This is a genomic window from Novosphingobium sp. AAP93 (assembly GCF_001296055.1).
Taxonomy (GTDB): Bacteria; Pseudomonadota; Alphaproteobacteria; order Sphingomonadales; family Sphingomonadaceae; genus Novosphingobium.
Map to the genome: position 1 here is coordinate 1 of NZ_LJHZ01000012.1, position 55,375 is coordinate 55,375.

At 66.6% G+C, this 55,375-nt stretch carries 54 protein-coding genes, 1 other RNA gene and 1 pseudogene; 30 read left to right on the forward strand and 26 right to left on the reverse strand.

Going from position 1 to position 55,375, the window contains the following annotated elements:
- Positions 1–73: 73 nt before the first annotated feature.
- Genes IP83_RS02305 through IP83_RS02315 form a run of 3 tightly spaced genes read right to left on the reverse strand, consistent with a single transcriptional unit; the run spans position 74 to position 2,253 of the window.
- On the reverse strand, positions 74–742 hold the full coding sequence (locus IP83_RS02305; protein ID WP_054120599.1) for a TPM domain-containing protein: 669 nt from the start codon (positions 740–742) through the stop codon (positions 74–76).
- Positions 743–745: 3 nt separating this feature from the next.
- Positions 746–1,549 (reverse strand): YgcG family protein, encoded by an 804-nt coding sequence (locus tag IP83_RS02310; protein WP_054120600.1) that lies wholly within the window; start codon positions 1,547–1,549, stop codon positions 746–748.
- Between the two features lie 23 nt (positions 1,550–1,572).
- Positions 1,573–2,253 (reverse strand): LemA family protein, encoded by a 681-nt coding sequence (locus IP83_RS02315; RefSeq protein WP_054120601.1) that lies wholly within the window; start codon positions 2,251–2,253, stop codon positions 1,573–1,575.
- 183 nt (positions 2,254–2,436) lie between these two features.
- Here IP83_RS02315 and mscL point away from each other — a divergent pair, with 183 nt between their 5' ends.
- Together mscL and ssrA are read left to right on the forward strand one after the other, a co-directional pair.
- Entirely contained in the window at positions 2,437–2,868 is a 432-nt protein-coding gene (gene mscL, locus IP83_RS02320) for a large conductance mechanosensitive channel protein MscL (protein WP_054120646.1), read from the forward strand.
- A gap of 32 nt (positions 2,869–2,900) precedes the next feature.
- Positions 2,901–3,277, forward strand: a transfer-messenger RNA (tmRNA) gene (ssrA, locus tag IP83_RS19455).
- Between the two features lie 297 nt (positions 3,278–3,574).
- On the opposite strand, the gene IP83_RS02325 is transcribed toward ssrA, so the two are convergent.
- From IP83_RS02325 to IP83_RS02340, 4 genes are all read right to left on the reverse strand, one after another.
- Positions 3,575–3,832, reverse strand: coding sequence for a hypothetical protein (locus IP83_RS02325; protein WP_054120647.1), 258 nt, complete (start codon positions 3,830–3,832; stop codon positions 3,575–3,577).
- A gap of 157 nt (positions 3,833–3,989) precedes the next feature.
- Positions 3,990–5,252: an N-succinylarginine dihydrolase gene (locus IP83_RS02330; RefSeq protein WP_054120648.1), complete on the reverse strand. Its 1,263-nt coding sequence runs from the start codon at positions 5,250–5,252 to the stop codon at positions 3,990–3,992.
- An 11-nt stretch (positions 5,253–5,263) separates the two neighbouring features.
- Positions 5,264–6,295 carry an arginine N-succinyltransferase gene (locus IP83_RS02335; protein ID WP_054120602.1) on the reverse strand — a complete coding sequence of 344 codons (1,032 nt, stop codon included), beginning with the start codon at positions 6,293–6,295 and terminating at the stop codon, positions 5,264–5,266.
- 5 nt (positions 6,296–6,300) lie between these two features.
- Complete coding sequence (locus tag IP83_RS02340; protein ID WP_054120603.1) at positions 6,301–7,506, reverse strand: hydrolase; 1,206 nt, start codon at positions 7,504–7,506, stop codon at positions 6,301–6,303.
- A gap of 146 nt (positions 7,507–7,652) precedes the next feature.
- Between IP83_RS02340 and IP83_RS02345 the strand changes: the two genes are divergently transcribed.
- Both IP83_RS02345 and IP83_RS02350 read left to right on the forward strand, forming a co-directional pair.
- Positions 7,653–8,435 (forward strand): hypothetical protein, encoded by a 783-nt coding sequence (locus IP83_RS02345; protein WP_156309542.1) that lies wholly within the window; start codon positions 7,653–7,655, stop codon positions 8,433–8,435.
- An 89-nt stretch (positions 8,436–8,524) separates the two neighbouring features.
- Positions 8,525–10,711 (forward strand): PQQ-dependent dehydrogenase, methanol/ethanol family, encoded by a 2,187-nt coding sequence (locus IP83_RS02350; RefSeq protein WP_054120605.1) that lies wholly within the window; start codon positions 8,525–8,527, stop codon positions 10,709–10,711.
- Here IP83_RS02350 and rsmA read toward each other — a convergent pair.
- The 4 genes from rsmA to IP83_RS02370 all read right to left on the reverse strand — a co-directional run bounded on the left by rsmA (position 10,701) and on the right by IP83_RS02370 (position 16,472).
- On the reverse strand, positions 10,701–11,522 hold the full coding sequence (gene rsmA, locus IP83_RS02355; protein ID WP_054120606.1) for a 16S rRNA (adenine(1518)-N(6)/adenine(1519)-N(6))-dimethyltransferase RsmA: 822 nt from the start codon (positions 11,520–11,522) through the stop codon (positions 10,701–10,703). The genes IP83_RS02350 and rsmA overlap by 11 nt on opposite strands.
- The gene (gene pdxA, locus IP83_RS02360; protein ID WP_054120607.1) at positions 11,519–12,538 is read right to left on the reverse strand and encodes a 4-hydroxythreonine-4-phosphate dehydrogenase PdxA; all 1,020 of its coding nucleotides are present in this window, start codon (positions 12,536–12,538) and stop codon (positions 11,519–11,521) included. The genes rsmA and pdxA overlap by 4 nt, the downstream gene beginning before the upstream one ends.
- A 10-nt stretch (positions 12,539–12,548) precedes the next feature.
- The gene (locus tag IP83_RS02365; RefSeq protein WP_054120608.1) at positions 12,549–13,922 is read right to left on the reverse strand and encodes a peptidylprolyl isomerase; all 1,374 of its coding nucleotides are present in this window, start codon (positions 13,920–13,922) and stop codon (positions 12,549–12,551) included.
- Positions 13,923–14,168: 246 nt separating this feature from the next.
- Positions 14,169–16,472 carry an LPS-assembly protein LptD gene (locus IP83_RS02370; RefSeq protein WP_054120609.1) on the reverse strand — a complete coding sequence of 768 codons (2,304 nt, stop codon included), beginning with the start codon at positions 16,470–16,472 and terminating at the stop codon, positions 14,169–14,171.
- 102 nt (positions 16,473–16,574) lie between these two features.
- Between IP83_RS02370 and IP83_RS02375 the strand changes: the two genes are divergently transcribed.
- The 6 genes from IP83_RS02375 (at position 16,575) to IP83_RS02395 (ending at position 20,685) form a co-directional block, all read left to right on the forward strand.
- A complete protein-coding gene (locus tag IP83_RS02375; protein ID WP_054120610.1) occupies positions 16,575–18,032 on the forward strand; it encodes a leucyl aminopeptidase in 1,458 nt (485 codons plus the stop codon).
- A gap of 12 nt (positions 18,033–18,044) precedes the next feature.
- Positions 18,045–18,188: a DUF2256 domain-containing protein gene (locus tag IP83_RS19460; RefSeq protein WP_197274253.1), complete on the forward strand. Its 144-nt coding sequence runs from the start codon at positions 18,045–18,047 to the stop codon at positions 18,186–18,188.
- On the forward strand, positions 18,185–19,420 hold the full coding sequence (locus tag IP83_RS02380) for a Xaa-Pro peptidase family protein (protein WP_054120611.1): 1,236 nt from the start codon (positions 18,185–18,187) through the stop codon (positions 19,418–19,420). Before IP83_RS19460 ends, IP83_RS02380 begins: the two co-directional genes overlap by 4 nt.
- An 11-nt stretch (positions 19,421–19,431) precedes the next feature.
- Positions 19,432–19,866, forward strand: a complete 435-nt coding sequence (locus IP83_RS02385) for a DNA polymerase III subunit chi (RefSeq protein ID WP_054120612.1) — start codon at positions 19,432–19,434, stop codon at positions 19,864–19,866.
- 83 nt (positions 19,867–19,949) lie between these two features.
- Positions 19,950–20,372 (forward strand): nucleoside-diphosphate kinase, encoded by a 423-nt coding sequence (gene ndk / locus IP83_RS02390; protein ID WP_054120613.1) that lies wholly within the window; start codon positions 19,950–19,952, stop codon positions 20,370–20,372.
- Between the two features lie 73 nt (positions 20,373–20,445).
- A complete protein-coding gene (locus IP83_RS02395) occupies positions 20,446–20,685 on the forward strand; it encodes a hypothetical protein (protein ID WP_054120614.1) in 240 nt (79 codons plus the stop codon).
- Here the strand turns inward: IP83_RS02395 and IP83_RS02400 are convergent.
- The 3 genes from IP83_RS02400 to purM form a co-directional block, all read right to left on the reverse strand.
- Positions 20,682–21,830: a hypothetical protein gene (locus tag IP83_RS02400; RefSeq protein WP_054120615.1), complete on the reverse strand. Its 1,149-nt coding sequence runs from the start codon at positions 21,828–21,830 to the stop codon at positions 20,682–20,684. The genes IP83_RS02395 and IP83_RS02400 overlap by 4 nt on opposite strands.
- 9 nt (positions 21,831–21,839) lie before the next feature.
- Entirely contained in the window at positions 21,840–22,775 is a 936-nt protein-coding gene (gene purN, locus IP83_RS02405; protein WP_054120616.1) for a phosphoribosylglycinamide formyltransferase, read from the reverse strand.
- Between the two features lie 165 nt (positions 22,776–22,940).
- Positions 22,941–24,047: a phosphoribosylformylglycinamidine cyclo-ligase gene (gene purM, locus IP83_RS02410; protein ID WP_054120617.1), complete on the reverse strand. Its 1,107-nt coding sequence runs from the start codon at positions 24,045–24,047 to the stop codon at positions 22,941–22,943.
- 107 nt (positions 24,048–24,154) lie between these two features.
- Between purM and IP83_RS02415 the strand changes: the two genes are divergently transcribed.
- Genes IP83_RS02415 through IP83_RS02435 form a run of 5 tightly spaced genes read left to right on the forward strand, consistent with a single transcriptional unit; the run spans position 24,155 to position 27,479 of the window.
- Positions 24,155–25,435: a heavy-metal-associated domain-containing protein gene (locus tag IP83_RS02415; protein ID WP_231624872.1), complete on the forward strand. Its 1,281-nt coding sequence runs from the start codon at positions 24,155–24,157 to the stop codon at positions 25,433–25,435.
- A 3-nt stretch (positions 25,436–25,438) separates the two neighbouring features.
- Positions 25,439–26,065 (forward strand): DnaA ATPase domain-containing protein, encoded by a 627-nt coding sequence (locus IP83_RS02420; protein ID WP_054120618.1) that lies wholly within the window; start codon positions 25,439–25,441, stop codon positions 26,063–26,065.
- Positions 26,066–26,092: 27 nt separating this feature from the next.
- The gene (gene epsC, locus IP83_RS02425; RefSeq protein ID WP_054120619.1) at positions 26,093–26,812 is read left to right on the forward strand and encodes a serine O-acetyltransferase EpsC; all 720 of its coding nucleotides are present in this window, start codon (positions 26,093–26,095) and stop codon (positions 26,810–26,812) included.
- 5 nt (positions 26,813–26,817) lie between these two features.
- Positions 26,818–27,183: a DUF2794 domain-containing protein gene (locus IP83_RS02430; protein ID WP_082364433.1), complete on the forward strand. Its 366-nt coding sequence runs from the start codon at positions 26,818–26,820 to the stop codon at positions 27,181–27,183.
- 14 nt (positions 27,184–27,197) lie between these two features.
- On the forward strand, positions 27,198–27,479 hold the full coding sequence (locus IP83_RS02435) for a hypothetical protein (RefSeq protein WP_156309543.1): 282 nt from the start codon (positions 27,198–27,200) through the stop codon (positions 27,477–27,479).
- Positions 27,480–27,588: 109 nt separating this feature from the next.
- Here IP83_RS02435 and IP83_RS02440 read toward each other — a convergent pair whose 3' ends face one another.
- From IP83_RS02440 to IP83_RS02450, 3 genes are all read right to left on the reverse strand, one after another.
- Positions 27,589–28,497 (reverse strand): SDR family NAD(P)-dependent oxidoreductase, encoded by a 909-nt coding sequence (locus IP83_RS02440; protein ID WP_054120621.1) that lies wholly within the window; start codon positions 28,495–28,497, stop codon positions 27,589–27,591.
- 81 nt (positions 28,498–28,578) lie between these two features.
- Positions 28,579–29,682 carry a branched-chain amino acid aminotransferase gene (locus IP83_RS02445; protein ID WP_054120622.1) on the reverse strand — a complete coding sequence of 368 codons (1,104 nt, stop codon included), beginning with the start codon at positions 29,680–29,682 and terminating at the stop codon, positions 28,579–28,581.
- A 423-nt stretch (positions 29,683–30,105) separates the two neighbouring features.
- Positions 30,106–30,711 carry a hypothetical protein gene (locus IP83_RS02450; RefSeq protein ID WP_054120623.1) on the reverse strand — a complete coding sequence of 202 codons (606 nt, stop codon included), beginning with the start codon at positions 30,709–30,711 and terminating at the stop codon, positions 30,106–30,108.
- A 25-nt stretch (positions 30,712–30,736) separates the two neighbouring features.
- On the opposite strand from IP83_RS02450, the gene IP83_RS02455 reads away from it, so the two are divergent.
- The 3 genes from IP83_RS02455 (at position 30,737) to IP83_RS02465 (ending at position 32,545) form a co-directional block, all read left to right on the forward strand.
- Complete coding sequence (locus tag IP83_RS02455) at positions 30,737–31,510, forward strand: TlyA family RNA methyltransferase (protein WP_054120624.1); 774 nt, start codon at positions 30,737–30,739, stop codon at positions 31,508–31,510.
- A 134-nt stretch (positions 31,511–31,644) separates the two neighbouring features.
- Positions 31,645–32,199, forward strand: coding sequence for a TspO/MBR family protein (locus IP83_RS02460; RefSeq protein WP_054120625.1), 555 nt, complete (start codon positions 31,645–31,647; stop codon positions 32,197–32,199).
- Positions 32,200–32,296: 97 nt separating this feature from the next.
- Positions 32,297–32,545 carry an accessory factor UbiK family protein gene (locus IP83_RS02465; protein WP_054120626.1) on the forward strand — a complete coding sequence of 83 codons (249 nt, stop codon included), beginning with the start codon at positions 32,297–32,299 and terminating at the stop codon, positions 32,543–32,545.
- Positions 32,546–32,682: 137 nt separating this feature from the next.
- On the opposite strand, the gene IP83_RS02470 is transcribed toward IP83_RS02465, so the two are convergent.
- A complete protein-coding gene (locus IP83_RS02470; RefSeq protein WP_054120627.1) occupies positions 32,683–33,891 on the reverse strand; it encodes a PLP-dependent aspartate aminotransferase family protein in 1,209 nt (402 codons plus the stop codon).
- An 86-nt stretch (positions 33,892–33,977) separates the two neighbouring features.
- Between IP83_RS02470 and IP83_RS02475 the strand changes: the two genes are divergently transcribed.
- Positions 33,978–35,285: a phospholipid carrier-dependent glycosyltransferase gene (locus IP83_RS02475; RefSeq protein WP_054120651.1), complete on the forward strand. Its 1,308-nt coding sequence runs from the start codon at positions 33,978–33,980 to the stop codon at positions 35,283–35,285.
- Between the two features lie 80 nt (positions 35,286–35,365).
- Here the strand turns inward: IP83_RS02475 and IP83_RS02480 are convergent, their stop codons facing one another.
- From IP83_RS02480 to IP83_RS02490, 3 genes are read right to left on the reverse strand one after another with little or no spacing between them, the layout of a single operon-like run.
- Positions 35,366–36,487, reverse strand: coding sequence for a glycosyltransferase family 2 protein (locus IP83_RS02480; RefSeq protein ID WP_054120628.1), 1,122 nt, complete (start codon positions 36,485–36,487; stop codon positions 35,366–35,368).
- An 11-nt stretch (positions 36,488–36,498) separates the two neighbouring features.
- A complete protein-coding gene (gene leuB, locus IP83_RS02485) occupies positions 36,499–37,554 on the reverse strand; it encodes a 3-isopropylmalate dehydrogenase (protein WP_054120629.1) in 1,056 nt (351 codons plus the stop codon).
- An 18-nt stretch (positions 37,555–37,572) separates the two neighbouring features.
- Positions 37,573–38,187 carry a DNA repair protein RecO gene (locus IP83_RS02490; protein ID WP_054120630.1) on the reverse strand — a complete coding sequence of 205 codons (615 nt, stop codon included), beginning with the start codon at positions 38,185–38,187 and terminating at the stop codon, positions 37,573–37,575.
- 99 nt (positions 38,188–38,286) lie between these two features.
- Here IP83_RS02490 and apaG point away from each other — a divergent pair, with 99 nt between their 5' ends.
- The 3 genes from apaG (at position 38,287) to IP83_RS02505 (ending at position 41,636) form a co-directional block, all read left to right on the forward strand.
- Positions 38,287–38,685: a Co2+/Mg2+ efflux protein ApaG gene (apaG, locus tag IP83_RS02495; protein ID WP_054120631.1), complete on the forward strand. Its 399-nt coding sequence runs from the start codon at positions 38,287–38,289 to the stop codon at positions 38,683–38,685.
- Between the two features lie 9 nt (positions 38,686–38,694).
- Positions 38,695–39,507, forward strand: a complete 813-nt coding sequence (locus IP83_RS02500) for a LysR family transcriptional regulator (protein WP_054120632.1) — start codon at positions 38,695–38,697, stop codon at positions 39,505–39,507.
- 185 nt (positions 39,508–39,692) lie between these two features.
- On the forward strand, positions 39,693–41,636 hold the full coding sequence (locus tag IP83_RS02505; protein ID WP_231624873.1) for a bifunctional diguanylate cyclase/phosphodiesterase: 1,944 nt from the start codon (positions 39,693–39,695) through the stop codon (positions 41,634–41,636).
- Here IP83_RS02505 and IP83_RS02510 read toward each other — a convergent pair.
- Entirely contained in the window at positions 41,616–42,851 is a 1,236-nt protein-coding gene (locus IP83_RS02510; RefSeq protein WP_231624874.1) for a multidrug effflux MFS transporter, read from the reverse strand. The two genes, IP83_RS02505 and IP83_RS02510, sit on opposite strands and share 21 nt — an antisense overlap.
- Positions 42,852–42,977: 126 nt before the next feature.
- Between IP83_RS02510 and dinB the strand changes: the two genes are divergently transcribed.
- Positions 42,978–44,114, forward strand: a complete 1,137-nt coding sequence (gene dinB, locus IP83_RS02515) for a DNA polymerase IV (protein ID WP_054120634.1) — start codon at positions 42,978–42,980, stop codon at positions 44,112–44,114.
- Here dinB and IP83_RS02520 read toward each other — a convergent pair.
- The 3 genes from IP83_RS02520 to nhaA all read right to left on the reverse strand — a co-directional run bounded on the left by IP83_RS02520 (position 44,103) and on the right by nhaA (position 46,324).
- The gene (locus tag IP83_RS02520; RefSeq protein WP_082364434.1) at positions 44,103–44,507 is read right to left on the reverse strand and encodes an NUDIX domain-containing protein; all 405 of its coding nucleotides are present in this window, start codon (positions 44,505–44,507) and stop codon (positions 44,103–44,105) included. The genes dinB and IP83_RS02520 overlap by 12 nt on opposite strands.
- 84 nt (positions 44,508–44,591) lie before the next feature.
- Complete coding sequence (locus tag IP83_RS02525) at positions 44,592–45,047, reverse strand: Dps family protein (RefSeq protein WP_054120635.1); 456 nt, start codon at positions 45,045–45,047, stop codon at positions 44,592–44,594.
- Positions 45,048–45,151: 104 nt separating this feature from the next.
- A complete protein-coding gene (gene nhaA, locus IP83_RS02530) occupies positions 45,152–46,324 on the reverse strand; it encodes a Na+/H+ antiporter NhaA (RefSeq protein WP_054120636.1) in 1,173 nt (390 codons plus the stop codon).
- A gap of 101 nt (positions 46,325–46,425) precedes the next feature.
- Here nhaA and IP83_RS02535 point away from each other — a divergent pair, with 101 nt between their 5' ends.
- The 7 genes from IP83_RS02535 to IP83_RS02565 all read left to right on the forward strand — a co-directional run bounded on the left by IP83_RS02535 (position 46,426) and on the right by IP83_RS02565 (position 53,913).
- The gene (locus tag IP83_RS02535; RefSeq protein ID WP_054120637.1) at positions 46,426–47,853 is read left to right on the forward strand and encodes a glycosyl transferase family protein; all 1,428 of its coding nucleotides are present in this window, start codon (positions 46,426–46,428) and stop codon (positions 47,851–47,853) included.
- A 12-nt stretch (positions 47,854–47,865) separates the two neighbouring features.
- A complete protein-coding gene (locus IP83_RS02540; RefSeq protein WP_156309544.1) occupies positions 47,866–49,092 on the forward strand; it encodes a hypothetical protein in 1,227 nt (408 codons plus the stop codon).
- Between the two features lie 63 nt (positions 49,093–49,155).
- Positions 49,156–50,070, forward strand: coding sequence for a sulfite exporter TauE/SafE family protein (locus IP83_RS02545; protein WP_054120639.1), 915 nt, complete (start codon positions 49,156–49,158; stop codon positions 50,068–50,070).
- On the forward strand, positions 50,070–50,825 hold the full coding sequence (locus tag IP83_RS02550) for a TIGR02186 family protein (protein WP_054120652.1): 756 nt from the start codon (positions 50,070–50,072) through the stop codon (positions 50,823–50,825). Before IP83_RS02545 ends, IP83_RS02550 begins: the two co-directional genes overlap by 1 nt.
- A 117-nt stretch (positions 50,826–50,942) precedes the next feature.
- Positions 50,943–52,676 carry an ATP-binding protein gene (locus IP83_RS02555; RefSeq protein WP_054120640.1) on the forward strand — a complete coding sequence of 578 codons (1,734 nt, stop codon included), beginning with the start codon at positions 50,943–50,945 and terminating at the stop codon, positions 52,674–52,676.
- Between the two features lie 363 nt (positions 52,677–53,039).
- Positions 53,040–53,507, forward strand: a complete 468-nt coding sequence (locus IP83_RS02560) for a hypothetical protein (protein ID WP_156309546.1) — start codon at positions 53,040–53,042, stop codon at positions 53,505–53,507.
- Between the two features lie 166 nt (positions 53,508–53,673).
- Positions 53,674–53,913, forward strand: coding sequence for a hypothetical protein (locus IP83_RS02565; protein WP_054120642.1), 240 nt, complete (start codon positions 53,674–53,676; stop codon positions 53,911–53,913).
- Here the strand turns inward: IP83_RS02565 and IP83_RS02570 are convergent.
- Positions 53,910–55,373: pseudogene (locus IP83_RS02570) on the reverse strand (MATE family efflux transporter). The gene IP83_RS02565 and the pseudogene IP83_RS02570 sit on opposite strands and share 4 nt — an antisense overlap.
- Positions 55,374–55,375 lie beyond the last annotated feature (2 nt).

Here is a 55,375-nt window from a genome sequence, read left to right on the forward strand (position 1 = left end):
CGAGCGAAGTCGAGACACCGCGCACTGTGTCTCGACTTCGCTCGACACGAACGGGAAGGAGGAGGTCAGGGCGCTAGACTTCGATTACCCGGTCCGGCAGCTCGTTTTCATCGTCATCCGCGCGCGGCAGGTGTTCGGCCAGCACGGCACCGACCTTGCCGATGGCCGCGACCATGCCGTCGCCCGCCTGTCCCGCACGCAGCGGGGCGAGCAGGGCATGCATGGCATCACCCCAGACTTCGGGCGAGACCTTGCAGGCAATCGCCTCGTCCGCGATGATCTCGGCGCGGTGCTCGGCAAGGCTGAGGTAGATCAGCACCCCGGTGCGCCCGGTCGTGCGGCCTTCCGCCCCGATGCGGAAGCAGGTGAGGGCGCGGGCATGGACGCGGGCGGACTTGATCGGGGCGGGCGTCAGCAGCAGGCGCAAGGGCCGCCAGGTCAGGATCAGCAGCATGCCGAGGAACTTCAGCACCGCGACCGTGAGGGCGATTCCCAGCACTTGCCGCGGCGTCCAGTCATGGTCCCACAGGCCCAGCACACGCTCGATCAGGCCGAGATAGAAGTTCGGCGCCAGTTCCAGCGCGGCGAGCGCAAGAAAGGCGATCGAGATGCTCCACGCCAGCGCCACATCGCGGTAGGGATCGGACTGCGGCGTCACGATGGTCACGATCTCGCCCGCGCTCCGCGCCTCCGCCGCCGCAACGGCTTCGGCAATGCGCTTGCGGTCTGTTTCATTCAGCATGGTCTACCAGCTCCCTGACGAGCCGCCGCCGCCGAAGCTGCCGCCGCCGCCCGAAAAGCCGCCGCCACCGCCGCCCCAGTCGGACCCGCCACCCCAGCCGCCGCCACTGCCCCAATCCGAACCGCCGCTGCCCCAGCCGCCGGTCGGGAAGATCATCACACCCGGTGCGCCATAGCGCCGCCCTCCGCCGCGCATTGCGCGCAGGAAGGGAAGGACGAAGAAAAAGAAGAAGATCAGCAGGAACACCACGGTGCCGAAATCGAAGCGCGGCTCCTTGGCTTTGCTCTGTTTCTGCTCGGCATTCGCCGCCACCTTGCGAGCTTCGTCCTCGGGCAGCTGCAACTGCGCGACGAGCTTGTCGGCCGCGGCGATGATGCCGCCGGCATAGTCTCCGGCCTTGAAGCGGGGGACGATCTCGGTGCGCCGGATATCGCTCGCCACGGCGTCGGACACGATGCCCTCCAGCCCGTAGCCGACCTCGATGCTGACCTGCCGGTCGTTCGGCGCGACGATCAGCAGCAGTCCGTCGTTGCGCTGCTTGTCGCCGATGCCCCAGGTGCGGCCCAGCCGGTAGCCGTAGTCCTCGATGTCATAGCCTTCGAGGCTCGGGATCGTCGCGATCACCATCTGCCGCTGCGATTGCTGCTCCAGCGCGGCCAGCTTGCCATCGAGCGCCGCGATCTGCTCGGGCGAGAGGAGATGTGCCTCATCGACCACGCGGCCGGTGAGCTTGGGAAAGGTCTGCGCGGCGGCCGGCCCTGCCAAGAGGGCCAGCAGCATGAGCAGCGCAAGAACAAGGCGCTTCATCGGCGGCGCTCCGCCGCGCCGGCTCAGTTCGTCGCCGCCTTGCTCGCCGGTGCGGCCCCATTGTCATTTGCCGCCGGGGCCGCAGCAGGTGCTGCCGGTCCGTCAAAGCTGACCGTCGGTGCGGTATCGGCGCCCGGAGTGGTCGCGGTGAAGGGCACCAGCGGCTTGGCGCCATAGATCACCTTGGCACCGATCACCGCGGGGAATGTGCGGATCGTGGTGTTGTAGCTCTGCACGGCATCGTTGTAATCGCGCCGGGCGATCGCGATGCGGTTTTCGGTGCGCTCGATCTGGTCCTGCAGCGTCTTGAAATTGTCGTTGGCCTTGAGCTCCGGATAAGCCTCAGCCGCGACCAGCAGGCGCCCGAGGCCGCTGGAAAGCTGCTCCTGCGCGGCCTGGAACTTGGCCATCTTGTCGGGATCGCTGAGGTCTTCGCCCGAAATCTGGATGCTCGTCGCCTTGGCGCGCGCTTCGGTCACCTTGACCAGCGTGCCCTGCTCGAAGTTCGCGGCGCCCTTCACCGTCGCGACGAGGTTGGGGATCAGGTCGGAGCGGCGCTGGTACTGGTTCTGCACTTCGGCCCACTTCGACTTGGCGGCTTCTTCGGCGGTCGGGATCGCATTGACCCCGCATCCGGCAAGGCCTGCGGCGGCAACCGCAGCGAAAGCGAAACGGGAAAAGCGGGCAAGCAGCGAAGCGGCCATCGAAAGTGTTCCCTCTAGATCCCCGTCAGCGGCGCCGCGGGATGGATCGCACTCAGATGTAGCGCCTCGCCATGACCGTTCAAGGGCTGGCCCGGATCGGTTCAACCGAGCACTTGTTACAAAGGGTTGCGAATGGCACGAAGCAGCCGAGTGTAAATGCTTAATGGAGAAATAAGCATGGGCATGATGGGAGAGTTCCGGGACTTCGTTGCGCGCGGCAACGTGCTGGATCTGGCGGTCGGCGTGATCATCGGCGCCGCTTTCGGCAAGATCGTCACCTCGCTGACCGAAGACATGATCATGCCGGTAATCGGGGTTGTCTCGGGCGGGGTCGATTTCACCAACAAGTTCATGATCTTGGGCGCGGTGCCCGATGGCTACAAGGGCTCGCTCACGGACTATGCGGCGCTGAAGGCGGCAGGCGTGCCGATGCTCGGCTACGGCGCTTTCGTCACCGCCGTGATCAGCTTCCTGCTGATGGCCTTCGTGATCTTCCAGCTCGTGCGCGCGGCCAACAAGATGATGCCCAAGGCGCCCGAAGCGCCCGCCGCTCCGGCTGGTCCGAGCGAGGTCGATCTCCTCACCGAAATCCGCGATGCGCTGAAGAAGGGCTGAGATCGGACGGAAGGGGCCAGTCTACACGCTGGCCCCTTCCATTCCCCGCGCGCCGTGCCTATATCGGACTTGCCGGTTTCGACCGGCTATGACGATAAAGTGTGTCGTGCAATAGGCGCAGCGGACCCGGGGGCGGTACCCGGCGGCTCCACCATCACCACCGGCCTATGCTCATCGGGCGTAGGGCCGGGCTCTGTTGTCGCAGAGGTGTTGATGGGGCCGAACTAGGATCGACGTGTGTTGAAAAGCGGTGCTTTCGTCCGGGCTGAGTAACCCGTTAAAGGCTCAAAACCCACAAGTGCCAACGACAACGAAGCACTCGCTCTCGCGGCGTAATCTGACGGCCTGACGGCCTGATCTTACAAAGCTAAAGCGCGGTTGAACCCACCGGGCAACAGAAGGGAATTCAGCGGCCCGAGGGGGGCCGGGCAACAGAACCCCCTCACCCTTCCCGTGCGACTGCCGCGCCCGGACCCCTCAAACCGTCAAAATCGGAGGGCCGGGCAACAGAACCTCCCCACCTTCATGCAGCAGCGCCGGGAAAGCCCACCCCCAGCCCCTCCCCCCTTCGACAAGCTCAGGATGAGCGGTAGGGGAGATGAGTCGTGCTTTTCGGAGCCGTTTTTTGCCCTCCCGCTTGCGGGAGGGCCGCGAGACCTGGTGACCCTGAGCTTGTCGAAGGGGAAGCTAGTCGCAGCGGGGTGGGCTACCCGTGGTGCTCCGCCTCGACCGGAACCGGCGCCGCCTTCGCCTCGCGCTCATACTTCATCGCGTCCATGATCTTGGCGCCGGCCATCAACACCGCGAGGCAGCTGGCGAGGAACAGCAGCTTGCCGCCGAAGCCCGGATACTGCGAAAGGTAGATCTGCCCGCGCTCCGCCGAACCCAGCGCCAGCGCGTAGATGATCGCGCTCGCCTCGAACCGGTTCTTGATCACGAACAGGCGGCTGGTCTTGCGTAGCAGGGAAGGCTTTTTCTGCATCACCGAACCTCCTCCGCAACCTTCGTGCCAGATCAGCAATCACGAGGGCCGCACACATGGTTTAGCCGAGCGCTTGTAAAGCACGGCGACATGCCATGGTAAAGCGAGGCTTAACCCCCGAGAAAGGGGCCGTACCGTTTCAGGCCAGTTCGGAAAGTCCGAGTGCTTCGAGCAGCGCGGCGCGCGCGGCAATCACGCTGGAAGCCAGCGAGTCGCTGCCAAGATCGGTCGGGTCGATCTGTTCGGGCCACGCCTTGGCAATCAGCGTTTCCAGCATGTCCGCGCGCGCTTCGGTCAGGAGGAAGCGCGGATCGACAGTGGCAGGATCGGCGACAACGCGCAGGCGCAGGCAGGCCGGACCGCCGCCGTTGGCCATCGACTGGCGCACGTCGACCGGCAGCACGCGGCGGATCGGGCCGTTCGAGGCAAGCATTCCGTCGAGCCACGCCCGCACCCGCGGATGTTCCCAGGCCTCGAGCGGGATGACGAGTCCCATCTCGCCGCCCGGTAGCGTGAGCAACTGGGCGTTGAACAGATAGCTGGCGATGGCGTCGGCAAGGCTGACCGCGCTGGCCGGCACGATCACGATCTCCGCCTCGGGCAGGCGCTCGCGGATCGCGGCGTAGGTGCCCTCGGGATCGGCAAAGGCCTGCTCATGCGCGAACAGCACGCGCTCGTTGGCGACGGCGACTACGTCGTTGTGGAACGCCCCCGCTGCGATGGCATCGGGCGACTGCTCGACAAACAGGCAGCGCGCCGGGTCGAGGCGATGCCGGCGGGCGACAGCCCGGCTCGCCTGTTCATGCTGCCGCGCCGGAAAAGCGCCGCCGGTGCGCCCATACACGAAGATCTCCAGCCCCGCCGCGGCGTGGCTGGTCCCCATCCGCATATGGTTCGCCGCGCCTTCATCGCCGAAGCAGGCGGGGACCGGGTCGTGAACCGCGAAATGGGCGGCATCGGCAAAAGCCACACGCAACTGGCGCACGGTATCGGGCCATTCCTGCGAACGGTGCGGCATGGTGACGAGATTTGCCGCCGTCAGGTGGCAACGCCCGTCCGCCGTATCCGGGGCAGGAGAGACGGTGGCAGCGTTGGCCGTCCACATCGAGCTTGCCGACCAAGCTGCGGCGCGCAGGCGGCGTTCGGACTCGTCCGCAGGCTCGCTGATGGCCAGCGCATTGAGGAACCCATGGTTGGGGCGCGGCAGCGGGCAGAGCAGCCCTTGCGTCAGGCCAAGGCCCATGTTGTGGCGCATCTTGGCCACGCCCTGCAGCGCCGCCGCGCGCGGGTAGGACGCATCGCCGCCATGCTTGGCGGAGGCGAGATTGCCGAGGCTGAGCCCCGCATAGTTGTGGCTCGGCCCGACAAGGCCGTCGAAGTTGATCTCGACCAGAGTGTTCATTTGGGTGTCCTTCAGCGCGCCACGTGCCACACGGTATCGCCCGGGCCAACGCCGAGCGCCTGCGCGGCATCGGAATCGAGCGCCACGCCCTCTCCATCGGCCATGATCCGGGCGAAGGTGCAGCGGAAATCGGCGAGGCGTCCGGTTGCGACGAGCGCGCGGCTGGCGGTTTCATCCGGCGCGCGCACCTCCTTCACCGGCACCATCTTGGCCGAGGCGATCGAGTGCACCTTGTCCGTCCGCGCGGTCATCGTCGGGCCGCCGTCGAAGATGTCGAAATAGCCTTCGGAGGCGAAGCCTTCCGTCTCCAGCATGCGCATCGCCGCGCGGCCGCTGGGGTGCGGCAGGCCGATGGCGGAGCGCGCGGTTTCGGGCAGCATGGCGATATAGACCGGATGCTTGGGCATCAGATCGGCGATGAACTGGTTGCCGTTGATCGCGTTGAAATAGTCGGCCTCCTGGAAGTTCATCCCGAAGAAGCGCCCCGCGACGCCGTCCCAGAACGGCGAGCCGCCGCGCTCGTCGATCACGCCGCGCAGTTCCGCCAGAATGCGGTCGGCAAAGCGCTTGCGGTGCATCGCGATGAACAGATAGCGGCTGCGCGCCAGCAGCATGCCGAGCCCGCCCGCGCGCTCGTTCGGATGGAGGAAAAGGCCGCCGACCTCACTCGATCCTTCAAGGTCGGTCACGAGGTTCAGCATCTCGGCGCGGAAGGTGCGACCCAGTTCCTTGGAATGCTGGGTCAGCGTCGCCATGCGGTAGGAATAGAACGGCCAGGTCTGCCCAACGCGGGTGAAGATCTGGCAGGTGCCGCGCACTTCCCGCGTCGCAAGGTCTTCGAGGATCAGCACGAACAGCTCGTCGCGCTGGGTTTCCGGATCACCTTCCTCGGTGTTGGCGAAAGCAGCCGCGGCCCGCTCCAGCTTCGCGGTGAGCGCGCGGCGGTCGGGCGGCAGGTTGGTGAAGCCGCCGCCGGTCAGCTTGGCCATCTCGTACAGATGGTCGAGATCCGCGGCGCGGGCCGCGCGGATGACATGGGTCACGCTTCTTATTCCCCTCCGGAAAGCCGGTGCAGCACGAGCGCCGAGAGTGCGGCGCGCTCGGCCAGCGACGGCACGATCATGTATTCCTGCGGCGAGTGAATCGCCCCTCCGCGCACGCCCATGGTATCGACGACGGGCACTCCCAGCGCCGCGATATTGTTGCCATCGCAGACCCCGCCGGAGCTCTGCCAGCGGATCGCTTGACCCAGCGCCGCGCCGCAACTGCGCACCAGTTCGAAGAGCTGTTCCGCCTCGGGCGTGAGCGGCTTGGGCGGACGGCTGATCCCGCCATGCAGATGGACGCGCACTTCATGCGCCAGTTCCACCTCGCGCAGCAGCGGGCCGATCGCCGCGGCAAAGCGCGCGGCATCTTCCTCGCCGCGCGGGCGGATATTGAAGCGCAGCACCGCGTGATCGGGCACGACATTGTTGGCCGAACCGCCATCGATGCGCGCGGGATTGATGGCGAGGCCATCGCCGGAAAGCGCCTTGAGGCCCAGCGCCAGATCGGCGGCGGCGACCACGGCATTGCGTCCGTCCTGCGGATTGCGCCCGGCGTGAGCGGATCGACCGGTGACGATGGCGCTGTAGTTCCCGCTGCCGCCGCGTGCGCCCGCCAGCGTGCCGTCGGGCAGGGCGGATGGTTCGTAGGTCAGCGCCGCCGCCTTGCCGCGTGCCAGTTCCGCAATCAGCGGTGCGGAGGCGAGGCTGCCGGTTTCTTCGTCCGAATTGATCATCACGTCATAGCCGACGCCAGCCGCCCGTGGGCTTGTCTCGAAGGCCATCAGCGCGGTGAGTATGACGGCGATGCCGCCTTTCATGTCTGCGGTGCCCGGCCCGCCAAGCGTCTCCGCATCAAGCCACGCCAGCGTCTGGAAAGGATGATCCGCCGGGTAGACGGTGTCCATGTGGCCGGTCAGCAGATAGCGGCGCGGCGCGTCGGGCCGGACACTGAGCACCATATGCGTGCCGTGCTCGATCTGCACCGCACGACCATCGGCGGCAATCGCCTCGACCGGCGCGGCAGGCACGAGGCGGACATCGCCGGGCAGCGCCGCGAACGCATCGGCCAGCAGCGCGGCCTGATTGGCCAACCCGGGCAGGTTGCGCGTTCCGGTATTGATCGCGCACCACGCCTCGACGTTCGCGAGCATCGCAGCGGCATCGATCCCCTCGACGAGGACAGCCTCGGTGGCGGCAAGTGTTCCCATGTCAGCCCGCTCTAGCCTGCCCGCGTGCCGGGGTGAACCCCTAGTGGGATGTAAGGGGGCGATGGTCGTTTCGCCATTGACGCTCATGGCCCATGCCCGCTCGTTCGAAGGTTGACGGCTTCGTTGGTTCTAATACCCTAACATTCATGACTGATCAGATTTCGACGCCGAAAGCGGAAGAACAAGAGCCGGTCTGGGCGCGGACGTGGTTTGTGCTTCTTGCTGGATGCGCGTTTGGGGGCGCGATCATTTTTGCAGATCAGTTTGGTGAAGCAGGGCGCACGGAGTGGGCGGTTATCTTCGCTGTCTCTTGGGCCATCTCTACCGCGATCTTCTGGAGCAAGCGTAAACGTTGGTGGTTCTGGACTTCGCTCATTGTGCTGGGCGCGTTGCACGCTGCGCTTCTCACGCAATGGAGCTGGCACGTCGTCCCCGCTCCAAGCGCATATAGTCTCAAGGGTGCAGTTTTTCTCGATCTGCTCCTCTACTGCGCGTGGCTTTGGTGGATGAGCTGGCTGTTCGACCCCCATGCCACGCCTCGATCACCGGCGAGCGTGCAGGCCGAAATCATACTTTACGGCTTTGTTCTGATCATGTTCGCAACCACTGCACTGGTCTGGTGGGGCATCGAAATTCGGCAGCAGGAAGTCGAGCGAGAGTCGCGTGTCGTTGCGGAGGGATCTACTTCGAATTCCGTCTACGACCTAGAGCGCTGCTTCTTTACCGGGCGCCATCCAGATTATGCTTGGGAACCACAGGCTGGCAATCCCAATGGAGAAACGTACCGCGATGACGTTTACCATACCAGCGTGACAGTTATCGATGCCGGTAACAATCGGCGCGTGAGGGTCACGACCCTGCGGGGCGAGCCGATGCATTCGAAACTGGCAGCCACTTATGCGAGATGCATGAGGCCGATCAGCCTCTGATTGCCGCGCGGAGTTCTTGAGGCACCGGCTGCTTATCAGGCCATCAAATCGCACTTGCCAACGTGGCCGTTCGTGGGGACACTTCCCTCATGCTCTCGATCCCCCTGCGCAGGCCCCTCATCGGCCTGCTCTGCGCCCTTGGCATCACCACCTCGTCGCTGCTGGCGGCCATGCCCGAGTTTTCCGCGGCGACCCATCCGGTGGCGGGGGATGAGTGGCACTACGTCGGCGGCGATGAAGCAGGCACGTGGTTCTCCTCGCTGACTGACATCAACGACAGCAACGCCGCCCGGCTCGGCTTCGCCTGGGCCTATGACATGGGCACCGAGCGCGGCCAGGAAGCGACGCCGCTCGTGATCGACGGGGTGATGTACACCTCGGGCGTCTGGGGCATCGTCTATGCGCTGAATGCCGCGACGGGGGAAGTGCTGTGGACGTTCCATCCCGGCATCGATCCGGCTTCGGCGCGCAATGCCTGCTGCGATACTGTCAACCGCGGCGTGGCGGTGCGCGATGGCGTCGTTTTCGTCGCCAGCGAGGACGGCCGGCTCCATGCGCTCGATGCGAAGACCGGCGCCGAAAAATGGAGCGCAGACACCATCATCGACCGCGCCAGGTTCACCTATGCCTCGACCGGCGCAGTCCTGCTGACCAGCGATTCCGTGGTCATCGGCAATTCGGGCGCGGACCTCGGCGATGGCTCCACGCGCGGCTACATCTCGGCGTGGGACATCAGGACCGGCGCCTTCAAGTGGCGCTTCTTCACTGTCCCGCCCGCACCGGGCCAGCCGTTCGAGCATCCCGAGCTGGAAATGGCGGCGAAGTCATGGGCGCCCGATCACGATGGCCGCTACCAGAACGGCGGTACCGTATGGGACGGGCTTTCCTACGATGCCGAAACCGACCAGATCGTGTTCGGCACCGCCAATGCCTCGCCCTATTCGCGGGTGAAGAACGCCGGCGAGCGGCATGACGACTTGTTCAATGCCTCGATCGTCGCGGTGAACGCGAAGACAGGCCGCATGAACTGGTACTATCAGGAAACCCCCGGCGATGCCTGGGACTACGACGCGGTGCAGAAGTTCATCTTCGCCAATCTGCCGGTGGGCGGGGGCGCACCGCGCCGGGTGGTGATGCAGGCCTCGAAGAACGGCTTCTTCTACACGCTCGACCTTAAGACCGGGAAGCTGCTGGCCGCCGATCCGTTTGCCTATGTGAACTGGGCCAAGGGCGTCGATCTCGCGACCGGGCGCCCCGTCTTCACCGAAGTCGCCGACTATTCCGCCAAGCCCAAGAACGTCTACCCCTCATGGGCGGGGGCGCATACGTGGAACCCGATGTCGTTCAGCCCTAAGACGGGCCTCGTCTATATCCCCACGGTCGACCAGCCCAATGTCATGGTCAATCTGGAAGCCAACAAGGGCAAGCTCCGGCACCTTGAAGGGTTCTTCAACGCCAACGGGATCATCCCCGACGACACTTATGACGAAGCCACGCTGAGCCGCCTGTTCGGCCCGCTGCCGACCAAGGCGGAACTGCAGAAGGAGCGCGGCAGCACCTCGCTGGTGCGCGAAGTGCTGAAAGCTTGGGACCCGGTTTCGCGGAAGGTGGTGTGGGAGCAGGTCACGTCCGACCGCAATCGCGGCTATGATGGCGGCGTGCTCTCCACCGCCGGCAATATCGTGGTGCAGGGGCGCGGGGACGGCACCTTGCGGGTCTACAACGCCACCACCGGCGCCGAGCTCGCTTCGATCCAGACCGGCTCGCACATCATGGCAGCGCCGATGACCTACCGCATCGGCGGAGTGCAGTATATCGCGGTGCAGGTGGGTTACGGCGGGGTCGGGATCAGCTATCCGATCACCCCGGCGGATATCGCCTACAGGAACCGCAACACCAACCGGATTCTCGTGTTCAAGCTGGGCGGTGGACCGGTCCCGCAGCCCGAGCCACGCCCCGATCCCTTCACCTATCCCGCCCCGCCCCCAAGCCGCGCGACCGCCGCCAGGATCGCGCATGGCGAGGCCAAGTTCACCGAATACTGCTCGCGCTGCCATATGTTCGGCCCGGGCGTGACACCGGACCTGTCACGCTTGCCCAGGGACATCCACGCGATGTTCAACCAGATCGTGCTCGGCGGCGCGCTGGCGGGCAACGGGATGGCGCCGATGGGCGACATGGTGAGCAAGTACGATGTCGAGGCGATCCACGCTTATCTGATCGACACCCAGCGCAAGGGCTACGAAGCGCAGCGGAAGTCGAAGCCTACTTCGTAAGCGCCCGAGCGATTGCGACGAACTCCGCCACGCTCAGCGTTTCGGCGCGGCGCTGCGGATCGATGCCGAGCGCGTCCAGCGCATCGAGAGCGCCGGGGAGGCCCTTCAAGGACTGGCGCAGCATCTTGCGGCGCTGGCCGAAGGCGGCTTCGGTCACCCGCTCCAGCATCCGCGCCGATACGCCTTCGGGCATCGCGGCAGGCTCGACATGCACAATCGCCGACATCACCTTCGGCGGCGGCGTGAACGCGCTGCGATGGACGCGCATCGCAATGCGGGCTGAGCTGCGCCACTGGGCGAGGACGGCGAGGCGGCCATAGGCGTCGCTGCCCGGCGGCGCGATGATCCGCTCCGCCACTTCCTGCTGGAACATCAGGGTGAGCGAACGCCACTGCGGCGGCCATTCCTGCCCGGAAAGCCAGCCGGTGAACAGCGCGGTGCCGACATTGTAAGGCAGGTTCGCCACGACATGCCACGGCGCGTCGAACAGGTCCGGGGGCGCGATCTTCATCGCATCGCCTTCGATCACGCGGAGCTGGCCGGGGAAAGCTTCGGCAAGCTCGGCGAGCGCCGGGAGGCAGCGGCGGTCCATTTCGACGGCGGTCACGTTGGCGCCCCGCCGCAGCAGCGCCCGCGTCAGCCCGCCGGGGCCGGGGCCGACTTCGAGCACGTTCTCGCCCTTGAGATCGCCGGGCACCGCAGCGATGCGGGAGAGCAATTGCTCATCGAACAGGAAGTTCTGGCCCAGCGCCTTGGTGGCGATCAGGCCGTGGCGCTGGACGACATCGCGCAGCGGGGGAAGCTCGGTCATCCCGCAGCCATTCTCCGCGCGGCACATTCGCCCGCCATGCGGATCGCGGCGATTGTCGCACCAGGCCGCGCGGTCCCGGTCCCCGCAATGCCGAACGCGGTGCCGTGATCGGGCGAGGTGCGGATGATCGGCAGCCCCAGCGTGACGTTCACGCCCTCGTCGAAATCGAGCACCTTGATCGGGATCAGCGCCTGATCGTGGTACATGCAGATCGCCGCGTCATAGGTCGCGCGCGCCTCCGCATGAAACATCGTGTCGGCCGGCAGCGGCCCGCGCGCGTCGATCCCGGCGGCCTGCAGCGCGGCGATCGCGGGCGCGATCACGTCGCGGTCCTCGCTGCCCATCCGGCCATCCTCGCCTGCATGAGGATTGAGCGCGGCGACAGCGAGGCGGGGCGCCGGGACGCCGAAATCGCGCGCCAGCGCAGTGGCCGCGATGGCCGAGCGGCTGCGGATCAGTTCGGCTGTCAGTAGTCCGGGCACGTCATGCAGCGCGACGTGGACTGTGATCGGCACCACGCGCAGGCTCGGTCCTGCCAGCATCATCACCGCGTTTTCCGGCGTGATCCCGCAGGCTTCCGCCACGAATTCGGTCTGGCCCGGCTGGTTGAAGCCGATGCGGGCGAGCCGGCTCTTGGCGATCGGGCCGGTGACGAGCGCGGCGGCCGCACCTTGCTTGACGAGACTCGTGGCGACCTCAAGCGCCCGCAGCGCCAGCGCGGCCCCGGCATCATCGGGCTGGCCGGGCGTATAGGGCGCGCTGCCCACGTCCAGCACCGGCAGCGCGTGCGGGAATACGGCGGCGGCTTCATCCGGTGCGGCGATGGCGACGACTTCCATCGTCAGGCCGCGCGAGCGGGCAGCCGCCTCGATCAGATCGCGGTTGCCCACCGCGAAGAACGGCGGCAGCCCCTCTGCATCGCTCAGCGCCCAGGCGGCGGCGATCAGCTCGGGGCCGACGCCGGCGGGGTCACCGAGGCTGATGGCCAAGGGCAGGGGCGGCGGGGGCGTGGTCATGCCCCGCGCCTCAATTGTATTCGATTACCGCGTCGCGGCGGAGGTCGCGCAGGTAGGTCTGGGCGCGCTTGTTGACGCGCTCGTCTTCCATCTGCGACTGGATCGCCTCGAAGCTGGGGCCGCCTTCGACCTTCGGGTCATCGCGGCCGCAGAGCATCAGCACGCGCACGCCATCCTCGACCGAGCCGAACGGCGGGGTCGATTCGCCCACCGAGAGCTTGAGGATCGTGTCCTGAAGCGCGGTCGGCAGATCGCGCACGCGGATCTGGTCGTTGCCGACGACGGTCGCGCCCAGCGTGACGGCGGCGGCATCGACCGCCCCGCAGCCCTTGATGGTCTTGACCGCGGCGGCGAAGGTCGAGGCCTTGCCGGCAGCGTCCTTCTCGGGTGTGCCCTTGGGGAAGCTTATCGAGATCTGCTTGAGGCTGAGCACCGCATCGCGCGGATCGGCGGTCAGCACCTGGCGCTTGTCGATCAGGTAGAGCAGCGAGTAGCCCGAAGCGAGCTCGATCGGGCCGACCAGCTGGCCGGGCGCCATCTGCGCGGCAGGGGTCGAAAGCTCGGGCGGCAGCTGGGCAAGGCGGATCCAGCCGAGATCGCCGCCGACCGAAGCGCTCGACGACTGCGAATACTGGCGCGCATAGGCGACAAAGCTGCCGCCGCCCTTGAGCTGTTCGAGAATCTTCTCTGCATTGGCGCGCACTTGCGGTTTGGTCTCCTCCGTGGCCGAGAGGAAGATTTCGCCGATGCGGTATTCCTCGGTGCCCTTCGCCGCGGTCATGCGTGCCATGACTTCGCGCACTTCACCGTCCGAGATGTTGATGAAGGGCTGGACGTTGCGGCGCAGCAGGCGTTGCCAGGCGAGTTCGCCCTTGATCTGACGCTTGAGCGAGGCCGAGGACGAGCCGATCGAGGTCAGGTATTTTTCGAGTGCGGCCGGATTCTGGCCGAAGTTCTGCTGCGCGACGCGGTTGAAGGTCTGGGCGACTTCCTCCTCCTCGACATCCGAACTGGCGGCCTTGGCTTCCTGGATCTGCAACGTCTCGTCGATCAGATTGCGCAGCACCTGCATGCGCAGGCGCTCCATTTCCTCGGGCGGGACCTTGCCGCCATTGGCGCTGACGATGAGCGCGAGGCGCTGGTCGACATCGGTGCCGGTGATGATCTCGCCGTTGACGATGGCAGTGGCGCGGCGGACGTGCGGATCGGCCTTGCCGAAGATCGTCGGGTTCGCGGGCAGGTTGAGCGCGCCACCGGACGTGACAGCATCATCCTGATCGAGCAGGGTCTGCGCACTGGCAATGGGAGCAGCGGCGACGGCAAGGGCGCCCAGAGCAAGCGCGGCGCGCGCCGGAGCAGAAAGCAAACGAAACCCGGTCTTCATGGCAGTTCGATATTCCTGTCTATCGGCCCCGTCCGGCATCTGCGATGCTTTTTGATACGGTTTTGGCCGCCCTTCCCTTGCACAGTCCGTCTGAACCCGAGGTGAGTGGCCCAGAGGCTGACGGGGCGATAGACCGATTGCAACGGTGATGGAAGCAAAACACAAGGAAAAGTCGGTCGCCATGTGCCACTTCGGCCTGTCTGGAACTGCGCGGGCCGTTGTCGCCGTCTCCGTCAGGGGATCAGATCAGCGCGCGCCGAGGCCCTTGAACGAGAGATTGAACTGGATCGTGTTGCCGCGCGTCACGTCGCCGATCGTGATGTAATCGCGACGCCAGGTCAGCGCGAGATCAAGGCAATCGTCGGCATAGGCGAAGCCTAGCCGGTGGCGCAGCAGCTGGAAACCGTCCTTGGTCTTGGTCGGATCGTCGATGCGGCTGGTGAGGTTGGCCACCGCCGAGCCAAACACCGACCAGCGCCGCGCGAAAGCGACGCGGCCCGAAAAGCGCAGTTCCTCTCGGTCGCGCAAGTCCTCGAACGTGGCGGGGATATCGCGGTTGAGCCGGAGGTAGCCGACCTCGGCATAAGTCCGGTGATTGCCGATCGTCGCGTCGATTTCGTTGCGGCGCAGCTTGAAGCTGTCCTTGTCGAGCCGGAAACGGTGGGTGAACTGGACAATGTCGCGGAAGCGCAGCTCGCTGCGGCCGACAATGTCCGATGCGCGCGAGGAGAGACCGGTGCCGTCGGGCAGCAGGGTGTTCTGCGTCGAGAGGCGGTAGCTCTGCCCGACCGTGGTGGAGACGCGCCAGCCGGGCCGGGTCAGTTGCCAGTCGGCACCATAGGTCACCCGCACGCCGTCTTCGATGCGGTCGTAGCCGGGAAAGCGATTGAGCGCGAAAATGTTCGAGGCCTCGAGGTCGACCGAGCGCGAATCCTCGTTGGGTATGGCGAGGTTGCGGATATGCGGGATCGCGACGAGCTGGACGCGCGGGGTGAACACTTGTGTGCCGCCGAACGCCGAGCCGATCAGCGGCCACTTGACGTCGATGGCGGCGGTGGCGATGCCGCGCCCCTGCCAGCCGCGCATGCCGCGATAGAGCGCGTTGGTGGTGAGATCGTTCTGTGCGGAATGATAGACATCGCCGCGCGCCAGGGCGGTGAAGGTCACTTCCTGCCCGAGGCCGGTGATCGTGCGCAGGTCCCACTGGGCCTTGGCGAAGGCGCGCTGGGTGTCCTGCCCGCCGGGCCGGGTCAGCGCGAGGCTGTTGACCTGCAGCTCCAGCGTGCCGCCGATGGCCGGCGGCACAAGCCGGCGGCGATATTCGACGGCCGGCAGCGCGATCGGCACAAGGCCCTGCCGGTCGCCGGTGCGCAAGGTCTGCACCGCCCAGCCGGCAAGGCTGAAATAGCTGTTGTCGTCGATCCGCTCGAGATTGATCGTCGAGCGCAGCCGGTCGTCGCGGCTGATATCATAGCGGCGCAGGAACGTGCGGTCGCTGGCGTAGCGGCCATAGCCGGTCAGGCTCCAGTGCTCGCCGAACTGGAACCGGCCGTTGGTTTCGAAATAGCCGCGGAAGACCTGCTCCTGCGCATTGGCATCGGTCACGTTGCCGCCGCCGACGTTGATGCGCGCGCTGCGGGTGAGATAGGCGGTTGCCTGGAACGCGCCCTTGTCGGTCAACTGGCGGTAACGGGCCGAGATCATCGGCAGCGCCTCGGTGAAGATATAGCCGGTAAGCGCGAGGTCCTTGTTGTTGGCGAGGCGCCAGTAATAGGTGTCGTTGATCTGCGCGCCGTTGGCCGCGCTGAAGCGGAAATCGGGGATCAGCAGCCCGCTTTCGGCGCGGAAATCGGAGGTATGGGAAAGGCCCGGTAGCGGCAGGATCGGCAGGCCGAACACCCTCAGCAGCGCGCCCTTGTAGCGCACGCGCTGGTCCCTGGCATCGTAGGTGACCTTGACCGCGGTGACTTCCCAGCTCGGCCGCTTGGGGCAGCCGTCTTCGTCCTCCACCGCGCAGCCGGAGAACGCGGCATCGCGCAGCACCATGTCGCCATTGGCCGCCCGCGTACCGCTCCGCGCGGCAAGGCGACCGCCCTGGCGCAGCACCAGCAGCAAGTCTTCGATCGCCCCCGCCTTGAGCTCGTCGGTCAGCTCCACCTTGTCGGTGTAGAGCACGTTGCCGCCTTCATCGACGAAGCGGATATTGCCGCTTGCCTCGATCACCCCGGTCTTGCGGTTCCACGTGACCACATCGGCGCGCACCGTCTGCTCGGCGCGGCGCAGCACGACATTGCCGGTGGCGGTGACCGTCTCGGCATCGCTGGCATAGGTCACGCGGTCGGATTCGAAGCGGACTTCGGCGGGCTGACTGGGCGCTGCGCTGCTTGCCTCTTGGGGCTGGGCGGCGGCATCGACCGTCTGCGCATGGGCTTGCATTGCGCCGAACACACATGCGCCAAACACCGCGATAAACGGGGGAACCGCGGCGACGCGGACGGGTCGCAAGCATCGGGAAAAGGCTTGGCGTCGGGGCCGCGGGGGGGCGCGCATGGCCTTGCCTATCGCACCGGCGCCGCTTAACTGCAAACCCACAATTCACCTTGCGACAAGCTGAGCCGCGCAGGTGTGCCCTTTTTCCGGCAGGAGCCTTGAATGATCATCGAATTCGCCGCCGCAGAAGCCGCTCGCCCGGCCGTTGTCGCCAGCTTCGTGGTGCAGGACGGGCTTCCCGCCGATGCCGATGCGCTGGTGAAGGGCGCCGCCGCCGCCGCGCGCTTTACCGGCAAGGCAGGCCAGTTGTTCGAGGCTTTCGTGCCTGCAGACGAGGGCGTGCAGCGCCTTGCGTTTGCGGGCATCGGCGAGGCGGGCGCGGCTGGCCGCACCGCAACGCTGGAACGCGCGGGCGGCGGGATCACCGCGAAGTATCTCACCTCGGGCGTGACCGAACTGGCGATCGACTTTGCCGGCAGCGGCTTCACGGCTGAGGAAGCGACCGCCGCGCTGCTTGCCGCCCGCCTGCGCGCCTGGCGCCACGATATCTACCGCACCAAGCTGAGCGACGAGCAGAAGCCCTCGCTGGCGAAGATCGTTGTCTTCGGCGCGCCGGAAGGCACTTCCGATCTCTGGGAAACCGAGGCCGCGATTGCCGAGGGCGTCGAGTTTACGCGCGAGCTCGTTACCGAACCCGCCAACGTGATCTACCCCGCCAGCTTCGTCGAGCGCTGCAAGGCGCGGCTGGAAGGTACCGGGGTCGAGATCGTGGTGCTGGGCCTTGCCGAAATGACTGCGCTCGGCATGGGCGCGCTGCTCGGCGTGGCGCAAGGTTCGGTGCGCGAGCCCCAGATCATCGCGATGCGCTGGAAGGGCAAGGCGGGCACGAAGCCGACCGCGTTCGTGGGCAAGGGCGTGACCTTCGACACCGGCGGCATCTCGATCAAGCCGGCCGCCGGCATGGAAGACATGAAGTGGGACATGGGCGGCGCGGCGGCGGTCGCGGGCACGATGCTCGCGCTCGCCAAGCGCAAGGCGCAGGCCGACGTGATCGGCGTCTGCGGTCTTGTCGAAAACATGCCCGATGGCAATGCGCAGCGTCCCGGCGATGTCGTCACCACGATGTCGGGCCAGACGGTCGAGGTCATCAACACCGACGCCGAAGGCCGCCTCGTGCTGTGCGACGCGGTGACATGGGTGCAGAAGGAATATGCGCCCGCAACGATCATCGACCTTGCCACGCTGACCGGAGCGATCATCATCTCGCTCGGCCACGAACATGCCGGCATGTTCTCCAACGACGACCTGCTCGCCGGTCAGCTCGATGCGGCGGGCAAGGCCAGCGGCGACAAGCTGTGGCGCTTCCCGATCGGCCCGGCCTATGACAAGCTGATCGACAGCCCGATCGCCGACATGAAGAACGTGGGGCCGCGCTATGGCGGCTCGATCACCGCGGCGCAGTTCATCCAGCGCTTCGTCGACAAGGGCGTGGCCTGGGCGCACCTTGATATCGCGGGCACGGTGTGGGTCGACAAGCCCGGCGCGACGCACGACAAGGGCGCGACCGGCTTCGGCGTGCGCCTGCTTGATCGCTACGTGCGCGACGTGCTGGAAGCCTGATCGGTGCCAAGGATGCGCCGCAAGGCGGACCTGCCGACGAAAGTCTGCGCGTCTTGCGGCCTCCCCTTCACCTGGCGCAAGAAGTGGGAGCGCGATTGGGACAACGTGAAGTATTGTTCCGACCGCTGCCGGACGGGGAAGGGGAAAAGCGCATGAGCGGACTATCCCGGCGCGGAATGCTGGCAGGCGCGGGCGGCATGGCGGCGCTGACGGCTCTCTCCGCACCGCTGCGTGCCTTGCCGCCGCCCGTCAGCCAGTTTGCCGATGCCGCAGCGCCGATCACCCGCGCCGAGCGGATGGCCCGCATCGCCAAACTGCAAGGCCTGCTGCAGGAGCGCGGCCTTGCGGCGCTCCTCGTCGAAAGCGGCAGCAGCCTGACCTACTTCACCGGCGTGCGCTGGTCGCGCTCCGAACGCGTCACCGCCGCAGTGATCCCGGCCAGGGGCCAGACCATCGTGGTGACGCCCTTCTTCGAGGCACCGTCGGTCAAGGAAACGCTCGCCGTTCCCGCCGATGTGCGGACCTGGCACGAGGACGCCAGCCCCTTCGCGCTGATCGCCGACGCGCTGAAAGGTCTGACCGGCGCGGTCGCGGTCGAGCAGACGACGCGGGCCTTCATCACCGAAGGGCTGAAGCGCGAGGGACGGTTCGAGGTCGTCTCCGGCGCGGCGCTGGTCGATGCCTGCCGCCAGATCAAGTCGCCCGCCGAACAGGCGCTGATGCGGCAGGCCAATGCCATCACGCTGGCGGCCATGCGCGAGGCGCGCGGCATGGTGCGCCCGGGCATGACAGCGAGCGATATCGGTGCGCTGATCGAAAAAGCCACGGTGCGGATGGGCGCGGAAAGCGATTTCGCGCTTGTGCTGCTCAATGAAGCGAGCGCCTACCCGCACGGTTCGCAACAGCCGCAGACGGTGCATGAAGGCTCGGTCGTGCTGATGGACTGTGGCTGCGTGGTCGAAGGCTATCAGTCCGACATCTCGCGTGCCTTCGTCTTCGGCGAGCCTACCCCACGCCAGCGCAAGGTGTGGGACACGATCCGCCGCGGGCAGGACATGGTGTTCGGTGCCGCCAAAGTGGGCGTGCCGGTCAGCAAGCTCGATGCGGCGGTCCGCCGCTTCTACGAGCGCGAGGGCTGGGGCCCGGGCTTTACGCTCCCCGGTCTGCCGCACCGCGCCGGGCACGGCATCGGCATGGACGGGCACGAGAGCCCCTACCTCGTCGGCAGCGACCAGACCCCGCTTGCCCCCGGCATGTGCTTCTCGAACGAACCCGGGCTCTACATTCCCGGCGAGTTCGGGATGCGGCTGGAGGACTGCTGGGTGATGACCGAGGCAGGGCCGCAGAGCTTCACCCCGCTCGCCCGCTCGCTCGACGATCCGATCTGAGGGCCGATCTGATGCGGGTCGATTTCTACCAGCTGTCGCGCGATCCGGCAGAGCTTGTGCTGCCAAGGCTGGCGCAGGGCACGCTCGGCGCGGGCGAACGCCTGCTGGTGGTCTCCGAGGATGCGGAGCAACTTGGCCGGATCAGCGAAGCGCTGTGGGCGCGGATTCCCGAGAGCTTTCTCGCCCATGGAATGGCCGGAGGCGAGCACGACGCGCGCCAGCCGATCCTGCTTTCGCACGAGCCGCTACCCGCCAATGGCGCGCGCTATCTGGTGCTGGCCGACGGGGTGTGGCGCGAGATGGAGGGGGTGACGCGCGTCTTCCTGCTCTTCCCGCCGGACCGCATCGACGACGCGCGCGGCACCTGGCGCATGCTCGGCAAACGCGAGGGGGCCGAACGCAAGTACTGGCGGCAGGAAGGCGGGAAGTGGCTGGAGAGGCCCTGAGCGTCCGAACCTTGCAGTGCAGCAAAATCCCCGCTAGGGGCGCGGCCAACAAAAGCCTCCCCCAAACTCGCAAGGAACATCCCATGGCGGTTACCCGCACCTTTTCGATCATCAAGCCCGATGCCACGCGCCGCAACCTGACCGGCGCGGTCACCAAGATGCTCGAGGAAGCCGGCCTGCGCGTCGTCGCCTCGAAGCGCATCCACATGAGCCGCGAGCAGGCCGAGGGCTTCTACGGCGTGCACCGCGAGCGGCCGTTCTTCAACGACCTCGTCGAGTTCATGATCTCGGGCCCGGTCGTCGTGCAGGTGCTCGAAGGCGAAGATGCGGTGAAGCGCAACCGCGACATCATGGGCGCGACCAACCCCGCAAATGCCGAGCCGGGCACGATCCGCAAGGAACTGGCCGAATCGATCGAAGCCAACTCGGTCCACGGTTCGGACTCGGACGAGAACGCCGCGATCGAGATCGCATTCTTCTTCAAGCCGGAAGAAATCGTCGGCTGATCTGCTGCCGAGCGCTGCTATAGCAGGGGCCGCCGGAGCGATCCGGCGGCCCTTTTGCGTATCGGGAGAGGTTATGCTGGGAATGGGGGACGGGTCTTGCCCGTTCGAATTCAATTTCGATCCCGCCACGTTCAAGGTGGGTGATGTGGTGAGCTACCGCGTGACCGGCAGCCTTGAAGGCATGCCCTTCGTCGGCACCCTGCTCGAAGTGCATGACGATTACGTCGTGATCTCGCCCGGCGAAAACGAACCCGACGCGCGCTATCGCGGCACGCGCGAGGACCGGCCGGTGGTGGATATCAGCGAGATCTAGGCTGCCACCGGCTGCCGCCCGTACCAGCGGTCGAGCATCGAGGCCATCGCGGCAATCGCGGCGAGGCCGAGCAGGATCGGCAGGCGGAAGCTGAAGCCTGCGGCCAGCAGCGCGGCGGATACGAGGCAGGCGGACGCGCAGCCGAGGTCCCAGCCGCCTTCGGTCGCCATCGAAAAGCGCAGCACGCAGGGGCTCTGCCGCGCCATCGCATAGAGCGGGGCAAGCATCGCGGTCGCCGTCATCGGGACGACGAGCGCGCCGAGCGCGGTGGCGACGACCGCCAGCACCGGGTGCGCGAAGGCCGCGCCCTTGAGGATCAGCGCGAAGGCCGCCGCGCCATAGGCAATGGCGAGCGAGTGGCGCGGGCGGCCCGTATCGATCAGGCGCCCGACGACGAGGCTGCCCACGGCCGCGGCCACGCCAGCCGCCGCAATCGCGCCGCCGAAAGCATCGAAGTGCTCGCCCAGCGAGGCGAACAGCGCGAGGTTCCAGATCATCACGCTGCAGCCCGAATGGAACCCCTCGCCGAGATAGAGCCGCCGGGCATGGGCCTTTACTGCGGGGTCGAGCGCGGCTTCAGGCTCGACCGAGGGATTGGGCGCGCCGATCAGCGGCAGCGCGGTCGCCAGTTGCAGCGCGGCGATGGTCAGGAAGGCGGGGACAGGGCCTGCCAGCGCCAGCAGCAGGCCGCCGACCGCATGCGCAATGATGCCGACAACCGCGCTGGTCGCCTGCTGGATGCTCACCTGCCGCCCGCCCTTGCCGGTTTCCATCAGGCTCGGCATCACCGCGTGCCACGAGGTCCAGTAAAGCACGCCGCCCACGCCGCTGACGCCGAGGAACAGCGCGAGCAGCGCGCCGACTCCGGTGACGAACGGGAGCAGCGCGAAACTCACCGCGCGGATCGCGACGCCCGTCAGCAGCGTGCCGAGCAGTCCCCAGCGCAGCGCCAGCGGCAGCACCAGCGGGCGCAGCACGAAGCGCGAGAGCACGATCATCGCGAAGCTCGCCAGCGCGGCGGGATAGGTGAAGCCCCGGCTGACGAGGAACCCGGCGATGAAGATGCCGCCGCTCGCTTCCACAAACGATTGCAGCCCCGAGTGGAGATAGACCCGCTGGATCGGACTCAGGACAGGGGCAGGCATGGGTTTCCCCTAGAATTCCATCATCGCAGCGAGCTTGCGCGGCGCGACGGCCAGCCACGAGCGGCGCAGCCATTCGCCGATGTCGTCCCAGTCGACGTCGCCAAGGTCAAGCCGAATACCTATCCACCCGTCGCCGAAATAGGCGGGACGGAAGAAGCGCTCAGGATCGCTTTCAATGAGCTGTTCCTGCTCGTCCACGCCGCTGATCTTGGCGAGCAACGCGGTCTTGCCGTCGTGATGGTGGTTGCTGCTAACCCAGGCGAATTTCTTGCCCTTGACGATGCCGAAGCAGGCCATGCCGTGGCTGAGGCTTTCCTCGGCCTCGGGCAGCTGCATCGCGCGGCTGCGTATCTGCTCGGTCAGCCACGCAGGATCGGTCTCGCGGGTCACCAGGTCAGCGAGGCATCGCGCGTAGAGCTGGTGTTCGGCAAACAGAACCCGCGCCGCAATCGTGTCGGGCGTATCACCCGGCAGGATCGCCACGGGGATTTGCCCGAGGATCGGGCCTTCGTCGAGGTCCGCTGTCACGAGGTGGACGGTGCAGCCGGCATGGCTGTCCCCGGCGGCAATCGCGCGCTCATGGGTGTGGAGGCCAGTATACTTCGGCAGCAGCGAGGGGTGAATATTGACCATCCGCCCCTCCCAGCGCGCCACGAACTCCGCGCTCAGGATGCGCATATAGCCCGCGAGCGCGATCCACTGCGCATGGCGGCGGCGGACCTGCGCTTCCATCGCCGCGTCGTGCTCCGCGCGGGGCATGCCCTTGTGGGGGAGGACGAAAGTGGGAATGCCCTCTGCCGCCGCGAGCTTGAGGCCGCCGGCGTCAGGGTTGTTGGAGAGGACGAGGACGATCTCGTAGGGGCAGTCCGGCAAGCGGCTGGCATAGAGCAGCGCGGCCATGTTGGTGCCGCTGCCGGAAATGAAGACGGCGACTTTGGCTTTCATATCGTCCTCTCCATTTTTCCCCTGAGCTTGTCGAAGGGGACAAATGGGGAGGTGGCCCGCCGCAGGCGGGTCGGAGGGGTAAAGGCGGCAAAGAAGAACCCCTCCGTCAGCCCTGCGGGCTGCCACCTCCCCATTTGTGCGTCGCAAAAATGGAGAGGGAAAAGGTCACCCATAATGCACTGCTTCCCACGCCTCGCGGGCGGACCACGCCTCGGCGCTGCCGTAGACGGTGCAGCCCTTCTCGCCCGCGACGATCTCGCCCACAGTGAAGGCCGTTTCGCCCGCTGCGGTGAGGTCGGCCAGCAAAGTGGGCACTTCCGACGGCGCCACCGCAAGCACCATGCCGACACCGCAATTGAAGGTGCGCGCCATTTCACCGGGCTCGATCGCACCCTGCGCCTGCAGGAACGCCATCAAACGCGGCTGTTCCCACGCATCCGCGTTGATGCGGGCGTGCAGTCCATTTGGCAGGACGCGCGGCACATTCTCCAGCAGGCCGCCGCCGGTGATGTGCGCGAGGGCGTTGATCCGGCCAGCGCGAATGAACGGCAGCAGGCTCTTCACATAGATGCGCGTCGGCTCGATCAGGTAGTCGATCAGCAGCCGCTCGTTGTCGAACAGCGCGGGGCGCTCGAGCTTCCAGCCCTTGTCGGCGGCGAGGCGGCGGACGAGCGAATAGCCGTTGGAATGGACGCCCGACGAAGCGAGGCCGATCAGCACGTCGCCTTCGGCCACGCGGTCGCCCGTCAGCTGCTCGCCGCGCTCGACCGCGCCGACGCAGAAGCCCGCGAGGTCGTAGTCACCGGCAGCGTACATGCCGGGCATTTCCGCTGTCTCGCCACCGATCAGCGCGCAGCCCGCCATGCGGCAGCCCTCGGCAATGCCGGCAACAACGCGTTCAGCAACGCCCGTGTCGAGTTTGCCGGTGGCAAAATAGTCGAGGAAGAACAGCGGCTCGGCGCCCTGCACGATCAGATCGTTGACGCACATGGCAACGAGATCGATGCCGATCGCATCGTGCCGGTCGTGGTCGATGGCGAGCTTGACCTTGGTGCCGACGCCGTCGTTGCCCGCCACCAGCAGCGGGTCCTTGTAACCGGCCGCCTTGAGATCGAAGAACGCGCCGAAGCCGCCGAGTTCGGCGTCCGCGCCGGGGCGGGCAGTCATTTTCGCGAGGGGGCCGATCGCCTTAACCAGCGCATTGCCGGCGGCGATATCGACCCCTGCCTTCGCGTAGGAGTAGGATTGCTGCGTGTCGTCATTGGAAGCCATGGCGCCCCCGCTAGCGCTTTCCCGCTTGGATTTCCACTTGCCTTTGGGCAAAAGCGCAGCCAGCCGAATGGCCCCCGCGCAAACTTGCGTCCCCGATTGGAGTTCCCTTGGCCGCCCTGCGCCCGACCTTGCCCAAGCTGATCCCGCTGCCGGACCTGTCGCGCAAGGCGCGGCTGGGCCTGTTCGCGGCGTTTGGCCTTGCGCTCGCAGGCGGCGGTGCGGCAATCTATGCGCAGATCGAGGGCGACCGCGGCATCGCGCCGATTGCCAGCAACGGCGATTTCGAAGTCTCGGGAATCGAGGTCAACACCACCGGCAAGACTGCCGAGGAAGCCCGCGCCAACGGCTGGAAGGAAGCGCAGCGCCTCGCCTGGGAGAAGCTGTGGAAGTCCAACGGGCTGGGGGGCGGCGCGGCGCCCGCGCTTGATGCGGGGACGCTCGACGGCATGGTCTCCGCGGTCGTGGTCGGCCAAGAGCAGATCGGGCCGCATCGCTATATCGCGACGCTCGGCGTGATCTTCGACCGCGCGCGGACCAGCGGCTACCTCGGCATGCAAGGCCAGATCGCGCATTCCGCGCCGCTGCTGGTGATCCCGGTGCTGATCCAGGGCGGGGTGACTTCGGTGTTCGAGACGCGCACGCCGTGGCAGAAGGCCTGGGCCGAGTTCCGCACCGGCGCCAGCGTGATCGATTATGTCCGCCCCAACGGTGCGGGCGCGGACTCGCTGCTCCTGACGGCCGGGCAGATCAGCCGCCGCAGCCGCAACTGGTGGCGGCTGGTGCTCGATTCGTTCGGCGCGGCGGATGTGATCATGCCGATCGCGCGGCTCGAGCGCAGCTGGCCGGGCGGGCCGGTCCACGGCATCTTCACCGCGCGGCGCGGGCCGGACAACACGTTCATCGGCAGCTTTGAGCTGACCGCGCCGAGCGAGGACAAGCTGCCCCAGATGCTGGCGGAGGCGATCACCCGGCTCGACGGGCTCTATGCGGGTGCGCTGGCGGCGGGCCAACTGTCGCCCGATCCTTCGCTCTCGATGCGGCCCGATCTCGATCCTGCCCTGGTCGAGAGCATCGTTGCCAAACTTGGCCCGGCACCGAGCGCAACGACGGCGGCAGGACCCGATGCGGCGGCGACAACGGCCGCCGTGCCGACCACCGCGATCACCGTGCAGTTTGCCACGCCGGACGCGGCGTCGGTCGATGCAGGCGTGGCTGCCGTCCGCCGGGTCGACGGGGTGAAGGAGGCCGCTACGTCCAGCCTTGCCATCGGGGGCACTTCGGTGATGCGCGTGACGTTCGCCGGCGATATCGACGCGCTCGCCGCCGCGCTGCGCGCGCAGGGCTGGCGCGTGACCCAAGGGGCCGGCGCGCTCTCTATCCGCAAGTAAGCCATGAGCCAGATTGCCCTGCCTCTCGTAACGGCCAGCAGCGCCGATACGGTGCTGACCGGTCCGAGCCTCGAGCCGGTGCTGGCGCTGCTGGCGGGTGCCTCCGAATGGCCGTTCCGCGCCGCCGTGCTCGCCGGGCCGCCGCGTTCGGGCAAGAGCCTGCTGGCGCGCTGGTTTGGCGCAAGCGGGCTCGGCGATGTGCTCGACGATGCCGACAGCCTGCCGGAAGACGCCGTGTTCCACCGCTGGAACCGCGCGCAGGCGGATGGACGGCCGCTCCTGATCGTTTCGAACAAGGCACCCGGCCAGTGGCAGGTGGCGCTGCCGGACCTTGCCTCGCGGCTCGGCGCGGCGCTGATGATCGAGATCGCGGCGCCCGACGACGAACTGCTGCGCGCCTTGGTGGAAAACCATGCGGCGCGGCGCGGCCTCGCGCTGGGGGACGCTGTCGTCAGCTATATTCTGCCCCGGCTGGAACGCAGCCATGCCGCCGCCGAGGCGCTTGTCGAAACAATTGATCGCTTGTCCCTTGAGCGGAAGGCCGCCGTCACCATATCTCTCGCGCGCGATGCGCTGGCCGAACGGATCCATGGGGTTCCCGAGGCGCAGAGGCAGCCGCGCTTGCTTTGAAGCGGCAAAAAGAGGAAAAGCGCGGTCATGTTCGACAGCCTCATCGCCTATCTGGACTCGATCCGCGCGCGCGATCCTGCACCGCGCTCGCGCTGGGAAATCCTGCTGTATCCGGGGCTTCACGCCGTCGGCCTGCACCGCGTGGCGCATTGGCTGTTCGTGCGCGAGTTCTATTTCCTCGCCCGCTTCGTCAACCATCTGGCCCGTTTCCTGACCGGGATCGACATCCATCCGGGCGCGAAGATCGGGAAGCACCTGTTCATTGACCACGGCTTCACCGTGATCGGCGAGACGGCCGAGATCGGCGACAACGTCACGATCTACCAGTGCGTGACGCTGGGCGGCACCAACCCTGCCAATGGCGTTCCCGGCAAGCGCCACCCCACGCTGAGCGACAATGCGATCATCGGTTCGGGCGCGCAGATCCTCGGGCCGATCACTGTCGGTCCGCGTGCCCGCGTCGGCGCCAATGCGGTGGTGACCGAGGACGTGCCCGAAGGCGCGACGATGGTCGGGCTCAAGGCGCGCTCTACGCTGGTGCCGGTCGAGACCTGGCTCAAGGACTTCATCCCCTACGGCACGCCCTGCAAGGAACCTTGCGAGCCTTCGGGCGGCACGCGGGTGGACGAGCTGGAATCGGAAGTGGCCTTGCTGAAAGCGCAAGTTGCGGCCCTGCTGGCGGCACAGAGCGATGAGGAAGCGCCCACGCCGGTGAGCGGCGGGCCGCGCCGCAGGAGCCGCAGCTGAGCGTGATCGGCGCCGGTGACGGGGCGAGCGGCCCCACGGTTCTGAGCTTTCCCAATGTGCGCGGTGAGCCGCAGGTCGGTTTCGACCGGGCGGAACTGCAGCGCATCCTCGATCTCTATGGCCGCATGGTCGCTGCCGGCGAGTGGCGCGACTATGCGATGAACTTCGGCAAGGATGCCGCCAGCTTTGCCGCATTCCGCCGCACGGCCGAGCGGCCTACCGCGCGGATCGAGAAGCGACCCGCGCTGCGCACCAAGCAAGGCATGTGGACGTTGTTCGGCGAAGCGGGCCAAGTGCTCAAGCGCGGACACGAGCTGGCTGGCGTGCTCTCGGTGCTGGAGCGCAAGCTGCTCAAGATCGTCGAGGATTGAGGCGCTCGCTCTCGTTGGCTGGCGTGCTGACGCTGGCTGCATGCAATGCTGCGCCGTCCGCGCCCCAAAAGCCCGATCAGGGCACTCCGCTCCTCCGCGTGGTCTACCGCGATGCGGATGCCGAAATGGTGCTGATGGTGCCCGAGAAGGGGCGCGCATCCTTGCGCGGTGATTGCGCTGCCCCCCTCCTGATCGATGCCCGCACCGGGCAGGCGCGGGTCCTGAGTAACGCTGAAGTGCAGACCCGGCTCAAGACCATGCAACTGGCAGGCGCAACGCGCGGCGTGTGTCCTTGAGCCGATGGGCTCCCCTCCCCGGCGGGGAGGGGGTGGGGGTCAGCCTATCCTGCAGGCGCCGCAAGCCCCCACCCGGCCTACCCCTTGAGGGGGAGGAGAAAGATCCGGCTTAGCGCTTCATCGCGGCCTGAAGCTCGACAAGGATCGCCTGGCTCTGCTGCGCGCCCGACTGGGGGACGAAATCGCCGGTGCGGTCGGAAATCTGGTCCCAGTGCGCGGCGAAGTCTTCGACCGAGCGCGCATCGGGCGGGAGCAGGACGGGCTTGTTCATCGTGACCCACGCCGAGTGGTAAGCACCCGCACCCGCGCCGACGATGGCGTTGGTGGGGGCATCGTCCGAGACGAGGAACAGCGCGGCGGGGACGACGTTCTCAGGCCCGAACAGCTTGAAGGCTTCCTCGGGGAAGATGTCCTCGGTCATGCGCGTGGCGGCAACCGGGGCGATCGTGTTGACCTTGATGTTGTTCTTGGCGCCTTCGAGATAGAGCGTCTTGGTAAGGCCCGCGAGGCCGAGCTTGGCGGCGCCGTAGTTGGCCTGGCCGAAGTTGCCGAACAGGCCGGTGGACGAGGCGGTCATCAGGATGCGGCCGTAGTTCTGCTCGCGCATCGTGTCCCAGCAGGCCTTGGTGGCGAAGGCTGAACCGATCAGGTGGACCTTGACCACCATCTCGAAGTCCGCCGGGTCCATCTTGGTGAAGCTCTTGTCGCGCAGGATGCCGGCATTGTTGATGAGGACGTGGACGCCGCCCCACTTCTCCTTGGCCTTGGCGACCATCTCGACCATCTGCTCGTATTCGCTGACCGAGCCGCCGTTCGACATCGCTTCGCCGCCGGCCGCCTGGATTTCCTCGACGACCTTGAGCGCGGCGTCCGAATGGCCGGTGCCATCGCGCGCGCCGCCGAGATCGTTGACGACGACCTTGGCGCCCCGGCGGCCGAGTTCGAGCGCATACTCACGCCCGATACCGCCGCCCGCGCCGGTGACGATCGCGACCTTGTCCTTGAACGAAATGCTCATCGCATAGCTCTCCCAAACGCCCTAACCGGGCGGTTAATGGGAGCGCGATGCCATGGCGCAAAGGCCTTGGCAACAGGGCCTTCAGCCGATCCGGTGGACCCAGCCGTGCGGGTCCGCCGCTTCGCCGCGCTGAATGGCGACGAGGCGGGCGCGCAGCTTCTGGGTGATTTGCCCGGGGCCGCCGCTGCCGATCACGAAGCTTTGGGTAGCGCTCGTCACCTTGCCGACCGGCGTGACCACGGCCGCAGTACCGCAGGCGAAGGTTTCGGTGAGCGCGCCCGAAGTCGCGTCGGCCTGCCACTGCGCCAGCGAATAGCGCTCCTCGCGCACGGTAAGGCCTTCCTCGCGCGCCAGCTTGATCAGGCTTTCGCGGGTGATGCCGGGGAGGATCGTGCCGCCGAGCGGGGGCGTGATCAGCGAGCCATCGGCCATCACGAAGAACAGGTTCATGCCGCCCAGTTCCTCGATCCACTGGCGCTCGACGGCGTCGAGGAACAGGACCTGATCGTGCCCGCGCGCAAAGGCTTCGGCGGTGGGGACGAGGCTGGCGGCATAGTTGCCGCCGCACTTGGCGGCGCCGGTGCCGCCGGGCGCGGCGCGGCTGTAGTCGCTGACCCAGAGCGAGACGGCGGGGGCGCCGGACTTGAAGTAGTTGCCTGCGGGGCTGGCGATCACGAGGAACTTGTACTGCTTCGAGGGGCGCACGCCGAGGAAGGCCTCGCTCGCGAACATGAAGGGGCGCAGGTAGAGCGAGCCGCCCTCGACGGTGGGGAACCAGTCCTTGTCGGCCTTGACCAGTTCCTCGACGGCCGAAACGAACAGGCCTTCCGGCAGCGTCGGCATGGCGAGGCGCTCGGCCGAGGCGTTGAAGCGCGCGGCGTTGGCTTCCGGGCGGAACAGGGCGATGCCGCCATCAGCGAGACGGTAGGCCTTCAGGCCCTCGAAGATTTCCTGCGCGTAGTGGAGCACGGCTGCGGCGGGATCGAGCGGGATCGGGCCATAAGGCACGACTTCTGCACTGTGCCAGCCCTTGCCCTCGTCATAGGTCACCTGGACCATGTGATCGGAGAAAGCAGTGCCGAAGCCCGGATTGGCAAGGATTTCCGCGCGCACGTCGACCGCGCGGGGCGCTGGATGGGGCTGGTGCGAGAAAGCAAGCGGTGCGGCGGTAGCGGGCGTCGCCATCGGGCGGTCCTTCGGGATTGTTGGCTCGTGCGACGCGCCGTGAACTATTGTTGCGCAAATGGCAAGCGATTTGGAACAAATGTGAAGGGCCGCTTCCGGCGATCGGAAGCGGCCCTTCGCATGGTCAGCGGCCGGAAGTGCCGCCCACGGTGCCTTTATCGCTTGAACAAACTAGCGATAATGCTCCGCGATGCGCAATGCCGACCCCTCTGCTGAACCATGAGACATCGGATCACCTCCTTTCGCGCTGTTGAGCCAAGTGCCGCCTCCCGACCTTGTCAAAATCGATGCGGCTCGACCGGAGGATTGCAGCCCTGTTCCGGCCTTGGATCGAATGTGATTCATCCGGGGGCCAAGAACAAGTCTTGCATTGATTTTTTTTGCCGTCAGAATTGAGGCTTCGCGCCCGGATTGGTGGATAACTCAGCCAACCGCGCGGCAATCCTCGATCACCCGCCCCAGTTCGGACCAGACCGGCAGGACAAGCGTCTGCGCGCCGCCCATTTCCAGCATGAACCGGCCTCGGCTGAAGGCGATCGCATCGAGCAGCGGATCGCGCACGGCGAAGGCGATTTCGAACGGGATGGCGGCATTTTGCGCGCCACTGGCAGCTGCCGGCGTGGCGGTCAGGCGGCGCTGGGTGCTGCTGGTGGTGATCGTGGCGGGGACGGCGCCCGTGCCGAAACCGGCGCGCTGCAGGATGATCGCCGGGCGCTTGCGGTCGCAGCGGATCAGCACTTGCGAGCCGGCGCCGGGCTCACCGAAGCGGACGACGCTGCCGGCGGGTTCGGCCGCGTAAGTCCATGCGCCCGGGGTCTGCGGCAAGTCGCGCCAACTGGCATCGGCGCGCGGTGCAGGTTGCGGCGGCGGCGGTGCGGGGCGTGGTGTCGCAGTGGGCACTGGCAGGGGCTTGGGCTGGGGTGCGGACGTGCTCCCCTGCGCTGCCGGAGAGGGCTGCGGCGGCACGACGGTGCAGGCACCGAGGGCGAGGACCGGGGCAATCAGCAGGGCCGCAAGGTTGATCTTCATGCCCCGGGTATGGAAGAGAGCGGCGGTGACCTCAAGCCGCTCCACCACCACATCCGGCAGATCGAAGCTCAGGATCGACCAGCTCCTCGTCGAGCGCGGTCTCGCGGAGAGCCGCGCGCGGGCGCAGGCGCTGATTCTGGCGGGACACGTCTATTCGGGCGAGACCAAGCTGACCAAGGCGGGTCACGCGCTCGCGCCCGATGCGCCGATCGAGGTGCGCGGGCGGGATCATCCGTGGGTCTCGCGCGGAGGGATCAAGCTGGCGCATGCGCTGGAACACTTTTCGCTCGATCCGGCGGGGGTGACTGCAATGGATATCGGCAGTTCGACCGGGGGATTTACCGACGTGCTGCTGACCAACGGCGCAAGCCATGTGTTCGCGGTCGATTCGGGCACCAACCAGCTGGCGTGGAAGCTGCGGCAGGACCCGCGCGTGACGGTGCTGGAGCAGACCAGCGCGCGGATCCTGACTCCGGCGCAGATCGACCGGCCCGCGACGTGGGTGGTGTGCGATGCCAGCTTCATTTCTCTGCGCAAGGTGCTCGAAGTGCCGCTCGCGCTGGCGGCGCGACCGACGCGGCTGGTGGCGCTGATCAAGCCGCAGTTCGAGGTGGGGCGCGGCGAAGTGGGCAAGGGTGGCGTAGTGCGCGATCCTGCGTTGCACGAACGCGTCTGCCGCGAAGTGCAGGACTGGTTGGAGGGCGAGGGCTGGCAGGTTCAAGGCATCGCCACGAGCCCGATCACCGGACCTGAAGGCAACGTGGAATTCCTGATTTCGGCGCTGCATTCCGGCGCCTAGAGCATCACGTGTCCCGCGATGGTGCAGGCGCACCCTGCGGAGATTGCCTAGTTGGCCCCACCCGGCCAATATCGCCATCCAGATTGGCAACGAATCGCTTTTTACCGGAGCGCTCCGGGGGACATTTCGAGCACATGCGTTACCTCGCTTCTCCTGCCCAGTTGCGCGCCAGCCTGCTGCGCTGGTCGTTGTTCACGGTGCCGGCAGTTCTCGGGCTCGGGTTCCTTTCCAGCATCGTCGCGGACGCAGGGCCGCAGAATCCCTGGTTTGTCGCGCTCGACAAGCCGTCGCTCTATCCGCCGCCGGCGACCTTCGGGATCGTGTGGTCGGTGCTTTATGTGCTGATCGGCGTGGCGCTGGCGATGGTTGCCTCGGCACGCGGCGCGTCGGGACGCGGCATCGCGGTGGCGGTCTTCGCGCTGCAGCTGGTGCTCAACCTCGCGTGGAGTCCGGTGTTCTTCGCGATGCACCAGATGACCGCCGCGCTGGCGATCATCGGGGTGATGATCGTGCTGACGCTGGCGATGATCCTGCTTTTCTGGCGCGTGCGGCCGACGGCGGGGGCGCTGCTGCTGCCCTACCTTGCGTGGATCTGCTTTGCCTCGGTGCTCAATTACCAGTTCCTTGCGATGAATCCGGCGGCGGACGGCGCGGCTGGTTCTGGTGCAGCGGTTCGCGTGCAGATCTGATAACCGCGGATAGCGATTTGCCCCGGATCACGCCTTGCGTCGGCGGCCTTGAAGCGCCATCTGCGGCGCAGTGAATACGCAAGCGAAGGCCAGAGCCATGCAGTCCGAAAACCCGATGATCGCCGATTTCGTCAAGCTGCTCAACAGCGCTGCGGGCACGCTGGCCGGCATGGGCCGCGAAGCGGGCGAGACCGCGCGCGAGAAGCTGCGCGAGACCTTCGGCGGCATGGATTTCGTCAGCCGCGAGGAATTCGAGGTGGTGAAGGACATGGCCACCGCCGCGCGTGAGGAAGCTGATGCGCTGAAGGCGCGGGTTGAGGCGCTTGAGGCGAAGCTGGGCGGCTGACTCAAAGTCCTGCCGCAAGTCCCTAACCCCAGTCCGCTCACCCTGAGCTTGTCGAAGGGTGTTGGCACAACCGTCCCGTATAATGCTTCGACAAGCTCAGCATGAGCGGGTGGTGGGAGATTTTCTCGAGCTTAGTCCTAAAGCCCCGCCGCTTTCAGCGCCTGATCCAGATCCTCGATCACGTCATCGGGATCTTCCAGCCCCACGTTCAGCCGCAACATGCCCTCGCCCACGCCCATGTCGGCGCGGGTTTCGGGGCCGACGCCGTGGTGGGTGGTCGAGGCCGGGTGGCACATCAGCGAACGCGAATCGCCGATGTTGTTCGAGATATCGACGAGGCGCAGCGCATCGAGCAGGGCGTGGGCCTGCGCACGTCCTCCGGGAACGTCGAGGCTCATGATCGAGCCGCCGGCGAGCATCTGCTTCTGCGCCAGCGCGAACTGCGGGTGGCTGGGAAGGAAGGGATAGCGCACCGTCGGCACGCGGCCTTCGATGAACTGCGCGACTTTCAGCGCGTTCTCGCTCTGGCGGCGGATGCGCAGGTCGAGCGTTTCGAGGCCCTTGAGCACGACCCATGCATTGAACGGCGCGATGTTCGGCCCGGTGTTGCGCTGGAAGGGGAGCAGCTTGCCGTCGATGAATTCCTTCGAGCCCGCGACCGCCCCCGCCAGCACGCGGCCTTGCCCGTCCATCATCTTGGTGGCCGAATAGGCGACGACATCCGCGCCGGAATCGAGCGGGCGCTGGAGCGCACTGGTCGCAAAGGCGTTGTCGACGACGGTAGTGATGCCATGTTTGCGCGCCAGGGTGCAGACGAACTCGAGATCGACGAGGTCCATCGTCGGGTTCGCCGGGCTTTCGAAGAAGAACACCTTGGTATTCGGCCGGATCGCGGCTTCCCATTGGGCGTTGTCGCCCGCGTCGATCGTCGTGCCCTCGATGCCGAAGCGGGGCAGCAGGTTGTCAACCAGCCAGCGGCACGAGCCGAACGCGGCCTTGGCGGCGACGATGTGATCACCTGCGGACAGCTGGCAGAGCAGCGCGGTGGTCATCGCCGCCATGCCGCTCGCCTGCGCGCGGCAGGCCTCGGCGCCTTCGAGGAGGGCGATGCGTTCTTCCAGCATCTGCACCGTCGGGTTCTGCAGGCGCGAATAGGTCATGCCGTCGTCTTCACCGGCAAAGCGCGCGGCAACGGTGGCGGCATCGTCGTAGGAATAGCCGGAGGTGAGGAAGAGGGCTTCCGAGGTCTCGCCCATTTCCGAACGCCACGTGCCGCCGCGCACGGCCTGCGTTGCGGGGCGCCAGTTGGCGGTGATCGAGCGGTCCTGACCGGTGGTGCGTTTCATGGGCCAAGGCCTTAGTTTTGTGGGGGCAACGGTGCAAGCACTGCCATTGCCCTAATGGCCCGGAACGGGGTATGCGCGCGCCTTCCATGACGCTGCTTTCCCGCATCATTTCGCCGCTTACTGCACCGCGCCGCGCGGACGGCGATCCCTTGGTGTGGTGCTGGGTGATCACGCTGGCGTTCCTGGTGGTGGTGCTGCACCGGCTGGGCACGCCATCGAAGATCATGTTCGACGAGGTGCACTACCTACCGGCTGCGCGGCGCCTGATCGCGCTTTCGAGCCGGTTGAACCCCGAACATCCGCTGCTGGGCAAGGAGTTCATCGCGCTGGGCATGCTGGTGGCGGGTGACGGGCCGTTCGGCTGGCGCCTGCCCAATGCGCTGCTGGGCACGCTCGGGCTGTTTGCCGCGATGCGCGCGCTGTGGTGGGCGAGCTTGTCGCGGCCTGCCACGCTGCTGTTCGGGTTCCTCTTCGCGACCAATTTCATCTGGTTCGTGCTGAGCCGGATCGCGATGCTCGACATGGCGATGGCGAGTATGATGGCGCTCGCGTTCTGGCAGGCGGCACTGGCGTGGCGCAGGGGAAGCCGCCTGCATCTGGCGCTCTGCGGTATGTTTCTCGGCCTCTCGCTCGGCGGCAAGTGGAATGGCGCGCCGATCCTTGCGCTGCCGGGGCTTCTGTTCGCGTGGGACCGCTGGTGGGCGCTCGCCGGGCGGCGGCGCGCGTTCCTGATCGCGCGCGATGCGGGGCCGATCCCCGGCGTCTCGCTGCTGGAAGCGGCGGTCTGGCTCGGCATGGTGCCGCTGATCGCCTATTTCGCAACCTTTGCGCCCGCGTTCTTCTACAAGGTGCAGCCGCTCACCCTGCAAGGGCTGATCCCGTGGCAGGGCTACATGCTGAAGCTGCAGGACAGCGTGGTGAAGCCGCATCTCTACCAGAGCCGGTGGTGGCAGTGGGTGTTCAACATCCGACCCATCTGGTTCTTCTATTCCCCGTGGGACGGGGCGCAGCGCGGGGTGCTGTGTCTGGGCAATCCCTTCACGATGCTGGCCGGGCTCCCGGCGCTGCTGCTGTGCCTGTGGGCGGGCGTGCGCAAGGGGGACCGGCTGCGCGGGGCGGTGGTGGTGCTCTATGTCGCCAGCCTGATCTTCTGGGCGATCAACGGCAAGCCGGTGCAGTTCTACTACCACTATGCGCTCGCCAGCGTGTTCCTGATGGCGGCGCTGGCCCTGGTACTGGCGCAGTGGTGGGAGCAGAGGCGGCGCTGGCCGGGGGCGCTGGTCGTGGTGCTGTCGGGGATGCTGTTTATCGGGTTCTACCCGATCCTCTCGGCAGGCGCTCTGCCGGGGAAGCTTTCCTATCGGGATTATACGTGGCTCGATAGCTGGCGTTAGGGCGGCAGAACCCCTCCGTCAGCCCTGCGGGCTGCCACCTCCCCGTTTGTGCCTTCGGCAAAAACAGGAGGATCAACTCGTCAGTACTTGCCCCAGACGAACTTGCTTGAAAGCGCGAAGTTCCAAACCGAGCCGACGACAATGCCGATGATCGCGGCGGGATAGGCATGGAAGCCCATGCGCATCAGCGCGGCGGCGGCGCCGACATTGGCGAGGAGGCCGACCGAGCAGGTGGCAGCAAATTTGAGCCAGCCGCGCAGCAGCGGCATGAAGCCGCGCAGGCGCTTGTCGGCATAAGTCAGCTCGTTGTTGAGCATGAAGTTGAACGTCATCGCGACCACGGCGGCCGAGGTCTGCGCGATGATGAATTCGATCTGGTCCGACCAGTTGTGGTACAGCACCTTCTGCCCGAACGCGCCGAGCACAGAGGCGAGGACGGCCATGTGGACGATCACGCCGAGGCCGCCGATCGTGCCGAACAGGGCAAACCGCGTCGGGATGATGCGGCCGAGCCACTTGTCGTAAAGGCCGATCAGGAACTCGAACACCACGGTGCGATCGAGCTTGCTCTCGCCTTCGGCGCGGGCGGCGAAGTTCATCGGGAATTCCTTGACGCGCAGCGGCGCGTCGACCGTGGCGAGGATGTCGAGCAGGATCTTGAAGCCCACGCCCGAAAGGCGGTGCGCATCGGCGCGGAGGGTTTCGGCGCGCAGCATGAAGAAGCCGCTCATCGGATCGGAGAGCTGCACACCGGTGACGCGGCGCGCGATGCGGTTGGCAAGGCCGGATGCCTTGACGCGGTCGGGCCGGCCCCAGGCTTCGGTGCTCGCGCCTTCGGCGAAGCGCGAGGCGTAGGCGACGTCGTAGTCCCCGCCGCTCACCGCTTCGTACATGCCGGGGAGGAGCGCGGGATCGTGCTGGTGGTCGGCGTCCATCACCGCGACGACCGGCGCGGCGGTGGCGCACATGCCCTCGATCGCGGCGGAAGCGAGGCCGCGGCGGCCGATGCGCTCGATCACGCGGACGCGCGGATCATCGCGCCCAATGCGGCGCGCTTCCTCGGCGGTGCCGTCCGGGCTGTTGTCGTCGACGAAGATCGCCTCCCACGCGAGGCCCTTGAGCGCCGCATCGAGGCGCTCGACCATCGGCGCGATGTTCTTGCGTTCGTTGTAGGTGGGCAGAATGACGGCAAGTTGCAGCATGACGGGCGCGCTTACAGCCTTGCGAGCACCGCGTCACCAATTTCCGTAGTTCCCGCCGTTCCGCCGAGATCGCGGCCAAGAATGCCATCCGCCAGCGTGCGCGCGACGGCGGCTTCGACGCGGTCAGCTGCATCGACCAGGCCGAGCGAGTGGCGCAGCAGCATCGCGAGCGAGAGGATTGTCGCCATCGGATTGGCGAGACCCTTGCCGGCGATGTCCGGCGCGGAGCCGTGGATCGGTTCATAGAGGCCGAAGGTGCCGTGCGCGGTCTGCCGTTCGCCGAGCGAGGCCGAGGCGAGCATGCCGATCGAGCCGACGCACATCGAGGCAAGATCGGAGAGGATGTCGCCGAACAGGTTGCCGGTAACCATCACGTCGAACTGGCCGGGGCTCTTGACCAGCTGCATCGCGGCATTGTCGACATACATGTGTTCAAGCGCGACGTCCGGATAGTCCTTGGCGACTTCGATCACCACGTCGCGCCAGAGCTGCGAGGTCTCAAGCACGTTGGCCTTGTCGACCGAGCAAAGGCGCTTGCCTCGGCCCTGCGCGGCGCGGAAGCCGGCGTGCGCGATGCGGCGCACTTCGCTTTCGTTGTAGGACATCATGTCCCAACCTTCCCGCTCGCCGCTGGCCGTGGTGCGGAAGCCTTTCTCGCCGAAATAGACGTCGCCGTTCAGCTCGCGCACGATCAGGAGGTCGATCACGCCCGCCACTTCGGGGCGCAGCGCGGAGTGGCTTTCAAGTCCAGCGAAGACCTTGGCCGGGCGCAAGTTGGCGAACAAGGTCAAGGCCTTGCGCAGGCCGAGGATTGCCTGTTCAGGGCGCAAGTGGCGCTCCAGCGCATCGCAGGTGGGGTCGCCGACCGCGCCGAACAGCACGCCGTCCGAAGCTTCGGCCAAAGCCAGCGTCTCGGGCGGCAGCGGATGGCCTTTGGCATGATAGGCCGCGCCGCCGACAAGCGCTTCCTCGCGTTCGATGCCGAGATCCAGTGCATCGAGCACACGCAGCGCTTCGTGCGTGACTTCGGGGCCGATGCCGTCGCCCGGCAGAACTGCAATCTTCATCAGGTCATCCTTGGGATATCAGTGCGCGCCGCCATCGATCCGCCTGAATCGCTCGATCAGGATGGCGCGCGCCGCCATACCATCGCGGCGCGGATCGGCAAGCAGGTGCTTCGAAAGCGCCAGCCCTTGCCGATCGAGCCGCGCCAGCAGACGGTCCCACGGCTCCTCCGGCGGCGGGGGCTGGGCGTGGCCGAAGCCGATCTCATGCAGCAGCAGCGCTTCGTAGGCCGCGACAGCTCGCGCCCAGCCGCGCGCCGACGGGGCATGGCAGATCGCATCGAGCACGGCTTCCAGGGCGCTGTGGATCGCAGGGAAGGGCTGACCTTCGGGCAGGGTACGCGCAGTAAGCGTGGTGACCCAACCGATCCCGGCGCTTGCCAGCGGTTCGGTCAGCCAGGGGCCGCGGCTGGTGACAAGCTCCAGCTTGGCCGAGGGCAGCTGGCTCACGGTGCGGGCGATGATCTCGGCGGCGACGAGATTGCCGGGAATCACCACCGGCCTGAGCGTCCGCCCGCGCGCTCCGGCGACATAGGCGGCAACTAGGCCGTGGTCTGCCGTCAGCAGCCGCACCACGGCGCCGTGCTCGCCGTGGGCACGCGAGGCGCAGAGAATGGCGGGAGCGCGGATGAGCATGGCAGGCCAACCTGTGGAGAATGCCACAAGTTGCGGCAAGACGACGAATGTATGAATCCCCCGTTGGAACCGGGGCGAACTTGGGTTAGCTTGTTCCGTATGAAACAGCTCTTCCAGCATGCTGCCGTGACGGAGGGAGTGACAGTGCGGGTCGCTGTCAATTTCCTGCCCGAACAGTCGCGCATCGATGCCGGCAAATGGTTCTGGGTCTATCACATCCGGATCGAAAACGGCTCAGACCAATCGATTCGCCTGCTCACGCGGCACTGGCGCATCACCGACGGGCGGGGGATGATCAACTTCGTCGATGGTGACGGCGTGGTCGGTGAACAGCCGCTGCTCGCGCCGGGCGCCTCGCATGATTATGTGTCGGGCTGCCCGCTTGGCACGCCGCATGGCAGCATGGAAGGCCACTACACGATGGAGCGAGCCGATGGCTCGCTGGTCGACGTGGCGATCCCCTTCTTCCCCCTCGCTGCGCCTGCAACTGCGAACTGAGCTGGCAGAATGAAGCGGACCCATCTGCCGCTCAATGGCTTGCGTGTGCTCGATGCGGCGGCACGGCACCTGTCGTTCACTCGCGCGGCGGATGAACTGGCCGTCACTCCCGCGGCGGTCGGCCAGCAGATTCGAGCCCTCGAAGACCTGCTCGGCGTGGTGCTGTTCCGCCGCACCACCAAGGGCTTGGTGCTGACGGACGAAGCGATCTCCGGGCTCGATGCGATCCGCGAGGGCTTCCTGCGCTTCGAGGAAGGCGTGCAGGCGATGCAGGCCGGGCAATCGAGCCATGTCTATACCGTGGCGTGCCCGCGCGATTTCTTTGCTGCATGGCTCTCTCCGCGCCTCGCCGCGTTCCGCCTCGCCAATCCGGGCCTGCGGTTCGCGCTGGTCGGCAGCGACGGCGATCTCGACTTTACCGAGGCCAATCTCAATCTGGCGGTGCGTTGGGCGGAAGGCCCCGGCGATCTCGAAGGCATCGCGCTGGGCGAGCCGTTGATGCAGATCGTCGCGGCACCGGGTGCTGGTCAAGACGCGCCTTGGATCGCCTGGCCCGGTGACCCTGCTCCGGAGGGCGAGGCGCGCGAGACGCAGTTTTCGGTGGGCGATGGCGGCACGGCGATCAGTGCGGCGGCCGCAGGACTCGGCAAGGCGCGCGTGCCGCTCATGCTGGCGGAAAGCGCGATCGCAGCGGGCAAGGTCGTCCCGCTCGGGCCGCCGGTTCGTTGCCGACGCTCCTACTGGCTCGTCGCCCCGCTCCCACAGTGGCGCCAGAAGAAGGTCAAGGCGCTGGTGGCCGCGCTGACGGGCACTGCGGGGTAAGTTCGTTTTGCGGCAGTTTCTATCCGCTCCGGGTATTAAAGTTCTCCAATTATGCCGATAATTCGTCCCCGACCTTGAGAAGGCGTTAACTCTCCGCGCCGTAAACCGCCGCGATGGTGAGTGGCGAACCTAGATCCGGTGTGCATGGGCGCGCTCGGCGCTGGCTGCGCGGATTTGTCCGCAGCTTGCGGTGCTACGGGCGCCATTGGCAGCAGCGTCCGGGCGATGCCTTCACCGAAGCCTACGCGCTCAGCGTCTCGCATCGCGCCCCGCTGCTTTACCTTGTCGTGGTGTTCAACACGCTGCTGGTGGCAAGCTGCTTCCTTGGCACTGCGCCCCGATTGCTGGTGCTGATGGGCCCGGTCCTGAGCCTCGTCGCAGTGCAGCGCGCGTGGCACTGGATGCCGGACAAAGTCGCCGGACGGCCGGTCGAGCGGCTGCGCAGCGATCTCGACGGGATGCAGCGGCTGGGTGGCTGGGCGGCGCTGCTGTTCGTCGCCTGGTCACTCGGGCTCTATCCCTATGGCGATCCCGGCCAGCGCGAATTGCTGCATTTCGTCATCGCGGTGACGATGTTCTCGGCGGTGCTCGGCATGGCCAATTCTCCGCAGACCGCGCTGCGGCTGGGGACCGCCTTCACCCTGCCATGGAGCCTGTTCTTGCTGGCGAGCGGGCATCCCGATGCGGTGCCGATCGCGCTCGCACAGGTGTTCATCACCGTGATCCTGCTGGCGATGACGCAGATCCAGCACCGCGATTTCGTGCGGCTGGAACTGTCTCGCCAGTTGCTGGTGCGGCGCGAACGCCAGACGGCGGAGCTTGCCAGCGCGCACTACCGGCAGGCGACTGTCGACCACCTCACCGGCGGGCGCAACCGCCGGGCCATTCTCGACAGCCTTGAAGAGCACCTCGCCGCGCCGGACGATGTGGTGCGGCCCTGGCTCGCGCTGTTCGATCTCGACGGTTTCAAGCACGTCAACGATACCTATGGCCATGCGGCGGGCGATCACGTGCTGCGGACGGTCAACCAGCGCATCGGGCTGATCGAGGGCGTGACCGCGCATGGCCGGCTTGGCGGCGATGAGTTTGCGATCCTGTTCGACGGGGCTTTCGATGCCGAAGCGGTGGTCGCGGCGGCTCGCGTGCTCTCGCTCGCCATTCGCCAGCCGATCCCGTTCAACGGCGCGACCTTGCGGCTGTTCGGTTCGATCGGCCTTTACCGCGCTGATGGCGATACCGTTTCCCACTGCCTCGAACGGGCCGACGCGGCGCTCTACAAGGCCAAGGAATTGGGCGACGGCGCCATTGCCAAGTTCGGCCCGCATGATGAAGTCGCGCTGCAGCGGCGGATCGCGGTGATGCGCCAGTTCAATGACTGCCCGCTCGAAGACCGGCTGCGGCTGCTCTACCAGCCAATCTTCGATTGCCGCGATGGCCGCGTGGTTGGCATGGAGGCGCTCGCGCGCTGGTCGCCGGACGGGATCGAATGGCAGGCGCCGGGCGAGTTTCTGGCGATTGCCGATGCCACCGGTCGGACGGGCGAACTGACCCGGCTCGTGCTGGCGCGGACCTTGGCGGAATGCCGACCTTGGGAGACCGGCCTCGAAGTCTCGATCAACCTCGCCGCGCGCGATGTGGTGCGCGAGGGGATGGCCGAGACGATTGCCGCGATCGTGGAGGATGCCGGGGCGAGCCCGGCTTCCGTCATGCTGGAGGTTACCGAGCGCGCGCTGCAGATCGATCCGCGGCGCGCGGCGGCGCAGCTGGCGGCTTTCCGTGACAGGGGTTTCCGCATCGCGCTCGATGATTTCGGCGCGGGCTGGTCGAGCCTGTCGCAGCTGCGCGACCTGCCGCTGGACCGGATCAAGCTCGACCGGGCGTTGGTCGGCGCGCTTTCCAGCGATCCCGGGGCGCGGGCGGTGACGGGCATGATCGTCGCGCTGGCGTGGCAGCTGGGAATTGGCTGCTCGATCGAGGGCGTGGAAAGCGAAGCGCAGGCGGATGCCGCCCGCGCGCTCGGCATTCACCTGATGCAGGGGTATCATTTTGCCCGGCCTGAGCCTGCGGTACAGGCACTTCGGCTCTATGCCGGTCTCCTCGGCCCGGCCTCAGCAGTGGGTATCCGGTAGCGGCACTTCGCGAAGGGTGCCGCGCGGATTGATCCGGCGGAACAGGCGGCCATGCTCGCTCCATAGCACCAGCAGCAGCGCACTGAACCCGCAGGCAAAAAATGCGAGCGCGAGCGGCAGCGCGGTGCCATCATAGGCCAGGCCGATCACCATGCCGAGGCCGGAGCCGATGATCATGCGCAGGAACGCCTGTACCGAACTTGCCGCGCCGGCCATATGCGCAAAGGGTTGCAGCGCGATGGAGCTGAAGTTCGCGCCGATGAAGCCCACCATGCAGATGTTGAGCGCGATGACCGGCATGAACTCGAGCAAAGTCTCGCCCGGACGGGACGCATTCCAAACCTGAAGCGCACTTAAGGTCAGGGACATGAGCACTGCGGCGTGGCTCACCCGGCGCGCGCCAAAGCGTTCGACGATGCGCGAGTTGAAGAAGCTGGCGAAGGCCATGCACAGCGCCGTCGCGCCGAAGATGAGCGGGAACCACGTGCCCGCGCCGAAGTGCTCGCCCACCAGTTGCTGCGCGCAGTTCACATAGCCGAACAGTGCACCAAGAATGAGGCCGCCGCCGATGACATAGCCGAACGAGCTGCGGTTCGACGCGGCGGTGACCATGTTGGTGGCGATCGTCATCGGGCGGATCGGCTGGCGGTTGGCGGGATCGAGCGTTTCCTCGAGGCGGAACCAGACCCAGAAGCCAAGGATCACCGAGAGCACGGCGAGCAGCGCGAAGATCCAGCGCCAACTCGCGACGAGCAGCACAAGCAGGCCAATGCTGGGCGCGACCATCGGGACAAGCATGAAGATGACGGTAATCGTCGACATCTGCCGAGCCATTGCATCGCCGCCGTGGCGGTCTCTGATGATCGCGGAAGGCAGCACCGAGAGGCCCGCGCTGCCGATCGCCTGGGCGGCGCGCAGCACGAGCAGCGTGGTGAAATCGTTAACCAGCGCGCAGCCAAGCGAGAGCACGACATAGATGGCGAGCCCGACGAGCAGCACCGGACGGCGCCCGTAGCGGTCTGCCAGCGAGCCGGGAATGAGCGCACCGATCCCGCCGCCGATCAGGAAAATGCCGACAATCAGCTGGCGCCGGTTGGGGTCGGTCACCGCGAGATCCTGCGCAATTCCGGCGAGCGCGGGAAGCATGGCATCGATCGCCAGCGCCTGCAGCGCCATCGACATCGCCATCAGCACCACGAATTCACGCGGGCCCATGCGGGACGCGCCGGGTCGGCTGGTTGAGGCGGAAGGGACGGACGTCATGACATCAGCCTATAGGCAGGTCGGACACTTGTTCCCAGCGCTTTATGCTGCACTGCGAAAAGGGGTAGGGTGCGCGCGATGTCAGTGCAACCGCCCCATGATCCGGATGACGAGGAGACCGCAAGCGGTCTGCGCAAGGTGATCCATATCGACATGGACGCCTTCTTCGCGAGCGTCGAGCAGCGCGACAATCCCGAATTGCGCGGCAAGCCGGTGGCGGTGGGCGGCTCATCGGCGCGGGGCGTGGTGGCGGCGGCAAGCTATGAAGCGCGCGTGTTCGGGGTGCGCTCCGCCATGCCCTCGGTCCGTGCGGCGCGGCTCTGCCCGGAGTTGATTTTCTGCAAGCCGCGGTTCGATGTCTACAAGGCGGTTTCGCAGCAGATCCGCGCCGTTTTCCTGCACTTTACCCCGCATGTCGAGCCGCTTTCGCTCGACGAGGCCTATCTCGATGTGACCGATGACTTGCGCGGCATCGGTTCGGCGACGCGGATTGCGGAGCTGATCCGTGCGCGCATCAAGGCGGAGACAGGGCTGACCGCGAGCGCGGGTGTCTCCTACAACAAGTTCCTCGCCAAGATCGCCAGCGACCAGAACAAGCCTGACGGGATGTGCGTGATCCGGCCGGGCGAGGGGGCGGCCTTTGTCGCGAAGCTGCCGGTGAAACGCTTCCACGGCGTCGGTCCGCGCGGGGCGGAGAAGATGGCGGCGCTTGGCATCGAGACAGGTGCGGACCTCGCGATGCGCGACCTTGCCTTCCTGCGCCAGCATTTTGGTTCGCAGGCCGATTACCTCTACCGTGCAGCGCGGGGGATCGACCTCAGGCGGGTGCGGGCGGACCGGCCGCGCAAGTCGGTCGGTGGCGAGCGCACGTTCGAGCGCGACATCGGCAGCGGCCCCGCGCTGCGCGAAGTGCTGGAGCGGATCATCACGCTGGTGTGGGAACGGATCGAGCGCAGCGGCGCGCGCGGGCGGACGGTGACGCTCAAGCTCAAGGACACCGGCTTTCGCACGATCACGCGGGCGAAATCGCTCCCCGCGCCGGTGGCGGATGAAGCGCAGTTTGCCGAGGCAGCGCGGGCGCTGCTCGACAGCGTGCTGCCCTTGCCGCAGCCGGTGCGGCTGATGGGGCTGACGCTCTCGGCGTTGGAGGAAGAGGGCAGCGGGCCGGCACCGGCGGGCACCGATGCGGCCGGGCAGGGCAGTCTACCGTTCTGAGGCCAGCCACTGGTCCCGGATCGCAAGCGCGGTGTGGACGACCTTGCCGGTGCTGGCCGGCAGGGCATCGAGCGCGAAGAACGCGGCTTCGGCAATCTCGCGCCCGTCAGCGTGGGGTGTGCCCTTGCTGGTGCCGGAGACGAGTTCGATCCGGTTGATCCAGCCGCCGGGCATGCGGCGCAGATCAGTGCCGACCCATGCAGCGTCAACCAACTGGCAGCCCGCTTCTTCGAGCAGTTCACGTGCGGCGGCGCTGGCCGGGTCTTCGCCGCGGGCGAGACCGCCGCCCGGCAAGAGCCAGCGGTCTCGTTCATGATAGCTGTGGCGGACGAGCAGCAGGCGCCCGGCGTGATCGAAGGCCAGCACGCCGCAACCACGCATTTCGCGCCGCATCAGGCCCCATATGCGCAAGCGGATGGGTTGACCGATGCGCAGCAGCGCGCGGTGGAGCAGAGGCGGCAGCCGTGAAAGCACCGACTAGCCGAGGATCGAGCTCAGGAACCAAACCCGCTGCTCGGCCTGGTCGGTCCAGTCGTCGGCCATGCCTTCGGTGGCGTTGTCGCCCGCTTCGGTCGCGGCGGCCTTGGCGGCGCGGATGCGCTTCACCAGCGCGGCGTTGTCATCGCGCAGCGCGGCGACCATCGCCATGGCATCGACACCGCTGCGGTCGTCGTCGGCAATCGCGGTGCGGCCGGCAATGGCGCCGATCGAGGTTAGCGTACTGCCGCCGTTCTTGCGCACGCGTTCGGCGATCACGTCGGTCAGCGCGAAGAGTTCGGTTGCCTGCGTATCGAACAGCAGGTGCAGATCGTGGAACTGCGGGCCCTTCACGTGCCAGTGGTAGTTCTTGGTCTTGAGATAGAGCGCAAAGTAATCGGCGAGGAGGCCGTTGAGCGTATCGATGAGGGCCTTGGCGGCATTGTCACCGGGCATGGGCTGCGTCCTTCCAAAAGAGGTGTTGGCTTGCGGATGGTTCTACACCCGTTGCGCGCGGAAGTTTCACGCAAGTTTCGGGTTTGGGTGATCGCTGTTGTCGATCAGTCCGCATTGGCGCGCGGGGCCATGCGCAGCACCGCCGCGCCGGCAAGCGCAGAGATCAGCGAGCCGCCCAGCACGCCGAGCTTGGCATCCTCGACCAGCTGCGGTGCGGCAGTGAAGGCGAGCGCGCCGATGAACAGACTCATGGTGAAACCGATGCCGCATAGCAGCGCCATGCCCCACAGGTGGAGCAGGCCCGCACCTGCCGGCCGGGCAGCGATGCCGAGCCGTTCGCAGCCGAGCACCGCCAGCATGACGCCCGCCTGCTTGCCGAGGATCAGGCCCAGCGCGATGCCGAGCGGGAGCGGCGCCAGCGGATCGCCTGCCCCCAGCGCCACGCCCGCGTTGGCTAGACCGAACAAGGGCACCATCAGAAAGCCGCTCACCCCGACGAGCGCGTGTTCGAGCCGCAGCAGGGGGCTGTCCCCATGGCGATCGAGCGCGAGCGGGATGGTGAACGCGGCGAGGACGCCGGCGACGGTGGCGTGGATGCCCGAGTGAAGCACCGCGAACCACAGCGCTGCGGCAAGAACCAGATAGGGCACAAGCGCGCGCACACCGAATCGGTTCAGAGCAACCATGGCCGCGAACAGGACGAGTGCCAGTACCAGCCAGATCAAATGCAGGGATGTCGTGTAGAAAACAGCGATGACAGCAATTGCGCCGATATCATCGACGACCGCAACTGTGAGCAGGAACAGCCGCACCGATGGTGGCACGCGGCTGCCCAGCAAGGCGAGTACGCCGAGTGCGAAAGCGATGTCGGTCGCAGCCGGGATGGCCCATCCGCCGCGCAGTTCCGGATGGCTGCCTGTCACTGCGATGTAGACCAGCGCGGGCGCTGCCATACCCGCCATTGCGGCAATCACCGGGAGGCGGCGGCGGGCGCTGTCAGCCAGCGCGCCCATCACGAATTCTCGCTTTATTTCAAGGCCAACGACGAGGAAAAACACGGCCATCAAGCCATCGTTGATCCATGCGTGAAGGCTCTCGAGCTTCGCCACCGGACTCCACGGCAGGGCGTGCAGGAAGAGCTCGTGCCAGGCATGCGCGAGCGACGAATTGGCGAGTGCGAGCGCCACGCCGGCACAGGCCATGAGCACGAGGCCGGGTGCCGCCTCGCTCGCCGCGATCTTGCTGCGCAGGCCGCCGGAACCACTGTTTCTCGCCATTCTCGAACCAATCCTTCGGCCTGGTAACGTTGCAACTATAGGTGTTCGAGCGTAATTTAAAGAAGGGGGAATAGTGCCTCTTTTGGCGCGAGGGCAAGGTCATGGCGCCGTTTTACACGGCATTCGAGTGGCTCGGTCGTGTCGAGCATGAACTCCTTCTTTTCGCTGCGATCTGGTTCGCGGTGGGTTCCCTTGATGAACTTGGCGTTGACCTCCTCTGGCTCTGGCTGCGCATGACGGGGCGCGTGCGCACCGGCAAGGCGCCCGCGGATAGCGATGCGCCGCTGCGCGGAGTTGCGGTGGTGCTGGTTCCGGCGTGGCAGGAAGCAACCGTGGTCGGCGCTATGCTGCGCCATACGCTGAAGGTCTGGCCTCATGCCCAGTTGCGCGTCTACGCCGGGTGCTATCGCAACGATCCCGCCACGCTTGCCGCCATGGTGGCGGCGGCGGGCGATCCGCGGCTGCGGATCGTGGTGCATGATTGCGCCGGGCCGACGACGAAGGCCGATTGCCTCAACCGGCTCTATGCCGCGCTGATCGAGGATGAGAAGCGAGGCGGTTTCCGGGCGCGGAGCGTGATCCTGCACGATGCCGAGGACATGGTGCACCCGTCCGCGCTCGCGGCGCTCGACCGCGGGCTTGACGATGCCGACTTTGTGCAGTTGCCGGTGCGGCCCGAACCTCAGGCGGGATCGCGCTGGATTGCCGGGCACTACTGCGACGAATTTGCCGAATCGCATGGCAAGGCGATGGTGGTGCGCGACTGGCTGGGGGTTGGCCTGCCGTCCGCCGGGGTCGGCTGCGCGTTCAGCCGCGCATCGGTCGAAGCGATCGCGGCGCGGCGCGGCACGGCAGAGCCCTTCGCTGCCGAATGCCTGACCGAAGACTATGAATGCGGCCTGCTGGTTGGCCAGATCGGCGGCGCTGCGAAGTTCCTGCGCATGCGCGATGCCGAAGGGCAGCTCGTCGCGACGCGGGAATTCTTTCCGGCGGGCCTCGGTTCGTCGGTCCGCCAGAAAACGCGGTGGATGCACGGGATCGCGTTCCAGGGCTGGGACCGGCTGGGCTGGGAAGCGCACCCCCTCGAGCTGTGGATGCGGCTGCGCGATCGCCGTGCGCCGCTGACGGCCATCGTGCTGGCGGCCGCTTACATGCTGCTGATCATCTCGCCGGTGCTGCTGATCGCCGCGCATTTCGGCGTCTATCACCCGCAGCCGATCGATCCGCTGCTCAAGCTGCTGCTGGTGGCCAACTTTGCCGGTCTGGCCTGGCGCTGCCTGCTGCGCGCAGTGTTCACGACGCATGAATACTCGTTGGCCGAGGGGATCATGGCCGTGCTGCGCATGCCGCTGGCCAACGTCATCGCCATCATGGCCGGGCGCCGCGCTTTGGTGGCATACCTTGCGTCGCTCCACAGCGGGCGGGTGAAGTGGGATCACACCGTGCACGTCAAACATCCGGCGCTGGCGGCCTTGCCCGCCTCCTCGCCTGCCTCATCTTTCGCCTCTCCGTTCCGCTCCGGGCGCTGACCAGGGTACGGGATGACACCGCGCCCTGCAACGCCGGAGCGCGGTAAGAAGGTTGCCCGTGGCCAGCCGGTGATCGCCCTCGCGATGGTCATTGGCCTTTGGATCGCGGTGCGCGTTTCGTTCATTGCGCTTGGTGGCGATCCGGTGCCGGGTGGCAGTTCCGTGGCGCAGCTCGCGCGCCCGTTGCCGGGAAATCATTCAGCCAGACGACCGATCGTGCCGCCGGCTCCCGGCCGGCAAAGCGCCCGGATTGCTACGCTGGCCGTGCCCTATATGCGGGGCAGAAATGGCGGCTCCGCTGCCCGCCGACCTGTAGCGACCCGACTTGCGCATGGGTTCGCAGCGACCGGGAGCGGGGGAGCCCTCCTCGTTTCGAGCAGTGGTCCCGATGCGGCGATGATGCCGCCGGAAGAACTGGCTGCGGCCTACACACTGCCACAGCCCGCCGATCCATCGTTCGGCAGTCCATCGACCGGCAGGTCACGCTTGGCCTATCTCGCGCCCGCGTTCCGCGCAGGCGGCGGACCTGCGGCCGAGCCGGAGCCGCACCGTCTGGCGCCCCCACACCGGTCGCACTGGTCGGCAGACGGCTGGCTGCTGCTGCGCGGCGGCAGTGAACTGCCCGCACTTGCAGCGGGGACTGCAGCTTATGGCGGCAGTCAGGCAGGTGCGGTGCTGCGCTACGCGTTCGCGCCAGCCAGTGCGCTGCGACCGCAGGCCTATGTGCGGGTCTCGGGCGCGCTGGGGGGCAGGGTGCGGCAAAGCGAAGCCGCGCTGGGCCTGATGGTGCGGCCAGTGAAGCGTCTGCCGCTCGCGGTGCTCGGCGAAGCGCGGCTGCTGGATCAGCCCGGCCAGCTTCGCACCCGTCCGGTGGTCTTGGCGATCACCGAATTGCCGCCGCTGCGCCTGCCGCTGGGAACCGAGGCCGAGGCCTATGCCCAGGGTGGCTGGGCGGGCGGGCGCGATGCGACGGCTTTCTATGATCTGGCCGCGACCCTGCAACACCGGGTGGTGCATCCGTTGCCGGGCTTGCAGCTCAGTGCGGGCGGCGGCGTATGGAGTGGCGGTCAGCGCGGGGCATCGCGGCTCGATGTAGGTCCGCGGGTGGAGCTGCGAACCATGCTCGGCCCGCCCTCGCGGCGGATCGGGGTGCGTGTCGGGGTCGACTGGCGCTTCCGTGTCGCCGGGCGGGCCGAGCCTGGATCCGGGCCGGCATTGACCGTGGCGGCGGGATTCTGATGGGCAAAAACCGGCGTCCAAGCGTTCCCAAGCGGCGGCGGAGCGGCTAGCCTGCGCTGCAGGATGGATGTCTACCTCCCCATCGCGAATCTTTCGGTCAATGGCCTTGTCATCGTCATGCTGGGAGCACTGACGGGGCTGCTTTCGGGCATGTTCGGCGTGGGCGGCGGGTTTCTGACGACTCCGCTGCTTATCTTCTACGGCGTTCCCCCCACGGTTGCGGCAGCTTCTGCGGCCAGCCAGGTGACCGGTGCCAGCGTTTCGGGCGCCTTCGCGCATGCCCGGCGCGGCGGGATCGACTATCAGATGGGCGGGGTGCTGGTGGCAGGCGGGGTGATCGGCACCGGACTCGGCGCGCTGCTCTTTCGGCTGCTCCAGGCGCTTGGCCAGATCGATACCGTGATCAACATCCTCTACGTGCTGATGCTGGGCGGGATCGGCGGACTGATGGCGCACGAAAGCCTCGGCGCGCTCAGGGCAGAACGCAGCGGCAAGCCACAGCCGCCGCGCAAACGCCGCCACCATCCGCTCGTCGCCAGCTTGCCGCTGCGCTGGCGGTTCTACCGTTCGGGGCTCTACATCTCGCCGCTGGCGCCGCTGCTGCTGGGCATCTTTACCGGCATCCTGACCATGCTGATGGGGATCGGCGGCGGGTTCATCCTTGTCCCCGCGATGCTCTACATCCTCGGCATGGGGGTGACGGTGGTGGTGGGCACCTCGCTGTTCCAGATCCTGTTCGTGACGATGGCGACGACGATGATGCATGCGCTGACCACGCGTGCGGTCGACATCGTGCTGGCAGTGCTGCTGCTGATCGGATCGGTGACGGGTGCGCAGCTGGGCGCGCAGTTCGCACAGAAGGCGAAGCCCGAGCAGTTGCGGCTGATCCTGGCCATTATCGTGCTCGGCGTGGCGATCCGCATGGCGCTCGGGCTCGGCTATCGCCCGGACGAGATCTACACCGTGGTGACGCAATGATGCTGCGGCTAGCAGGCTTGCTGCTTGCGCTGTTCCTGTGTGCCGGCGCGCGTGGGCCGATCCTTGTGCCCGAGATTTCGCAGCACGAGATCCAGGTGCGGCAGGGTTTCACCGGCGCGGACCTGCTGCTGTTCGGCGCCATCCTGACACCCGAAGGCGCACGCGCGGCGGGGGACTACGATATCGTCGTCCTGCTGGAAGGCCCGGCGCGGTCGATCGTGGTGCGCGAGAAGCGCAAGGTGGCGGGCATCTGGGTCAATGCCGACAGCACCGAGTTCCGCTCTGCCCCCAGCTTCTATGCGCTCGCCTCCTCGCGTCCGGTCGCCTCGCTGGTCGATGGCAAGACGGCGGCGATCTACGAAATGGGCCTCAAGTGGCTGCAGCTTTCGCCGGTCGGAGTGATCGATCCGGTGGAGCAGAAGCGCTTTTCGGATGGTCTTGTCGATCTGATGCGGCGGCAGAAGCTCTATCAGGAAGACGAGAAGGCGGTGAAGATCAGTGGGCAAGTGCTCTATCAAGCGCGCATTTCGCTTCCCTCGAACGTGCAGACCGGGACCTATACCGCCGAAACCTTTGCGGTGCGCGAGGGGCGGGTTGTCGCCTCGGCGATCTCGCGCGTCACCGTTCGCAAGGAAGGTTTTGAACGGCTGGTGGCTTACAATGCGCAAGTCAACGGGTTCTTCTATGGCCTGTTTGCGGTGATCGTCTCGATCTCGATGGGCTGGATTGCGGGCCGACTTTTCGCGCTCGTCTAGCCGGTCCGCACGGCTGTGGGGCAGAACTTGGGCTGCTCTGGATGTTTAGCCAGTTTTTAACTGTCAAAGGTTAGGTCTGTCCCCCACGAAGCCGTTCAAGGCGGGGAACAGGTGGTAATGAGCGATATGAGCATCAACGGCCTGGAAAGTGCCGGCAGGGCCAGTCCCGCCGACCTTGCGGCCAATGGTGCGCGTCCGGCAGTCAGCAATGACGCGCGCGGTGCACCGCGCGCCGCAGCGGACAATGCCCGCCGCCCCATCGGCTATGTGCTCGATGTGTCGGGTGCAGGCAGCTCGATCGCGCTCGATCTCACACGCCTCGAAGAATGCATGGCGGACGGCGATCCGTCGATCTCGCTGGCCGGCCAAGTCGGCAGCCAGCTCAAGATCCGCGTCGGTACCGGGTGGCTGCTCGCCAGCGTGCGCACGCAGCGGCAGGACATGACCGCCGGGCATGACGGCGTGATCATCGCAGCTGTCGACTTCCTCGGCGAAGGCGACGAGGAACGCCTGACCGGCAAGATCTACGGTTTCCGCCGCGGTGTGACGCGCTATCCGGTCCCCGGCTCGCCGATCTATCCCGCCACCAGCACCGACCTTCGCCAGATCTACGCCAGCGACGGGCGCACCAACGTGACCATCGGCACCGTGTTTCCGACCCGCGATATCCGCGCCGGGCTCTATGTCGACGCGCTGCTGGGCAAGCACTTCGCGCTGCTGGGTTCGACCGGTACCGGCAAATCGACCAGCGCCGCGCTCATCCTCCACCGCATCTGCGAGCTGGCGCCCGAGGGTCATATCGTGATGATCGACCCGCATGGCGAATACATGCAGGCCTTCCGCAATCACGGCCAGCTGCTCGACGTCACCAATCTCAACATGCCGTACTGGCTGATGAACTTCGAGGAACACTGCGAAGTGTTCCTGACCTCGATGGGTACCGACCGGCAGATCGATTCGGACATCCTCGCCAAGTGCCTGCTGCAGGCGCGGCACCGCAACCGGCTCGCCGAGCAGATCGGCAAGATCACCGTCGATTCGCCGATCCCGTACCTGCTTTCGGACCTGCTCAACATTCTCAACAACGAGATGGGCAAGCTCGACAAGGGCCACACCTCGGTTCCCTATCAGCGGATCAAGACCAAGATCGAGGAACTGCGCGGCGATCCGCGCTATCAGTTCATGTTCTCCGGCATGCTGGTCGGCGACACGATGGCTGAATTCATCGGCCGCGTATTCCGCCTGCCCTCGCACGGCAAGCCCATCTCGATCATCGACGTCTCGGGCGTGCCGTCGGAGATCACCTCCACCGTGGTCGCGGTGCTCTCGCGCCTCGTGTTCGACTACGCGATCTGGTCGCGCGACGAGGAAACCCGCCCCATCCTGCTGGTCTGCGAGGAAGCGCACCGCTACGTGCCGGCGGAGAAGAACTCCAACGGTTCCTCGGTCGGCCGCATCCTTTCCCGCATCGCCAAGGAAGGGCGCAAGTACGGCGTTTCGCTGGGCCTTATCACGCAGCGTCCGTCCGACCTTGCCGAAGGCGTGCTGAGCCAGTGCGGCACGATCATCGCGATGCGCCTCAACAACGAGCGCGACCAGGCCTTCGTGAAGGCGGCGATGCCCGAAGGCGCGCGCGGCTTCCTCGATTCGATCCCGGCGCTGCGCAACCGCGAATGCATCATCTGCGGCGAAGGCGTTTCGATCCCGATCCGTGTGTCGTTCGACGAGCTGCACAATGACCTGCGCCCGGCCTCGGCCGACCCCTCGTTCTCCGAGCTGTGGGGCAAGACGGGCGGCGAGGAAATGGCGGTCGAACGGACCGTGCAGCGCTGGCGCGCGCAATCGCGGTAGGACTTCAAGCCCAGTACAGGTTGACACAGTTGACACTGTCCAGAGCGAAATAGGCCGGCCCGGAGGTTTGGCCTGCACTGCGCTGAATTTACGGCATAATCGCCAGTTCTGCGTCCAACACGCTGCCGGAATAACTGACGCACGTGTCTGTTATGTGCGCGGCGTACGCACCGCGCCTGCCTCCCGGGCTTGGGAGGGGCAGGCCGGATGCGATCCATCATGGAACCACGGTTCAAAGAGCGCAGCGATCATGCGCGCTTTGGCGGTGTGTAGGAAAGGTGTTTCGAGCTGGGACTACGCTGTTAGGGTCAGGATGGCTCTTGTCGCGGCTTGGCCGAGTGCTAGCCTGATGCGATGTCGTCGATGTTGCTCACACTTGCCGCCCTTGGCTCCGTAGCATCGGCACCGGTCGCTGCACTCCGTGTGGATGCTGGCGAAACCACCCTTCAGGTAACCGTGGAGGAGGAGATCTCCGCCGGGTATCGGCTGCGAATACGCTGCGTGGAGATGTGCGTCCAGCCGCTCACCTACGAGGAAGTGGTCGGGGATCGCCCGATGGGCCTGTTTGCCAATGAGGGCGGCTTCGTTTTTTCGACCTGGAGCGCAGGGTCTGCCTATCGTGTCCGTGTCTGGAAGGTTGGGGACAGCGAGATCCGCAAGGTTGGCGAGTTTTCCAGTTGGCACAGACAGCCTGACTTCATGACGGACAATGCCGGGCGGTACATCGTGCGCACGTATGAAGGGGGCTTTGACTCGGGCCTTTCGCTCAGGCCAATTTTGTGGACCTATTCCCATGGCCGGTTCCTGAGACAGGTGCACAAGCGGCGCTGATTTGCGGACCGGGGACGTTCTGGCAATAACCTTGGCTTCCGGATTCGTCGGCACCGTCAGGTCAGTAACATGGCATAACGTCTCTTCGTGGCTCGTGAATGCTGCTAGAGTGCCGGCGGCGCCTCACGATGCGGAATTGCATCGAGTCGCAAGGAGTTACTGGTACATGGCACAGGCCCGCAAACCGTGGTTCGCGCCCAAGCGCTATGGCTATGGATCGGGATTGCCGATTTCGTGGGAAGGCTGGACGGTTTTCATCTCCTATCTGGTCGGCGTGATCGTGCTGCCGCCGCTGCTGGCACCGTTCATCGGCTTCTGCCTGATCATGGTGGCCACCGCGGCCCTGCTTTGGGTCTGCGCAACGCGGACGAAGGGCGGCTGGCGCTGGCGTAATGGAAGCGACTAGAGCGCCGGTGCCATCCGGCCCGAGCAATCGCCGTCCGCCTGTGATTCCTCGGCGCATTCGTCCTGATCGACCGCGCGGGCCTTCTGGCGCCAGCCGGGGCGGCGGTAGGCGATGGTGGCCATGATTGTCGCTGCGGCCGAGCCGACCGGGAAGGAGAGCCAGAGCGCATCGGGGCCCAGTGCCGGATAGGCAGCGAAGTAAAAGCCGATGCGCACCGGGTACATCGCGATCGCGAGCACGATGATCGGAGCGATCACCACGCCGCCGGCGCGCATCGTGCCGAACAGGACGATCGTCATGCCGAACAGCACGTAGCTCCAGCTTGCGAGGAACTGGATGTGGCGGGCAGCGTCAACCGCAGGGCTGGTGGAGCCAAGGAACAGCGACAGCACCGGGCGATCGAAGCCGAGCAGGAGCAGGGTGAGCGTGCCGGTGATCGAGATGTTGAGGATGAGGCCGGCGCGGGTGATCTTGCCAAGGCGGCTGCCGAGCCCGGCGCCGATGGTCTGTGCGGCCATGGCGCTGAGCGCGGCGGAAATCGCCATCGCGGGCATCTGGAGATAGGTCCAGACCTGGAGCGAGGCGCCGTAGGCTGCGCTGATCACCGCGCCTTCGTGGTTGACGAGGCCGATCATGATGATTCCTGCAGCCGAGATCATGAGCATCTGTGCGCCCATCGGCAGGCCCTTGACGAGGATTTAGCGCAGCTCCGCCGGGTGAGGGATGAGGTAGGCGAGTTCCCGTCCCCGCAGGCGCAGCGGCAGATTGCGCGCATAGACGAAGACGATGAGGCCGAGCGCGGCGGCGTAGGACGCGATGGCCGTGGCGAGCGCGGAGCCAGCGATGCCGAGTGGGGGGACGGGGCCAAACCCCGCGATCAGCAGCGGGTTGAGCGCGATATCGAGCACGACCGAGACGATCATGAAACGTAGCGAGGTCTGCGCATCGCCCGCACCGCGCAGACCCATGCCGACGATCACGGTGATGGTGGAGGCAGGCATCGCGACGAAGATCAGCCGCAAGTAGGTGAGCGCGTAGTCGAAGATTTCGGGCGGCGTGCGCATCGCGTGGAGCAGCGCCGGGGTCAGCACCCAGCCCAGCGGGGCGAGAACGAGGCTCAGGCCAAGGCAAAGGCCGATCGCAGTGCCGAACGTGCGGCGCGCGGCATCGACCTGCCCGGCACCGAAGGCCTGTCCGACCTTGACCGTGGCGGCCATGCCGAAGCCGAACACCGCAGCAAAAACGAGGAACATAACGACATTGGCGTTGGCCGTGGCGGCGAGCGCGGAATCGCCGAGCAGGCGGCCGACCCAGACCGAATTGACCGAACCGTTGAGCGCCTGAAGGATGTTCGAGGCAAGTGTGGGCGCAGAGAAGACGAGCAGAGTCGAGAGAATCGGACCCTTGGTGAGGTCGCGGTGACCTTGGCCGGGGCCGCGTTGGGGTCCGTCTTCGCGCATCG

Bases quoted from the DNA above. Each gene is read 5' to 3' on its own strand.
- IP83_RS02305 (WP_054120599.1), bottom strand. From the start codon at position 742: ATGCTGAATGAAACAGACCGCAAGCGCATTGCCGAAGCCGTTGCGGCG.
- IP83_RS02310 (WP_054120600.1), bottom strand. From the start codon at position 1,549: ATGAAGCGCCTTGTTCTTGCGCTGCTCATGCTGCTGGCCCTCTTGGCA.
- IP83_RS02315 (WP_054120601.1), bottom strand. From the start codon at position 2,253: ATGGCCGCTTCGCTGCTTGCCCGCTTTTCCCGTTTCGCTTTCGCTGCG.
- mscL (WP_054120646.1), top strand. From the start codon at position 2,437: ATGATGGGAGAGTTCCGGGACTTCGTTGCGCGCGGCAACGTGCTGGAT.
- IP83_RS02330 (WP_054120648.1), bottom strand. From the start codon at position 5,252: ATGAACACTCTGGTCGAGATCAACTTCGACGGCCTTGTCGGGCCGAGC.
- IP83_RS02340 (WP_054120603.1), bottom strand. From the start codon at position 7,506: ATGGGAACACTTGCCGCCACCGAGGCTGTCCTCGTCGAGGGGATCGAT.
- IP83_RS02345 (WP_156309542.1), top strand. From the start codon at position 7,653: ATGACTGATCAGATTTCGACGCCGAAAGCGGAAGAACAAGAGCCGGTC.
- IP83_RS02350 (WP_054120605.1), top strand. From the start codon at position 8,525: ATGCTCTCGATCCCCCTGCGCAGGCCCCTCATCGGCCTGCTCTGCGCC.
- rsmA (WP_054120606.1), bottom strand. From the start codon at position 11,522: ATGACCGAGCTTCCCCCGCTGCGCGATGTCGTCCAGCGCCACGGCCTG.
- pdxA (WP_054120607.1), bottom strand. From the start codon at position 12,538: ATGACCACGCCCCCGCCGCCCCTGCCCTTGGCCATCAGCCTCGGTGAC.
- IP83_RS02365 (WP_054120608.1), bottom strand. From the start codon at position 13,922: ATGAAGACCGGGTTTCGTTTGCTTTCTGCTCCGGCGCGCGCCGCGCTT.
- IP83_RS02370 (WP_054120609.1), bottom strand. From the start codon at position 16,472: ATGCGCGCCCCCCCGCGGCCCCGACGCCAAGCCTTTTCCCGATGCTTG.
- IP83_RS02375 (WP_054120610.1), top strand. From the start codon at position 16,575: ATGATCATCGAATTCGCCGCCGCAGAAGCCGCTCGCCCGGCCGTTGTC.
- IP83_RS19460 (WP_197274253.1), top strand. From the start codon at position 18,045: ATGCGCCGCAAGGCGGACCTGCCGACGAAAGTCTGCGCGTCTTGCGGC.
- IP83_RS02380 (WP_054120611.1), top strand. From the start codon at position 18,185: ATGAGCGGACTATCCCGGCGCGGAATGCTGGCAGGCGCGGGCGGCATG.
- IP83_RS02385 (WP_054120612.1), top strand. From the start codon at position 19,432: ATGCGGGTCGATTTCTACCAGCTGTCGCGCGATCCGGCAGAGCTTGTG.
- ndk (WP_054120613.1), top strand. From the start codon at position 19,950: ATGGCGGTTACCCGCACCTTTTCGATCATCAAGCCCGATGCCACGCGC.
- IP83_RS02395 (WP_054120614.1), top strand. From the start codon at position 20,446: ATGCTGGGAATGGGGGACGGGTCTTGCCCGTTCGAATTCAATTTCGAT.
- IP83_RS02400 (WP_054120615.1), bottom strand. From the start codon at position 21,830: ATGCCTGCCCCTGTCCTGAGTCCGATCCAGCGGGTCTATCTCCACTCG.
- purN (WP_054120616.1), bottom strand. From the start codon at position 22,775: ATGAAAGCCAAAGTCGCCGTCTTCATTTCCGGCAGCGGCACCAACATG.
- purM (WP_054120617.1), bottom strand. From the start codon at position 24,047: ATGGCTTCCAATGACGACACGCAGCAATCCTACTCCTACGCGAAGGCA.
- IP83_RS02420 (WP_054120618.1), top strand. From the start codon at position 25,439: ATGAGCCAGATTGCCCTGCCTCTCGTAACGGCCAGCAGCGCCGATACG.
- epsC (WP_054120619.1), top strand. From the start codon at position 26,093: ATGTTCGACAGCCTCATCGCCTATCTGGACTCGATCCGCGCGCGCGAT.
- IP83_RS02440 (WP_054120621.1), bottom strand. From the start codon at position 28,497: ATGAGCATTTCGTTCAAGGACAAGGTCGCGATCGTCACCGGCGCGGGC.
- IP83_RS02445 (WP_054120622.1), bottom strand. From the start codon at position 29,682: ATGGCGACGCCCGCTACCGCCGCACCGCTTGCTTTCTCGCACCAGCCC.
- IP83_RS02450 (WP_054120623.1), bottom strand. From the start codon at position 30,711: ATGAAGATCAACCTTGCGGCCCTGCTGATTGCCCCGGTCCTCGCCCTC.
- IP83_RS02460 (WP_054120625.1), top strand. From the start codon at position 31,645: ATGCGTTACCTCGCTTCTCCTGCCCAGTTGCGCGCCAGCCTGCTGCGC.
- IP83_RS02465 (WP_054120626.1), top strand. From the start codon at position 32,297: ATGCAGTCCGAAAACCCGATGATCGCCGATTTCGTCAAGCTGCTCAAC.
- IP83_RS02470 (WP_054120627.1), bottom strand. From the start codon at position 33,891: ATGAAACGCACCACCGGTCAGGACCGCTCGATCACCGCCAACTGGCGC.
- IP83_RS02475 (WP_054120651.1), top strand. From the start codon at position 33,978: ATGACGCTGCTTTCCCGCATCATTTCGCCGCTTACTGCACCGCGCCGC.
- IP83_RS02480 (WP_054120628.1), bottom strand. From the start codon at position 36,487: ATGCTGCAACTTGCCGTCATTCTGCCCACCTACAACGAACGCAAGAAC.
- leuB (WP_054120629.1), bottom strand. From the start codon at position 37,554: ATGAAGATTGCAGTTCTGCCGGGCGACGGCATCGGCCCCGAAGTCACG.
- IP83_RS02490 (WP_054120630.1), bottom strand. From the start codon at position 38,187: ATGCTCATCCGCGCTCCCGCCATTCTCTGCGCCTCGCGTGCCCACGGC.
- apaG (WP_054120631.1), top strand. From the start codon at position 38,287: ATGAAACAGCTCTTCCAGCATGCTGCCGTGACGGAGGGAGTGACAGTG.
- IP83_RS02500 (WP_054120632.1), top strand. From the start codon at position 38,695: ATGAAGCGGACCCATCTGCCGCTCAATGGCTTGCGTGTGCTCGATGCG.
- IP83_RS02510 (WP_231624874.1), bottom strand. From the start codon at position 42,851: ATGGGCCCGCGTGAATTCGTGGTGCTGATGGCGATGTCGATGGCGCTG.
- dinB (WP_054120634.1), top strand. From the start codon at position 42,978: ATGTCAGTGCAACCGCCCCATGATCCGGATGACGAGGAGACCGCAAGC.
- IP83_RS02520 (WP_082364434.1), bottom strand. From the start codon at position 44,507: ATGCGGCGCGAAATGCGTGGTTGCGGCGTGCTGGCCTTCGATCACGCC.
- IP83_RS02525 (WP_054120635.1), bottom strand. From the start codon at position 45,047: ATGCCCGGTGACAATGCCGCCAAGGCCCTCATCGATACGCTCAACGGC.
- nhaA (WP_054120636.1), bottom strand. From the start codon at position 46,324: ATGGCGAGAAACAGTGGTTCCGGCGGCCTGCGCAGCAAGATCGCGGCG.
- IP83_RS02535 (WP_054120637.1), top strand. From the start codon at position 46,426: ATGGCGCCGTTTTACACGGCATTCGAGTGGCTCGGTCGTGTCGAGCAT.
- IP83_RS02540 (WP_156309544.1), top strand. From the start codon at position 47,866: ATGACACCGCGCCCTGCAACGCCGGAGCGCGGTAAGAAGGTTGCCCGT.
- IP83_RS02545 (WP_054120639.1), top strand. From the start codon at position 49,156: ATGGATGTCTACCTCCCCATCGCGAATCTTTCGGTCAATGGCCTTGTC.
- IP83_RS02550 (WP_054120652.1), top strand. From the start codon at position 50,070: ATGCTGCGGCTAGCAGGCTTGCTGCTTGCGCTGTTCCTGTGTGCCGGC.
- IP83_RS02555 (WP_054120640.1), top strand. From the start codon at position 50,943: ATGAGCGATATGAGCATCAACGGCCTGGAAAGTGCCGGCAGGGCCAGT.
- IP83_RS02560 (WP_156309546.1), top strand. From the start codon at position 53,040: ATGTTGCTCACACTTGCCGCCCTTGGCTCCGTAGCATCGGCACCGGTC.
- IP83_RS02565 (WP_054120642.1), top strand. From the start codon at position 53,674: ATGGCACAGGCCCGCAAACCGTGGTTCGCGCCCAAGCGCTATGGCTAT.